Raw genomic sequence first — 49,632 nt, 5'->3', positions numbered from 1 at the left:
CATGCCAATGGCATTGCCCGGTAGCTAAGTGCGGAAAAGATAAGTGCTGAAAGCATCTAAGCACGAAACTTGCCCCGAGATGAGTTCTCCCTGACCCTTTAAGGGTCCTGAAGGGACGTTGAAGACGACGACGTTGATAGGCCGGATGTGTAAGCGCAGCGATGCGTTGAGCTAACCGGTACTAATGACCCGTGAGGCTTAACCTTACAACGCCAGAGGCGTTTTGAGAGACGAAAGATTTTCAGCCTTGTTCATAACGGATTGAGCCGTGCGGCCCCTGGAGGCGGCGCGGACAACAGAATTTGCCTGGCGGCTGTAGCGCGGTGGTCCCACCTGACCCCATGCCGAACTCAGAAGTGAAACGCCGTAGCGCCGATGGTAGTGTGGGGTCTCCCCATGCGAGAGTAGGGAACTGCCAGGCATCAAATTAAGACCAGCACGCTGGTCGTGACCACTCCGGTGACGCGGAGCGGGCGAAACACCTGAGGTCCGCAACAGCGGACCTCAGTACAGAATCGGTGGAGCGGTAGTTCAGTTGGTTAGAATACCTGCCTGTCACGCAGGGGGTCGCGGGTTCGAGCCCCGTCCGTTCCGCCACCCTATTTAGGGGCGTAGTTCAATTGGTAGAGCACCGGTCTCCAAAACCGGGTGTTGGGGGTTCGAGTCCCTCCGCCCCTGCCAGAAAACGATCCTTTGCTTCGGCAAAGGATTTTTTTTGCCTGTAAAAAGCCAAAAACAAAAAACCAGCTAAAACGCACTGGCTTTTGACGCGTATTTATCACCCTTCCTGCTGTTAATTCAGCTGTTTTGCCTCACCAGAACCGGAAACTTCAGCAGCTGACGTATATGCGCTTGCTGATCGCTGTTCTGCAACCAGACGGCATAAAGAGGGCGTACCGCCACTGGCGTATCGGGAATGACCATCAGTTCACTGTAAAGGCTGTGCCAGAAGTCAGGCAGAAAGGCACACGCTCCGGTGGTGTGTAACAGCTCTCGTGTTACATGCGCCGATGTCGTGGTCAGAACCGGCACGTCATCTCCGCCTGAGAGATAGCTCTCATGCTGATGAAAATCCGCCCCCCACTCCAGCTTAATATAATCATACTTCTCACGTTTCTCACTCTGGCGAGCGCAAAACAGCGCCAGTGAGATATGGCCAATTTGCTGGCTGGTCAGTTCATCCATTTTAGGAGCTTCGGTGGTGATCAGCAGATCCAGCTGACGCTCATGCAACTGCTTAACCAGCAAATGACGCTGTGCTACACGGGCTTCTAAATGCAGGCTCTCCCGGTTCTCATACAGCGTCTGCAGCCACGGAGTGAGATAAGCCTCCCAGAGCGAAGCACTGGCCCCAATCGACAGCTCATGATGCTGCTGAGTGTGGGAGACCTCCTTCTTAGCCATCAGCCAGGTACTCATCAGACTCTCAGCGTAAGGCAACAGCCGTTCACCCGCTGCCGTCAGCCGTATGTTGTTGCGATGTCTGGTAAAAAGGTTAACACCAAGCTGATTTTCCAGCTGACGGATGCGAAAACTGACAGCAGATTGCGTGAGGTAAAGTGCTTCCGCAGCACGCCCGAAATGGCGTGTGCGGCTCACTTCCAGGAAAGTCTTCAGTAATTCCGTATCCACAGCGTTCTCCCAAAAATTGTTTGTCGTATAGATTTAAATGTTTTGTTTTACACTCTGTCAAGCCTATCTAATACTCCGCGCCATAAATAGTAAGGCTTAATAGAATCAGGAGCGTGTAACATGGCGGAAAGCTTCTTAACCGAAAATCGTTTCTTTGATAACAAACATTACCCGCGTGGATTTTCACGTCACGGTGATTTTACGATTAAAGAAGCCCAGCTTCTTGAACGCCACGGTTTCGCCTTTAATGAGCTTGATTTATCAAAGCGTGAACCTGCAACAGAAGAAGAACGGTTATTTATCGAAGTGTGTCGTGGTCTGCGTGAGCCGCAAACAGAAGCTGAGCGTGTATGGACCAAATACATCACACGCATTAAGCGTCCGAAGCGTTTTCACACTCTGTCTGGCGGGAAACCGCAGATGGATACTGTCGAAGACTTCAGCGACAGCGACGACTAATAAAAAAGGGGCTTATGCCCCTTTTTTATTGCAGGCTGTTATGCAGATGGATCATTAACCGGTCAATGCTGCGATAGCTCACCGCCTCCTGCAAATGCGTACGGTTTATCGCTGCTTCTCCTGCCAGATCGGCCAGCGTACGGGACACTTTCAAAATTCGCTGCCATGCCCGTACCGACAAACCCAGCTTCTCCAGCACCGACTCCAGCCATTCAGCATCTTCTTTGCCAATCTGGCACCAGCGCAGAATTTCTGCATTGTTCAAATGAGCATTAATCTTGCCTGACCGCGCCAGCTGGATCGCGCGTGCGGCGACGACCCGTTGACGCACCGTCGCTGATCCTTCAGCCGTCCGGCGCTGTTTACTCAGCATCCCACTGGGCAGCAGCGGCACCTCCAGTGACAGATCAAAGCGATCCAGAAAAGGCCCGGACAACTTACTGAGATAACGCAGCACCTGCTGAGGCGAGCAGCGATTGTGTTGTCCCTGATAATGTCCGGTGGGACTGGGATTCATCGCGGCAATCAGCTGAAACCGCGCCGGGTAGGTCACTTTTGCCCGGGCACGGGAAATGGCAATCAGCCCCGATTCTATCGGTTCGCGCAGCGAGTCGAGCACCTTACGATCAAATTCCGGTAATTCATCTAAAAACAGCACACCATTATGTGCCAGAGAGATTTCACCAGGCCGGGGTAACGAGCCGCCACCAATCAGGGCATAGAGTGAGGCACTGTGATGAGGCGACCTGAACGGCCTTGTGCGCCACTGTCGATGTGAAAGGTGGCTGTTGACCAGGCTGGCAATCGCCGCGCATTCCAGTGCTTCCTGATCGCTTAAGGGCGGCATGATACCTGGCAGTCGGGTCGCCAGCATGGTTTTGCCAGTGCCGGGCGGGCCAATCAGCAACAGGTTATGCCCACCCGCGGCGGTAATTTCTAACGCTCTGCGACCCTGCTGCTGACCAATAATGTCAGCCAGATCGTCTCCAGGCGCTTCTGGCTGGTCGTCAGGATAGGCGGCGACCGGTAACACGAGCTGATTATGCAAAAAGGCGCATACCTCACTGAGGTGCGAGGCAATCAGTGATGCGCCCTGACGAATCAGTCCGGCATCGGCCTGGTTTTCGCGTGAGAGCACCAGTTGTCGCCCGGCCTGCATCGCTACCATCGCCGCGGGAATCGCGCCCTGTACACTGCAGAGCGCGCCATCAAGGGCAAGCTCACCCAGAAACTCATAGCGGGTCAGCTTGTCCGCAGGGAGCTGTTCAGAGGCAACCAGAATGGCAATCGCCATGGGCAGGTCATACCGTCCGCCTTCTTTGGGTAAATCCGCCGGTGCCAGGTTGATGGTGACCCTTTTAGCTGGAACGACGAATCCGCTATTGATGATGGCGCTACGTACCCGTTCACGTGCCTCTTTTACCGTGGTCTCTGGCAGACCGACCAGCGTCAGCGCGGGCAGACCATTGCTGATATGCGCTTCGATAGTTACCAGGGGGGCGTTGACCCCCAGTGCAGCCCGGGTCAGAACTTTTGATAATGACATACTCGCTCCTTAAGGCTGCCAGTCTGCGGTCAGCCAAAAAGAAAAGCGAAAGCGTGATGAGCCTTATGCGGGGTGAAGCACAGCAGAACGGTAATCGTTGCATACCGTGACAAAACGCCACGGGACTGCGCGCAAATTCAGCAAAATATTATTACGTCACTAAAGTGATGAATATTTATCATCCGGAAATTATTTGTTTTATTACAAACCGATAGGGCAATGCTTACGCCCGGTGGCGGAAAAAAGCAGACGAAAAATGTTGTGCTGATGCCCCTGACTATGTTAACTCTGTAGGCATTACTTCGAACACGTAAAAGAATTGAATAACACATGAAAGCCCTTCTACAAGTGATTAGCCTAGTTGTGATTAGCGTGGTGGTGATTATTAACCTACCGTGCGGGGCTACGCTTGGAGAAAGAAAGGCTTAAAAATCAAGCCTCGAATCCGAAAAAACCCCCGCACCGAAAGGTCCGGGGGTTTTTTTTCGACCAGGCAAAATATCAGTAAATCCACAAGGAACAAACAATGAACAGTAGCATAAAATTCTGTTGTTCCGGTCAGGACACAGGAGAATAGCGATGACAGGTGCACAGTGGGTAGTTCAGGCTTTACGCGCGCAGGGTGTCGATACCGTATTCGGTTACCCTGGCGGCGCCATCATGCCGGTATACGACGCGCTCTACGATGGCGGCGTGGAACACCTACTGTGTCGTCATGAGCAAGGCGCTGTGATGGCTGCGATTGGTTATGCGCGTTCGACCGGTAAAACCGGTGTCTGCATTGCGACCTCCGGACCTGGCGCAACCAACCTGATCACCGGTCTGGCCGATGCGATGATGGACTCGGTACCGGTTGTGGCGGTAACCGGCCAGGTCTCTTCCGCCTTCATTGGTACTGATGCCTTTCAGGAAATCGACGTGCTGGGCTTATCCCTGGCCTGCACCAAACACAGTTTCCTGGTCGAGTCGTTAGATGAGTTGCCCGCAATCATGGCTGAAGCATTCGCCCTGGCACAGTCGGGACGTCCGGGTCCGGTACTGGTTGATATTCCTAAGGATATTCAGATTGCGCAGGGGGAGCCTGGGCCGCATCTGGTGCCGGTAGAAGAGGGGATGGATCTGCCACATCAGGCGATTGTCGAAGCCCGCGCGCTGATGGCGCAGGCAAAAAAACCGATGTTCTATATCGGTGGCGGCGTCGGGATGGCGCAGGCGGTGCCGGCGCTGCGTGCGCTGGCTGAAGAAACCGGCATCCCTGCCGTAGCAACCCTGAAAGGGCTGGGCAGCGTCGATGCAGACAGCGAACTCTATCTCGGCATGCTGGGTATGCACGGTACCAAAGCGGCCAACCTGGCGGTGCAGAGCTGCGACTTACTGATCGCGGTCGGTGCGCGCTTTGACGACCGGGTGACCGGCAAGCTGGATACCTTCGCTCCTCACGCCAGCGTCATTCACCTCGATATCGATCCGGCCGAGCTGAACAAATTACGCCGCGCCCACGTCTCACTGCAGGGCGACCTTAATCATTTGCTGCCAGCGCTGAGCCAGCCGTTGCATATCGACGCCTGGCGCAACGAAGTGAAAGCGCTCAAAGCCAGCCACAGCTGGCGCTATGACCATCCAGGTGACGCCATCTATGCGCCACTGTTGCTGAAGCAGCTCTCCGATCGCAAGCCTGCCAGCGCGGTGGTGACGACCGACGTCGGTCAGCACCAGATGTGGGCAGCGCAGCATATGGCGTTTAGCGCGCCAGAGAATTTCATCACCTCCAGCGGCTTAGGCACCATGGGATTCGGCTTACCGGCCGCGATTGGTGCGCAGGTCGCCCGACCGCAGGACACCGTCATCTGTGTCTCTGGCGATGGCTCAATCATGATGAATATTCAGGAACTGGGCACCATCAAACGCGGCAAGCTGCCGGTCAAAATCGTACTGCTGGATAATCAGCGTCTCGGTATGGTCCGCCAGTGGCAGCAGCTGTTTTTCGATGGTCGCTACAGCGAAACCAATCTGTCCGATAACCCCGATTTCCTGACGCTGGCCAGCGCCTTCAATATCCCCGGCCAGCGCATCACCCGTAAAGAACAGGTCGACGCCGCACTTGATGCTCTGCTGAACAGCGAAGGTCCTTACTTCCTGCATGTTGCAATTGATGAGCATGAAAACGTCTGGCCACTGGTACCGCCGGGTGCCAGCAATGCAAACATGATGGAGAAAACCGTATGAACCAGCACCAATTGTCTATCGAAGCCCGCTTTCGCCCTGAAATATTGGAGCGCATCTTACGCGTGGTGCGTCACCGCGGTTTTCAGGTTTGCTCAATGAACATGGCTTCAGTGGCCAACGCTGAAAACATTAATATCGAAATGACCGTTGCCAGCCAGCGCTCCGTCGATTTACTGTCTTCGCAGTTAAGCAAACTGATCGATGTCGCCTGCGTTCAGATTCAACAACAGACAACACAACAAATCCGCGCCTAGCCGCGAGAGGGAATAAAAATGAGCACGAAGAAAGCAGACTTTATTTGGTTCAATGGCGAGATGGTTAAGTGGGAAGAGGCGAAGGTTAGCGTCATGTCCCACGCGTTGCACTATGGTACGTCGGTATTTGAAGGCGTGCGCTGCTACGACTCTCACAAAGGACCGGTTGTGTTCCGTCATCGCGAACACATGCAACGTCTGCACGACTCCGCCAAAATCTATCGTTTCCCGATTAAAAGCAGCGTTGATGAGCTGATGGAAGCGTGCCGCGAAGTCATTCGCGTCAATAAACTGAAAAGTGCCTATATCCGTCCGCTGGCGTTCGTCGGTGATGTGGGACTGGGCGTGAACCCGCCAGAAGGTTTCAGCACCGATGTAATCATTGCCGCCTTCCCATGGGGTGCTTACCTCGGTGCCGAAGCGCTGGAAAATGGTATCGATGCGATGGTGTCTTCATGGAACCGCGTAGCCCCGAATACCCTGCCAACAGCGGCTAAAGCGGGTGGTAACTACCTCTCCTCATTGCTGGTGGGCAGCGAAGCCCGTCGTCACGGCTATCAGGAAGGCATCGCACTGGACACCAACGGCTACATCTCGGAAGGCGCCGGTGAAAACCTGTTCGAAGTCAAAGATGGCATTCTGTTCACTCCGCCATTCACTTCTTCAGCGCTGCCAGGCATCACCCGCGATGCCATCATCAAACTGGCGATCGACATGGGTATCGAAGTGCGCGAGCAGACGCTGTCACGCGAATCGCTCTATCTGGCGGATGAAATCTTCATGTCCGGTACCGCAGCAGAAATCACGCCGGTACGTAGCGTTGACCGTATCCAGGTTGGCGAAGGCAAGCGCGGCCCGATTACTGCCCGTATCCAGCAGGCCTTCTTTGGTCTGTTCACTGGCGAAACCGAAGACAAATGGGGCTGGTTAGATCCGGTAAACCCGTAATCAGATTCAGCGCGGGCGTTATCTGACGCCCGCGAGCCTATTCTTACTGGAGTAAATAGAGCATGCCTAAGTACCGTTCCGCCACTACCACCCACGGCCGTAACATGGCGGGTGCCCGTGCCTTATGGCGCGCGACAGGAATGACCGACGACGATTTCGGTAAACCGATTATCGCAGTGGTTAACTCATTCACCCAATTTGTACCTGGCCACGTTCATTTGCGCGATCTCGGCAAACTGGTCGCCGAGCAGATCGAAGCGTCAGGCGGTGTGGCCAAAGAGTTCAACACCATCGCGGTGGACGACGGTATTGCCATGGGTCATGGCGGCATGCTGTATTCACTGCCTTCGCGTGAGCTGATTGCTGACTCCGTCGAGTACATGGTCAACGCGCACTGCGCCGACGCCATGGTCTGCATCTCTAACTGCGACAAAATCACTCCGGGAATGCTGATGGCGTCGCTGCGCCTGAATATTCCGGTGATCTTTGTATCCGGCGGACCGATGGAAGCGGGTAAAACCAAGCTTTCCGATCAGATCATCAAGCTGGATCTGGTTGACGCAATGATTCAGGGTGCCAACCCGAACGTCAGCGACGCCGACAGCGAGCAGATTGAGCGTTCAGCCTGCCCAACCTGCGGCTCCTGCTCCGGTATGTTCACCGCCAACTCGATGAACTGTCTGACCGAAGCGCTTGGCCTGTCACAGCCTGGCAACGGCTCCCTGCTGGCGACCCACGCCGATCGTAAAGAGCTGTTTATCAACGCCGGTAAACGCATCGTCAGCCTGACCAAACGCTACTATGAGCAGGATGACGTCAACATGCTGCCGCGTAACATCGCCAACAAGGCCGCTTTTGAGAACGCCATGATGCTGGATATCGCCATGGGCGGGTCCACCAACACCGTGCTCCACCTGCTGGCAGCCGCACAGGAAGGCGAAATCGACTTTAATATCTCCGACATCGATCGCCTGTCACGCAAAGTGCCTCAGCTGTGTAAAGTGGCACCAAGTACGCCGAAATATCACATGGAAGATGTGCATCGCGCGGGTGGCGTCTTCGCCATTCTCGGCGAGCTGGATCGTGCCGGCCTGTTCGACAGCAGCGCCCGTAATATCCTGCAGCAGACCATGCGTGAAACGCTGGATCAGTACGACATCATGCTAACCAAAGATCAGGCGGTAAAAGATATGTTCCGCGCGGGTCCGGCGGGTATTCGTACCACCCAGGCGTTCTCGCAGAATTGCCGCTGGGATACGCTGGATGACGATCGCGCAGAAGGCTGTATTCGCACCCGCGAGCACGCTTATTCACAGGATGGCGGCCTGGCCGTGCTGTACGGCAACATCGCGGAAGATGGCTGCATCGTTAAAACTGCCGGCGTAGATAAAGAGATCCTCACCTTCAGCGGTCCGGCCAAAGTCTATGAAAGCCAGGATGATGCGGTTGAAGCGATTCTGGGCGGTAAAGTGGTGGCGGGCGACGTGGTGGTGATCCGCTACGAAGGGCCTAAAGGCGGCCCTGGCATGCAGGAGATGCTCTATCCGACCACTTATCTGAAATCGATGGGTCTGGGCAAGAGCTGCGCGCTGATCACCGATGGCCGTTTCTCTGGCGGTACCTCTGGTCTCTCCATCGGTCACGCCTCGCCTGAAGCAGCCAACGGCGGCACCATTGCACTGGTCAAAGATGGCGACACCATCGAAATCGATATCCCTAACCGCGGCATCAAACTGGCCGTGCCGGATAACGAACTGCATGCCCGCCGTGAAGAGCAGGAAGCGCGCGGTGATGCGGCGTATACGCCGATCAATCGTCAGCGTGAAGTCTCCTTTGCACTGCGTGCCTACGCATTACTCGCGACCAGTGCTGACAAAGGTGCCGTCCGCGATAAGAGCAAGCTGGGAGGCTAAAATGGCCGAGTCTCAACCGCTACCCGAGGCGCCCTGCGGCGCCGAGTATTTGCGCGCCGTGCTGCGTTCGCCGGTGTATGAAGTGGCACAGGTAACGCCGCTGCAGGTTATGGAAAAAATTTCATCGCGTCTGGGCAACACCATTCTGGTGAAGCGTGAAGATCGTCAGCCGGTGCACAGTTTCAAACTGCGCGGGGCTTACGCGATGATCGCCGGACTGAACGAAGAGCAAAAAGCGCGCGGCGTGGTGACGGCATCAGCCGGCAACCATGCGCAGGGTGTGGCGCTCTCCGCCAGCAAGCTGGGCATTAAATCGCTGATTGTGATGCCGCTGGCGACAGCAGATATCAAGGTTGATGCGGTGCGCGCATTTGGCGGTGAGGCTTATTTGTTTGGCGCCAATTTTGACGAAGCGAAAGCCAAAGCGATTGAGCTGTCAGAGCAGCGCGGCTACACCTTTGTGCCGCCGTTTGACCACCCGGCCGTGATTGCCGGGCAAGGCACGCTGGCGATGGAGCTGTTGCAACAGGATGCACATCTGGATCGGGTGTTTGTCCCGGTTGGTGGCGGCGGACTGGCGGCTGGTGTGGCGGTATTAATTAAGCAGCTGATGCCGCAAATCAAAGTGATTGCGGTTGAGTCTGAAGATTCCGCCTGCCTGAAAGCGGCGCTGGAGGCCGGCCATCCGGTCGATCTGCCGCGCGTCGGGCTGTTCGCTGAAGGCGTCGCGGTCAAACGGATTGGCAGCGAAACCTTCCGGCTGTGTCAGGCCTATATCGACGACATCATTACCGTCGACAGTGATGCGATCTGCGCTGCGATGAAAGATCTGTTCGAAGATGTGCGGGCCGTAGCGGAACCTTCTGGCGCGCTGGCGCTGGCGGGCATGAAGAAGTATATCCAGCAGCACGACATCAAAGGCGAACGGCTGGCGCACGTCTTATCGGGCGCTAACGTCAATTTCCACGGTCTGCGTTACGTTTCTGAGCGCTGCGAGCTGGGCGAACAGCGCGAAGCGCTGCTGGCGGTGACCATTCCGGAACAGCAGGGCAGCTTCCTGCGGTTCTGTCAGACGCTGGGCGGACGGTCGATTACCGAGTTCAACTACCGCTATGCCGATGCCGACAAAGCCTGCATTTTTGTTGGCGTGCGGCTGACCCGCGGTCTGGAAGAGCGCAGCGAAATCATCAGCCAGCTCACCGACAGCGGTTATCAGGTGGTTGATCTTTCGGATGATGAGATGGCCAAGCTGCACGTGCGTTATATGGTCGGCGGACGGCCTTCCAAGCCGCTGCGTGAACGACTGTTCAGCTTTGAATTCCCGGAAGCGCCAGGCGCCTTGCTGAAATTTCTGCAAACGCTCGGTACCCACTGGAATATTTCGCTGTTCCACTACCGCAGCCACGGTACTGACTACGGTCGCGTACTGACGGCGTTTGAGCTGGGTAACGATGAGCCACGCTTTGAGGAGCATCTTACCGACCTGGGTTACGACTTTCACGACGAAACGCAGAACCCGGCATTCCGCTTCTTCCTGGCGGGCAGCTGATTACAACTGGCTCCAGAAAGCACTGATCAGCGGCTCGCCGAGCCGCTTTTTCTGCACGCAGACACCGAGTTCAAACGGTGCCACCGATTCAACATTCTCCAGCATCATGACGCGGTTACGCACCGGTTCCGGACTATTCTCCAGCACCACGTCCGGCAACAGGGCGATACCGCATCCCAGCGCCACCATGGAAACAATCGCCTCATGGCCGGATACCGTGGCGTAAATTAACGGATTCGCAATGCGATGACGGCGGAACCACAAATCGATACGCCGGCGCGCCGGCCCCTGCTCCGGCAGGATAAACGGGATTTGCGACCATTCCGGCAGCGCCTGAGTGGCCTGAGTCCGCACCGCGCAGGGTAACGCTGGCGCGATCAGCACCAGCGGAATCAGCCCGAGCGGCATAAAATCGATGCTGGCCGGTAAGGTTTCAGGCCGTCCGGCAATCGCCAGATCGGCTTCGCCGGTGTGCACTTTCTCTACCGCATCGGCGGCATCACCGGTGTTAAGTTTGATTTCTACCTGCGGGTGCTCGGCACGAAAACGGTCGAGGATCGGCGGCAGGTGGCTGTAGGCTGCGGTCACCGAGCAGAACAGGCGCAGCTCGCCGCTGAGCGACGGGCCGTTGAGATCCATCACGTGGCGCAGCTGCTGATATTGCAGCAGCGTCTGCTGAGCAAACTGGCGCAGGCGTTCGCCCGCTTCTGTCAGCGTGACGGTGCGGTTATCACGCAGAAACAGCGCATGTCCGACATCCTCCTCCAGCCGCTGAATCTGGCGCGAGAGCGTGGAGGGACTGACGTGCATCGCACGCGCCGTGCGGCCGAAGTGACAGCTTTCGGCCAGATGAAGAAACAGTTTCAGATCTCGTAAATCCATATGCGCGTCGCCTTAACGTGATGTTGCATTTATTGCAATGTGACGTTGTTAATATATCAATTTAAGCAACAGAATTCCTGTCATATGATGGGGTCATTCGCGGCGCTGCACTACACGCCGTCCCTGAACAAAAAAAAGCAAACACAACCTCACTGGAGTACCCATGGCTAACTATTTCAACACATTGAACTTGCGCAACCAGTTAGCGCAATTAGGTAAATGTCGTTTCATGGCACGCGAAGAATTCGCCGATGGCGCCAGTTTCCTGAAAGGCAAAAAAGTCGTTATCGTTGGCTGTGGTGCGCAGGGCCTGAATCAGGGTCTCAACATGCGTGATTCCGGTCTGGACGTCGCCTATGCACTGCGTGCTGAAGCGATTGCGGAGAAACGCCCTTCATGGCGCAAAGCGACCGATAACGGTTTCAAAGTGGGTACGTACGAAGAGCTGATCCCGCAGGCGGACCTGGTCGTTAACCTGACGCCGGACAAGCAGCACTCTGCGGTGGTTCAGGCGGTTCAGCCCCTGATGAAAGATGGCGCCGCGCTGGGTTACTCTCACGGTTTCAACATCGTGGAAGTGGGTGAAACCATCCGTAAAGATATCACCGTAGTGATGGTCGCGCCGAAGTGCCCGGGCACCGAAGTGCGTGAAGAATACAAACGTGGTTTTGGTGTGCCGACGCTGATCGCGGTTCACCCGGAAAACGATCCTAAAGGCGAAGGCATGGCGATTGCCAAAGCCTGGGCCGCAGCGACCGGTGGCGATCGTGCTGGCGTGCTGGAATCTTCCTTCGTGGCAGAAGTAAAATCTGACCTGATGGGCGAGCAGACCATCCTGTGCGGCATGCTGCAGGCGGGTTCACTGTTATGCTTCGACAAGCTGGTGGCGGAAGGGACCGATCCGGCCTACGCCGAAAAACTGATTCAGTTTGGCTGGGAAACCATTACCGAGTCGCTGAAGTTCGGCGGCATCACGCTGATGATGGATCGCCTTTCTAATCCGGCAAAACTGCGGGCTTATGCGCTGTCAGAGCAGCTGAAAACCATCATGGCGCCGCTGTTCCAGAAGCATATGGATGATATCATTTCGGGTGAGTTCTCTTCCGGCATGATGGCTGACTGGGCCAATGACGATAAAAACCTGCTGACCTGGCGTGAAGAGACCGGCAAAACCGCTTTCGAAACGGCCTCGCAGTATGAAGGTAAAATCGAAGAGCAGGAGTACTACGACAAAGGCGTATTGATGGTAGCGATGGTTAAAGCGGGCGTTGAGCTGGCGTTTGAAACCATGGTCGATGCCGGCATTATCGAAGAGTCTGCCTACTATGAATCACTGCATGAGCTGCCGCTGATCGCGAACACCATCGCCCGTAAGCGCCTGTATGAAATGAACGTGGTTATCTCCGATACCGCTGAATACGGCAACTACCTGTTCTCATTCGCCGCGGTGCCGTTGCTGAAAGAGTTCATGACCACGCTGCAGCCGGGTGACCTGGGTAAAGCGGTTGAAGGAACGCAGGTAGATAACGCGCAGCTGCGTGACGTCAACGAAGCCGTTCGCCAGCATCCGATTGAAGCGGTCGGCCGTAAACTGCGTGGCTATATGACTGACATGAAACGCATCGCTGTTGCGGGCTAATTAGCGTCACCACCGTTTTCAGCAAAACAAACCCCGGCTTGCCGGGGTTTTTTTGTTTATCAATCGATGGGCACCTCCTGTAGACGTGCCTATGGTCTGGCCGCTTCACTGTGAAACCGTGGCTGTACAAGCAACACGGTCAGATCGGAAAGACGCAAAATCCGCCTTTCCTGGTACGCCTGGCTCGCGCGATTACGCATCTCATCCCTGAGTGCACCCGTCACCGGGGCAATGACTGGCGTTTTTTTCGCGGGTACGGGATGTTTTCCTCCTCTACCCGTATTGCCTGCGCATTGAGTTTATTCGTTGCGGCCAGAATTACCCTGATTGGGTTTGTCAGCCATCTGAAGCGTTCCGCTGACCGCCTGAAACGTATGCCGAAGTCAACGCGATGGGCGCATACGCCTGTAGCAAAGCATCGCGGGCCAAGGACAAAAACGCCGGGAGCGTTTTTGAACAACGCAAAGCGTTGGCCCGTTTACGGGCGCACCTCAGGGATGAGGTGCGTAATCGCCCGCGCTGAGCATGCCAGGGATGGCGTCTTTTGCGTCTTTGCGAAAGGCGTATGCGCCCTGAGCCTGCGCACTAACCTCAACACGACGCCTTTAGTCCTGAGCCAGCGCACTAACCTCAACACGACGCCTTTAGCCCTGAGCCAGCGCATTAATCTCAACACGACGCCTTTAGGGCTGCGCATTAACCTGAGCCTTCAGCCTGCCGTTTTTCTACCTGATGATGCCAGCGCCAGGCGAGAGCCATAAAAAAACCCGGCGGCTGCCGGGTTTTTCACTGACCTTCATACAACGGGATTAGACGTCATACAGCGTCTGATTGCGCGTCTCTTTACAGGCGATCAACGCAATCAGCGTCAGCACCGCCATCGAAGCCAGATAGAACCCTACCGCCTGCAAACCGTAATTCGCATTCAGCCAGGTGGCGATATAGGGCGCGACAGAGGCACCGAGAATCGACGACAGGTTATAGGAAAACGATGCGCCGGTATAACGCACTTCAGTCGGGAACAGCTCCGGCAGCAGCGCGCCCATCGGACCAAAGGTCAGGCCCATAATGCTCAGACCCAGCAACAGAAACGCCATCACCAGCGCCTGCGATCCTGAACCGAGCATCGCCGGGAACAGAAACGAAAAGGCGATAATCATCAGCGTAATGGTGATCATCGTCTTACGGCGACCAAAACGGTCAGCCAGCAGCCCGGCAATCGGCACCATCACGCCAAAGCCAATCACGGCTAACATCAGCATCCACAGCATACTGTTACGCGGAATACCCAGTCCGGCCGGTGCCGGCGTGGTGCCATAACTCATCGAGTAGACGGTCATGATGTAGAACAGGGTATAGGTCGCCAGCATGATAAAAGTGCCGAGAATGGTGGCAGTCAGATGCTTATTCAGCAGCGCGGCAATCGGTACCCGCACCTGCTTTTTCTCTTTCTGCACTTTGGCAAACACCGGACTCTCATGCAGCGACACGCGCACATACAGGCCGATCAATACCAGCACCGCAGAGAGAATAAACGGCACGCGCCAGCCCCACTGCATGAACTGCTCATCGGTCAGCAGCCATGACAGCAGCAGGAAGGTACCGTTAGCGAAGAAGAAGCCAATCGGCGCGCCAAGCTGGGGGAACGACCCATACAGTGCACGCTTCTTCGCCGGGGCATTTTCGGTGGCCAGCAGCGCCGCGCCGCCCCATTCTCCGCCGAGCCCCAGACCCTGACCGAAACGTGCCAGCGCCAGCAGCAGCGGAGCCAGCACGCCAATGGTTTCATAACCCGGCAGCAGACCGATCACCACGGTCGAGATCCCCATGGTCAGCAGCGAGGCGACCAGGGTTGCTTTACGGCCAATGCGATCGCCAAAGTGACCAAACACGGCCGAACCAATCGGACGCGCAATAAACGCGATCGCAAAGGTCGCCAGTGACTGTAGCGTGGCGACGGTGGCGTCACCCTGCGGGAAAAAAATGTGCGGGAAAACGATCACCGCGGCAGTGGCATAAATATAAAAATCGAAGAACTCAATGGCCGTACCGACCAACGAGGCGATCACCACTTTGCTGCGCGAATTAACCGGCGTGGGGTCCTGTTGCTTGTCGAGTGTTTCTGAGATGGAGGCTTGCATAACTGTTTCTTATTTGTAAATACAGATAAAGAATCTTACGCACCTGCCAGACGTCATTCAATGCTGAAACCCGCGTCGTTACTGGCTTCGCCGGGCAAAGAGAGGATAATTTCTGTCGTCCGGGGAATGTCGGAGGATGCCGGGGTAAACCGGGCTAAATCTGGCGGGATACTCTACGAAAGGGCTAAATAAAAGTGACCCCTCAGCTATTCATCCTGTTATGTGGATAAAAAATAGCCTCGGGGTGATATTTTCCGCTGTTGTTAACCGCTGATGATTATTGCGGGTGAGAAGGGCGACCCGCCTGTGGCATTTGCGGATCGTCTTTATATTTTGCAGTAGCGATCCAGGCGGCACAGAACAGCGTCAGGCGGGCGAAGAAATAGAAGAACGCCATCAGACCGAGTACCGAGCCAAACGCCGCGCCAGACGGCGAGGTCGCCAGCTTCGGCAGCGTCAGCGTCATGACAAATTTGATCACTTCGAAACCGACCGCCGCCAGCAGCGTACCGCGGAACAGCGCTTTCTTGCGCGGCTTGTGACGCGGCAGGATCCAGAAAATCCAGAGGAACAGCAGGTAGTTAGCCAGCACTGAAATCGAGGTGGCGATAATGGTCATTGCCGGGCGGAGCCAGTCGATGCCGTCCAGTCCCAGTGCGCTGACAATCATCGCCTGTGCCGAACCGGCAACCGAGGTCAGCGACAGCGTAATCACCAGCGCCAGCATCAGGCCGGTCAGCGACAGGAAATCGCGGATATAGCGTTTCCAGATTTTCTCCTTATCGTCGGGTTTGCGCTCCCACACGTCGCGCGACTGGGCCCGGATCGCTTCCCGCAAATTCCCCATCCAGTTAAGTCCCGAATAGAGCGCCAGCAGTAACCCGGTAATACCGACGGTAGCGCGCTGCTGAATCGCGGTATTGACGGTATTTTTCAGGGTGGTAGCCAGCGTCGGATCGCTGATGCTGCTGACGATTTTGTTGATGATATCGGTCAGCAAATCCTGATTCGATGCCAGCACAAAACCCACGGCGGCAAACGAGACCATCAGAATCGGGATCAGCGATAAAAAGGAGAAGTAGGTAATCGCTGCGCCAAACTGGCTGCCGAGCCGATCGTTAAACCGTTCCAGCGCGCGGATAAAATGCGCCACCGCCGGAATCGCCTGAAACCAGGCGGCAAAACGCGAAACGCGCACAATCGATTGGTCAACAGAAGGGTTGCCGGTTTTAATATCGATCAGCGGTTTTGGCGGCTGCGTATCCTGTGGATTTTCCTGCTTGTCTGTCATAGACCTTCACTGTCCTGTTTATCATTAAAATCAAAGTATAGCCGCTCAGGTGACGTACTCCTGTAGTACCTGACTCAGCCACTCCATAAATACCCGCACCCGTCGGGCGACATTGCGCCGATGCGGATAGAGCAGGTGGATCGGCATCGGCCTGGCGGGAAAATGGTGCAGTACTTCAACCAGTTCACCCTGCTCCAGCAGCTTCTGAATGCCGATCGCCGGCACCTGAATAATGCCTAAGCCGGCCAGACAGGCGGCGCGGTAGGTCTCGGTGCTGTTCACCGTCACTACGCCACCGGTGTGCACATAGTGGCACTGCCTGCCGTCAAAATATTCAAACCCTGGCGACGGCTGACCCAGTTGCTGGCTGTAATGCACCATGGCGTGCTGCGACAACTCTTCCAGCCGGATCGGTCTGCCGAAGCGCGAAAGGTAGCCAGGGCTGGCGCAATTGATCAAGGTGTAAGTCCCAATTTTTCGTGCAATTAAACCTGAATCTTTCAGCTCGCCGACCCGAATCACGCAGTCAAATCCTTCGCGGATCACATCGACCTGACGATCGCTGCTGCTCAGTTCAATCTCCACGCCCGGATAGTGCTGTAAGAACTCCGGCAGTCGCGGCAGGATAAAGCCGGTCGCCATCGCCACTGACATATCGACCCGCAGTTTGCCGCTGAGCGTGGCGGGATCGTGCTGAAACAGGCTGTCCATATCGTCAATCATCGACAGCAAATCAAGACAGCGATCGTAATAGACCAGCCCATCCTGCGTCAGCTGCACCCGGCGGGTGGTGCGATGCAACAGGCGGGTCGCCATCTGATTTTCCAGCGCCTGAATCTGCCGCGACACGCTGCCTTTGGGTAAACCTAAACTTTCTGCGGCGCGGGTAAAACTGCCCATTTCGGCAACCCGAACAAACACCTGCATTGCGTGAATTTTATCCATGTTGTGCACCGATTGTTGTTCTTATTGAAACAGTGATCTCTATTTCGATCTGTTTATAGATCAATTATTCAGGAATATCTTTAAACCGTGTTCAATTTTCCAACAGGTGTGCAACATGAATCATAAAATTGCGTTGATTACCGGAGCAAACCGCGGTTTAGGCCGCAATGGAGCGTTAAAACTGGCTGCCAGAGGCGTTGATATCATTCTGACCTATCGCAGTCACGCTGACGAGGCACAGGCGGTGGTGAAAGAAATTGAAGCGCTGGGTGCCCGCGCAGTAGCGCTGGCGCTGGATGTCGGTGAAAGCAGCCGCTTTGATGCGTTTGTTGAGCAGGTCCGCCAGCAGCTTCAGCAGTACTGGCAGCGCGAGCAGTTTGACTATTTAGTGAACAACGCCGGTCATGGCCATTACAAAGCCTTCACCGACACCACCGAACAGGAGTTTGACGCGCTGGTTAACGTCCATTTTAAAGGACCTTACTTCCTGACGCAGAAGCTGCTGCCGCTGATTCAGGATGGCGGGCGCATCCTCAATATTTCCAGCGGCCTGACGCGGCTGGTGTATCCGGGTTCCAGCACCTACGCGGCGATGAAAGGAGCGATGGAGGTCCTGACGCGTTATCAGGCGAAAGAGCTGGGCGCGCGGCGGATCCGCGTCAATATCCTGGCACCTGGCGCGATTGAAACCGACTTCGGTGGCGGTCGGGTGCGTGATACCAAAGAGCTTAACCAACAGATCGCCGGCCTGACCGCGCTGGGTCGGGTGGGATTGCCGGATGACATCGGTGACGCCATCAGCGCCATTCTGAGTGACGAAACCGGCTGGATCACCGCCCAGCGTATCGAAGCGTCTGGCGGCCAGGGGATTTAATCGCCGGCGGCCTGGCGGACAGCAAATCCACCGGGCCGCGGCGTGTCAGAGTGAGATGGTGCCGTCAATCACCGTCACGGTATTACCGCCAATCCAGATTTCATCCCCGGCAAAAGTGACCTGCACCCGACCCGCGCGTTGCAGTACGGTGCCCTGACGCACCCGGTAATCCGTGGTCTGGCCGGCCGCCGCAAAGTAGCGGGCCAGACAGGCATTGGCGCTGCCGGTGATCGGATCTTCGGTCAGGCTGCCATATTCAACCAGCAGGCCGCGCACTTCATACTGCTCACTTTCGCCCTGCGGCAAACGGCCAAAGGGCATCACACCCGTCACGCCTGCGTGTTTAATCAGCCGCTGCAGATCGCTGACGTTGGGCTGAAGCGCCAGCACCGCGTCGGCGCTGACCATCGGCACCAGCAGCCAGCGAATCCCCATATCCACCACCGTCGGGCTTTGGGTCAGATCGAACGCGTCGCTGTTTAACGCATTGCCCATCAGGGCGTCCTGCCATGGCGTAATGGTGGCCGCCGGCGCGGCAAACGCCAGCGCGCCGTCTGCGGCAATCTTGATCCGCACGTTACCGACGCCGCACTCCTGCACAATTTCGCCCGGCGTCCGGGTTGGCCAGCCTGCTTCCAGCAGCGCATGCGCGGTGCCGAGCGTCGGATGACCGGCAAACGGCAGTTCACCCTCGACGGTAAAAATGCGCACCCGATAATCGGCCTGGGCATCCTGTGGCGGCAGCACAAAGGTGGTTTCCGACAGGTTGGTCCAGCGGGCGATGGCCGCCAGCTGGCTGTCGCTTAACCCCTGTGCATCCATGATCACCGCCAGCGGATTACCGTTAAAGGCGGATGAGGTAAACACATCGACTTGCTTAAACGCGACCTTCATTGTCACTCCTTGCTTATTGTGGTCAGAATGGCCTTTTCTCTGCCGGATGATTGCTTATAGCAGGTAACAGGACTATGAATAAGTTAAAGATTTCACTGGAGACTGTGAATGTTAACCATCCTCGGACGTACCTCTTCTATCAACGTGCGCAAAGTGTTGTGGCTCTGCGACGAGCTTGACCTCGATTACCTGCGGGAGGAGTGGGGCGATGGCTTCCAGTCAACCCACTCACCTGAATTTATGGCACTTAACCCGAATGCGATGGTGCCGGTGCTGAAAGATGACGATCTGGTCATCTGGGAATCCAACGCCATCCTGCGCTATCTGGCAAACGCCTATGGCGGCGAATGGCTCTACCCGATCCATCCGCAATCGCGGGCACCGATCGATCAGTGGATGGACTGGCAGTCTACCGAGCTCAACACCTCATGGCGCTACGCTTTTATGTCACTGGTGCGTCACTCGCCGGCCCATCAGGACCCACGCCTACTGGCGGCAGCCTGCAAAGGCTGGTCGCATACCATGAGCATTCTCAACCAGCAACTGGAAAAAACCGGCCGCTACGTCGCCGGACGTAACTTCACCCTGGCGGATATTCCGATTGGCCTGGCGGTGAACCGCTGGTTTGAAACGCCGCTCGACCATCCTGATTATCCGGCGGTGCGCCACTATTACGAGCGCCTGACCGAGCGCCACGGCTACACCGTCTGGGGCCGCAACGGCACGCCGTGATCCTCGCCAGCGGGCAGGCCGGCTAGCTCGCAGGCTATTTCACCGGCGCGGCGGATTGCCCAGCTGTAGCGATCGTCAAACGGATAGCAGCAGGAGAGACGCAGCGCGTGGTTGTAGCGTTCACTGAGCGAGTAAAGGGCACCAGGCGTGACGCAAATCTGCTCCTGCAACAGCCGGTCAAACATCTCGGTAGTATTGACGCCGCCCGGCAGTTCGACCCAGAAGACAAAGCCACCGCGCGGCAGCGTGGCGCGGGTGCCCTGCGGGAAGTGGCGGGCGATTAACCCGCGCGCCTGATCCAGATTGGCGGCATAGCGACGGCGCAGGGTGCGCAGATGGTGATCATAGCCACCGTTAGCCAGGAATTCCGCCAGCGTTTCTGACAGCAGCGCCGATTCCGCCATCGATGACACCGCTTTTAACCGGGCAATGGCGCTGTGGAAGCGTCCGGCGGCGATCCAGCCGATACGAAAATCGGGTGCCACGGTTTTGGTAAAGCTGGTGCAGTAGAGCACCCAGCCATCGCGATCAAAAGCTTTTACCGCCGGTGAAAGCGGCCAGTCGAACTGCAGTTCGTCATACAGTCCATCCTCAATCAGCGGAACGTGGTAAGTATTCACTAACTTCGCCAGCCGCTTCTTGTTTGCCAGCGACATGCAGTAGCCAAGCGGATTCTGGGCGCTCGGCATGGCGATTAACGCCTTAATACGCTGCTCCTGTAGCAACATCTCCAGCGCATCCAGCGACAGGCCATGCTGTGGATCGGTCGGGATTTCCAGCGCCTTCAGGCCCAGCGACGCCAGCAGCGGAAACAGAAAGAAGTAGGTCGGCGACTCCAGCCCGACGCAGTCACCGGGTTGCGTCACGGCACGCAGCGCCAGCTGCAACGCCTCCATGCAGCCGTGGGTCAGGGTGATCTCATCGGCGGTCAGTGTCTGTCCGGCGTGCAGCGCCCGCCGCGCGATCTCCTCCCGTAAGCGCTCACTACCGGGCGGAAGCGCATAGCGCCCAATCATATTGGGATGACGGCGCAGCAGCGCGGCGGTTATCCGGCCAATACGCGCCGCAGGAAACAGCTCACTATCCTGCGGGCAGGCCAGCGAAATATTGATGTAGTCGGGATGATTCTGGGCGGCAAACACCTTATCGATCAGGTCGAGTTTTTCACTGCTGGGATCGCGAACCCGGGCTTTATGCGGATCGTGCCGGGTCACCGCCGGCAGCACACCGCGCACGTAGTAGCCCGACTGTGGACGCGCCTCAATCAGGCCGCGATCTTCCAGCAGCTGCCAGGCATTCAGCACGGTATTGACGCTGACCTGATGCGATTGCGCCACGCGCCGGATGGCGGGCAGGCGTTTGCCGGGCTTCAGCGTGCCCTGATGGATAGCCTCAGCGAAGTTGTCAGCCAGCTGCTGATAGAGACGCTGATCGGGTAAAGGAGCAAGGGACACAATAGCCTCCGGACGCGATGGGTACAATTGCTGTTAATCGAAACTGTAACCATCACAATAGTGATTTTGTGTCACTGTTACCATTCCTTTTCACGCCGTAGCATGAAGCTCTGTTGATAATCAGGAGTGCCATCATGCTTGATCCCTCTTTTTTCAGTTACGTGACCGTTATGTCCATTACGCCTGGCCCGAATAACCTGCTGCTGGCGACTTCAGGCGTCAATTTCGGCATGCGCCGCACGCTGCCGATGGTGTTTGGCATTCTGGTGGGTTGCGCGCTGCAAACGGTGATCGCCGGGGTCGCGCTGGAGGTATTACTGCACTGGATGGCGGCGATTCGCCTGCCGCTGACGCTGGCAGGCTGTGCCTATCTGTTGTGGCTGTCGTGGAAGATTTTTCGGGCTGCGGCACCTGAAGCGCGCAGCAAACCGCAGCCAATGACGTTACTGGGCGGCGCCTGTTTCCAGGCGATCAATCCCAAAGCCTGGCTGATGGCGACCAATGTGGCGTTGTTGTACAGCGCCAGCAGCGGCGTGCTGACGGTGATGCTCGGCTTTATGCTGCTGAATCTGCCCTGCATTTTGATCTGGGCTGCGCTCGGCGATCGCCTGCGCAGCCATCTGCAAATTGCCTGGAAGCGTCAGCTCTTTAACAGCCTGATGGCGCTGTCGCTGGTGGCGACCACCGTCTGGATGCTGACGGACGCATTGCAGGCCATTTAATCCGGTGCGCCGGGTGCCGTTGCCGAAGGCCATTTCCAGTTCTGCACCTCCGGCACATCTTCACCGTGTTCACGCACATAGCGATGATGTTCAGCGATGCGCTCCTGCAGATCGTCCAGCAGTTCAGGATGCGCATCGGCCAGCCCCGGCACGCGCAGGATCGCCTCCTGCGCCAGATGATAACGGTCAAGCTCATTCAGCACCGTCATATCAAAAGGCGTGGTGGTGGTTCCCTCTTCAATAAAGCCGCGCACATGGAAGTTACGGTGGTTATTGCGCTGATACGTCAGCCGATGCACCAGCGTCGGGTAGCCGTGGAAGGCAAAAATCACCGGTTTATCCACGGTAAACAACGCATCAAACTCCGGGTCTGACTTGCCATGCGGATGTTGATCCTGGGTCTGCAGCGCCATTAAATCGACCACGTTGACTACCCGGATTCGCAGCTCGGGCAGATAGTCACGCAGCAGGTCGACCGCCGCCAGCGTCTCCATGGTTGGCACATCGCCGGCACAGGCCATCACCACATCCGGTTCGGCATCATCCGGCGTGGTACCGGCCCAGCGCCACTCTCCCATACCCGCTTCGCAATGGCGAATGGCGCTCGCCATATCCAGCCACTGTGGCGCGGGCTGCTTACCGGCCACAATCACGTTGATCCGATCCCAGGTACGCAGGCAGTGATCGCCAACCCATAACAGCGTATTGGCATCGGGCGGCAGGTAGATGCGTACGATATCGGCTTTTTTGTTGGCAACATGATCGATAAAGCCTGGGTCCTGATGGCTGTAACCATTGTGATCCTGACGCCAGACGTGAGAAGAGAGCAGGTAGTTGAGCGATGAGACCGGTTTACGCCAGCCCAGTTTGCGCGTCACTTTGAGCCACTTGGCATGCTGGTTAAACATCGAATCGACGATATGAATAAAGGCTTCATAGCAGTTGAACAGGCCGTGACGGCCGGTCAGCAGATAGCCCTCCAGCCAGCCCTGACACTGGTGCTCGCTCAGGATCTCCATCACCCGGCCATCACGCGCCAGCTGCTCATCGTAAGGTTCTATTGCTTCCAGCCAGGTGCGGCTGGTGGCGTCAAACACCGGCGTCAGGCGGTTAGAGGCGGTTTCGTCCGGGCCAAACAGGCGGAAGTTATCGAGGTTACGCTCAAACAGGACCCGCAGGTAGCGGCCGAGCTGCTCGGTGGCCTGCGCCATCTGCGAGCCCGGCTCGCCGGTATCGAAGGCAAATTCGGCAATGTCCGGTGTATCCAGCTCGCGACGCAGCAGGCCGCCGTTGGCATATGGAGAGGCGCCCATGCGCTTATCGCCCTGCGGAGCCAGCGCCTGCAGCTCCGGTTTCAGCCGTCCCTGCTCGTCAAACAGATCGTCAGGCTGATAGCTTCGCATCCAGGCTTCGAGAATCTGACGATGGCCTTCATCCTCACGGCAGGCCGCGACCGGCACCTGATGCGCCCGCCAGAAACCTTCCACTTTTTTGCCATCCACGGTTTTGGGGCCGGTCCAGCCTTTCGGGCTGCGCAGCACAATCATTGGCCAGCGCGGTACGCCGCTGCTGGCTTTGCCAGTGCGCGCCTGCTGCTGGAAGGCGGCAATTTTACTGAAAGCGTTATCCAGTGCTTCCGCCATCAGTGGGTGCATTTTTTCAGGCTGATCGCCGCTGACGAACAGCGGCTCATAGCCGTAACCGCTGAACAACTGGCGCAGGTCTTCATCACTGCTGCGGCCGAGGATGGTCGGATTGGCAATCTTGTAACCGTTGAGATGCAGAATCGGCAGCACCGCACCGTCCCGCGCAGGATTGAGGAATTTAATACCGTGCCAGCTGGAGGCCAGCGGTCCGGTTTCCGCTTCGCCGTCGCCAATCACGCACGGCACAATCAGTTCCGGATGATCAAACGCTGCGCCAAACGCATGCGCCAGCGAGTAGCCCAGTTCGCCGCCTTCATTAATGGAGCCGGGCGTTTCCGGTGCCGCGTGGCTGGGAATACCGCCTGGAAAGGAGAACTGCTTAAACAGGCGTTGCATACCCGCTGCATCCTGACTGACATGCGGATAAATTTCGCTGTAGCTGCCTTCCAGCCAGGTATTGGCGACCATGCCGGGACCACCATGACCCGGTCCGCAGACATAGATCAGATTCAGATCGCGCTGGCGAATAATCCGGTTGAGGTGAGCATAAATAAAATTCAGACCGGGCGTGGTGCCCCAGTGACCCAGCAGGCGGGGTTTGATGTGCTCTGGTTTCAGCGGTTCGCGCAGCAGTGGATTGTCCATCAGGTAAATCTGCCCGACAGACAAATAGTTAGCCGCGCGCCAGTAGCGGTCAAGAAGCTCGAATTCCGGTGCAACGTTGGGTTGAGACATGCCGTTTCCTTCTGAAAGTTCAGCTAAAACATCTCTTAACCCTAATAGAGAATAGCGCAGTCAACCAGGCGAGCGGCAAACAAAAAGGCCCCACAGCGGGGGCCTTGAGAGAGCAGGGACTGAATTACTTACCGACAACAAAGGCGGTTTCGCGCCCTTCATCGTTGGCAGCCATCGGCGTTACCGGGGTGTAATCGAGCTGCAGAATACGGCTGGTTTCCGCCAGCACCTTCTCGGTCAGCGCCACGTCACCGTTCAGCTTGCGTCCCCATGACGGAATAACGGCGCGGATTTTATTCTGCCATTCTGGCGATGCCATCTGCTCAGGGTAGACCTTGTGCAGCAGCTCCAGCATGATCGGCGCAGCCGTTGAGGCTCCTGGCGAAGCACCCAGCAGCGCCGAAATCGAGCCATCCTGCGAGGCAACCACTTCGGTGCCAAGACGCAGTACCGCGCCCTCTTTCTCATCTTTTTTGATGATCTGCACGCGCTGACCGGCGGTGACTAAACGCCAGTCTTCCTGCTTCGCCTGTGGCACATAGGCGCGCAGGGCATCCATCCGATCGCGATCGCTTTGCAGCACCTGATCCATCAGATATTTCACCAGATCAAAGCTTTTCAGCCCCACTTTAACCATCGGCAGCATATTGCTGCTGTTCAGCGAGGTGAACATATCCAGCAATGAACCCTGCTTCAGGAACTTGGTGGAGAAGGTGGCAAACGGCCCGAACAGCAGCACCTGCTTGCCATCCAGCACGCGGGTATCGACATGCGGTACCGACATCGGCGGTGCGCCGACGCTGGCTTTGCCGTAGACCTTGGCCATGTGCTGCGCCACCACCTGCGGATTTTCAGTCACCAGGAATGAGCCGCCTACCGGGAAACCGGCATAGCCGTTGGCTTCCGGTACGCCGGCTTTCTGCAACAGCGGCAGCGCCGCGCCGCCAGCACCGATAAAGATATTTCTGGCGGTCAGCGTGCGGCGGGTGCCGCTCGCCAGACACTGCAGCGTAACCTGCCAGCGACCATCGCTCAGGCGAGTCAGTTCACGCACTTCCTGACGCAGACGCAGGCGGAAATTGGCCTTCTTCTGTAAGGAGGCGATCAGCTGGCGCGTCACTTCACCGAAATTGACGTCGGTTCCCATTTCGGTCCAGGTGGCCGCCACTTTCTGACTGCGATCACGGCCTTTCATCACCAGCGGGATCCAGCCAGCAATCTGCTGCGGATCTTCGGAGTAGGCCATGCCACGGAACAGAGTGCTTTTCTGCAGCGCCTGGAAGCGTTTGCGCAGGAACTCGACATTGTCGTCGCCCCAGACAAAACTCATGTGCGGCGTGCTGTGGATAAAGCTTTTTGGAATGCGCAGGTTGCCCTTCTGCACCTGTGAGGCCCAGAACTGACGGGAAATCATGAACGATTCGTTGATCGTCACCGCTTTAGAGATGTCGATGCTGCCATCGGCACGCTGTGGCGTATAGTTCAGCTCGGCCAGCGCGGCATGGCCGGTGCCTGCATTGTTCCAGCCATTGGATGACTCTTCTGCCACGCTGTCCAGCCGCTCTACCATTTCGATAGACCAGTCCGGTTCCAGATCCTGCAGCCATGCGCCCAGGGTGGCGCTCATCACGCCCGCGCCAATCAGCAACACGTCAACGTCTTTGCGCTCCTGCGCGGTAGTGGTGTCCTTTGCCATGGCGCTCATCGCGAGCGCAAGGTTTACTGCTGAATTGCACATGAGGCGACATCTCCTCTTCTGTTGACCTGAAGCTCAACAGTTTTGCAGGCGAAATAGTCACGCTTCTTTCGAGCGCGTTGCGCTATTTCTCAAAGGTTAAGACTCAGGTATAGGTTAAAGCGGTGATAACGGGTTAACTGCACGTTATGCTTTGTCATGCGAATATAACATTCTCGCATCTGAATTAAACATTTGTTTATTTTTTAAATGCAGAAATGATTCAGCATAAGAATTAATCATGGCGGCAGAGGCAGTATAAGTGATTTTTTATTGAGAACTCAGTAGCTTAAGAGAGTTGGTTGTTGCAGGAACGCGCCATCATGGTGCAGCGCCCGCTGAGTGGGTTACAGAGAGGAATTATTTAATTCACTGAATTTCAGGCAGTTATCGGTGAGTAAGGAATAGTCTAAAAGTGCATCAGCGCCGGTTTCAGGCGGTCAGTGTAAAAATAATGTTACATTTTTGTGAGGATGAAATGCGCGCGCCACGGCGCACGCATCGGACTGCCTCACTGACCTGACACAGACGCCGGTAGCTTTTTCAGACTGATTGCCATGCGGTTGTAGGTGTTCATCAGACCGATGGCGATATTCAAATCGACAATCTCTTTGTCGCTAAAGCAGGCCTGCAGTGCGGCATAATCCTCATCGGGTGCGCCCGCGCTGGCGATCAGCGTCAGGCACTCTGCCCAGCGCAGGGCCGCCTTCTCGCGATCGCTGAATAAATTCCCCGATTCATTCCACACCGCGGTCAGCACAATTTTATCCCAGCTCACATTGGCTTTATGCAATGCTTTGCTGTGCATGTCGATGCAGTAGGCGCAGCCGTTAATTTGCGAGATGCGCAGGAACACCAGTTCCAACAGGGGTAACGGCAAATCGGTTTGTGTCAGATAGTGGTAAACACCGCCGAGCGCTTTCATCCCGGCTGGGGCGACTTGATTAAAATCGATACGTTCACTCATTTTTTTGCCTCATTGATGTGGGTTGAGGCAATTGTCGGCTTTTCCATGGAACAGCAAAAGTGCCAAAAAATGACGATTTAATGGGCCCATCGCTTTTCGCCACGCTGACGCTTAAACGCGGCCAGGCGCGGGGTCTGAGCGAGCAGCTGCGGCAGCAGATTGAACAGGCGATCATCGACCAGCGCTTGCCACCCGGCGCACGGCTTCCTTCCTGCCGTGATTTAGCGGCCCAGCTCGGCGTCGCTCGCGGTACGGTGCGCGCCAGCTATGACATGCTGGTGGATCGCCAGTTTTTGCATACCCGGGGCGCGGCCGGTACCTTTGTGAATCCACTGCCGGTGCTGAGCGAAGCCGCTGGCGCCCAGGCTGTGGTGCCGCTGTCACTGCGTGAGGGCGGAGAGGATTACGACTCGCCGCCCCTGACGTTCCAGATGGGCATCCCCGCCAGCGATAGCTTTCCGGCCAAAGTCTGGCTGCGCATCCTGCAACGTCAGACGCGGGCACTGGTCGGGAAACCGGCCAGTTACCCCGATCCGCGCGGCACGCCGGCACTGCGTCAGGCACTGGTAGCCTGGCTGGCGGTCGCGCGCGGGGTGCGCTGTCATGCCGATCAAATTTTTATCACCAATGGCTATGCCGGAGCGATGGGGCTGATTGGCCTGGCAATGGATTTTCAGGGGAAGCAGGCCTGGCTGGAAGATCCGGGCTTTATGGTCGCCCGGCAGGCGGTAGAAACCCTGCGGGTAAGGCCGGTTGCGGTGCCAGTCGATGCCGAAGGTCTGCAGGTTGAGGAAGGTCTGGCGCGGGCACCGGATGCGGCGTTTGCGCTGGTCACGCCGGGCCAGCAAGCCCCGCTCGGCGTCACTCTGTCGCCGGCACGCCGCCATGCGTTGCTTAACTGGGCCAGCCATCAACAGCGCTGGATCATTGAGGATGATTATCTGGGCGAACTGCAGCCTGGTCACCGGGCTGCACCGGCGCTGGCGGCGCTCGACAGCGAGGGACGGGTGCTGCATATCGGTACGTTCAGCAAATCGCTGACGCCGCGATTGCGGCTTGGCTTTATTGTGGTCCCGCCCGCCCTGGTCTCGCGTTTTGCGGAAGTTTGTGCGCTGTTAGCACCGGCCTCGTCGGGATTGCTTCATGATGCGGTGGCCGTTTTCCTGCGGGAAGGGCACTTCATGCGGCATCTGCGGCGCATGAAGCGGGTCTACCACGAACGACTGGAGCAGATGATGGCCGCTCTGCAACCCCATTTCCCCGAGGTGCAACGTGCCGGGCTGGCGGTGATTGTCAGGTTGCCGGCCGGTACGCCGGATCAGCTGATTGCGCAGCAAGCATTGGCCTATGGCATGGCCCCGTCACCGCTGTCGATCTGGTATCAGCGCGACGAACAACGCTGTGCCGGACTGCTGCTCGGTGCGGCTCAGTTACCGCGTGATGGCTATGCGCGCAGTGCAGCACGTCTGAAAGCGCTGGTCGATGCGCAGACTGCCTGACTCAGCTCCTGAACCAGCGGCGCCAGACGAAGCGAATCACAAAAAACTCCACCGTGCCCAGCAGTAAAAACCAGATGCAGAACACCACGGTGTAGAGCTGGTTAAGATCCTGCAAATGCAGCATCTGCTGCAGATGCTGTGCCACCGACAGGCTAAAAGCTGGCGCAGGCAGCAGCAGGGCAGAGAGAAACCCCAACAGCAAAATGCCGCCAGGCACGATTAAAGATTCAAAAGGGTTATTCATAACTGGCATCCCGTAATAATAAGCCAGGCATTTTCCGGCAATCAGCGCTGGGGTTCAATCAGGGAATGCAGACGCAGTGGCCAGACAAGCCGATTATCGTTGCGGAAAACTGTCAGAAAATGCTTTACCACCATCGACTTAGCGCGAAACATAGCGAATGATAAAAGTTATAGCCTTTGCTATACTTAAATCCATGATTTTACTGTCTTTTTATCTCTGCGGTTGCGTGGTAGACTGCGCGCACTTTTTCATTACTGAACACTTTGTGTGGTGAATACAGCGTGAATTGCCGCTTTTTCGCCCCAGGTGAATAAATCATGACCTTTATTGCCACCTTAATTCTTGCACTGGGTATGTCGATGGACGCGTTTGCTGCTGCACTGGGCAAAGGTGCCACCTTGCATCGTCCGGGTTTTAAAGAAGCGCTGCGCACCGGTCTGATTTTTGGCTCAATCGAAGCCTTAACGCCGCTGATTGGCTGGGCGCTTGGCCTGGCCGCCAGTCGTTACATCATGGCGTGGGACCACTGGATCGCCTTTATCCTGCTGGCGTTTTTAGGCGGCCGCATGATGATGGAAGGTTTCCGGCAAACCGCCGTCGCAGAACCCTGTGAAGCGCCGCAGAGCCATGGCTTTATGGTACTGGCCACTACCGCTGTGGCGACCAGCCTTGATGCGCTGGCGGTCGGTGTGGGTCTGGCCTTCTTGCAGGTCAACATTATTACCACCGCGCTGACCATTGGGGCCGCCACCACCGTCATGGCCACCACCGGCGTGCTGGTGGGCCGCTTTATTGGTCCGGTACTCGGCAAATGGGCGGAAGTGCTGGGCGGTCTGGTGTTGATTGCCGTCGGCGCGACCATTCTGCTGCAACATCTCGGTCAGGCCGCTTAACGGTTTTTTGCGCAAAATAAACTCAATTTTGTGATCTGGTTCAAAATTTATTGCCGAAAAAACGCGCTGAAGTTATACTTTTCGCGTATTTCTTCAACTAATTTTGCATCAGGTGTCACATGAAACGCATTTTTAACTACGTGTTCCGCGCTTACGTCGAAACCTTCAAACACGTACCGCCGGGTGCGATGTACTAAGCACGCCGCAGAAAACCCTCGATAATCGCGGTCAGGGATCGACCGATGATTATCACTTTTTCTTCTGTTCCACCGCCCGCGCTTTACCCCATTCACCGCCTCGTTTCCGCCCGCAATTTGCCGTCAACAGCGATCGCTGACGCCACAGAAAATCCTTTTTGCTGATCATTCCAGCGCTTATTACGCTGCTGAATGATCAGCAGCAGATCCGATGAGCATAACTGTGTACGCTTTTGCCGATGACTTTTGTTACCCTGCGCGCCTCTTTTCTCAGTAAAAATCTGAAAATTCGCGATTACAACGGGGCAGCAATGCAGCTTTGCAGTTTCTCTCTTCCTGACCAGGACAAAAAAAGTTTCGGTATCGTGCGCGAGCACGGCGTGGTGGATCTCGGTTTACGCTTCGGTGCAGCCTGCGCCGATTTAAAAACCTTTCTGAGCCGCTCATCGCTGGCCGATCTCCATGCTTTTCACACCATGCCAATCGACTATCCGTTTAGCGCCATCCGCTTTCTGCCGGTGATTGAGAATCCTGGCAAGGTGTTTTGCGTCGGGATGAACTACGCCGATAAACGAAAAGAGTTTGCCGAGACGCTCGATGCGCCGACCCTGTTTGTGCGTTTCGCCGACTCGCTCACCGGCCATGACCAGCCGCTGCAAAAGCCCGCTATCACTCAGGAGTTCGACTTTGAAGGCGAACTGGCGGTGATCATCGGCAAAGCGGCCCATCAGGTCAGCGCTGCCAACGCGCTGGAGGCGGTGGCGGGTTACAGCTGCTTTATGGATGCGACCGTGCGCGACATGCAGTTTACCTGGTTTACCGCCGGCAAAAACTGGCCGCAGACCGGCGGATTCGGACCCTGGATGACCACTGCGGATGTCATCCCCGATCCGCAGCAGCTGGCGATCAAAACCTGGTTAAACGGGCGGGAAGTGCAGAACGATACCACCGGCAGCATGGTGCATCCGGTAGCAAAAATTATTGAATACATCTCGGCCTTCAGCCCGCTGTCGCCCGGCGATGTGATCATCACCGGTTCGCCGGGTGGCGTCGGTAAAAAACGCACACCGCCGCTGTTTATGTTCTCCGGCGATGTGGTTGAAGTAGAAATTGAGCAGATTGGGCGTCTGCGCAATGTGATTGCGTAACCCCTCTCGCCGCGAAGCGCAATTTGTCACACCGTTAATCTGATAACCCGCCTGCTGCGAAATCCCGTCCTACACTGAGTTATCCCCCCGAAACAGGAGCAGCGGATGATCCAGAAGCATCGACGAAAACAGGCGGCCATCGTGGCAGGCGTTGGGTTAGGTGTGGCGGCCACACTGTGGGGCATGAAACGCTGGCAGCAGCTGAAGCAGACGCCGCCGGTGTCGCCGCGCAGTCACCACGCCGGGCTGGCCGGTTATTATCAGCAGATTGGCGACTGGCGGATGTTTACCCGCGTCACACCGAATGAGAGCCAGGGGTTGCCGGTGGTGCTGGTTCACGGTCTGGTGATGTCCGGCCGGGCGATGGAACCGCTGGCGCTGGCATTAAGCCGCGATTATCACGTGCTGGTGCCTGACCTGCCGGGTTTCGGGGCCAGTGCGCTGCCGGCCTCGGCGCCGGTGATGTCGGTGGATCAGCTGGCCGACGCGCTGTGGCTGTGGCTGCAGCACAACGGATTCCAGCGCGCCATCTGGGTGGGCAACTCGTTTGGCTGCCAGATTCTGGCGGCGCTGGCGGTAAAATATCCGCAGGCGGTGGCGGGACTGGTGCTGCAGGGGCCGACGGTCGATCGTCACGCCCGCAGCCTGCCGCGTCAGCTCTGGCGCGACTGGCGTAACGGTCGTCTGGAAGCACGTCGTCCGCCGGGACCGCTGGCGCGCATTGATTACGCCAAAGCCGGTCTGCGGCGCGCCTTCGGCACCATGCGTGCCATGATGCGTGACCATATCGAACATCGCCTGACGTACATTAGCGCGCCAACCCTGCTTTTGCGCGGCTCGCGCGACCCGGTGTGTCCGGCGCGCTGGCTGGATGAACTCGCCGCCCTGATGCCGCACAGCGAAACCCTCACGCTGCGCGACGGGACGCACACCCTGCATTATGTCTATCCGTGGAGTTTCTGTAGCGCCATCCGCCCGTTCCTGGCGCGTATCCAGCAGGAGGATCAGCATGAGTAAACCACCGAAAGGGATTGCCCGTTTCGACTCTGCCGCGGCGATGCTGCTGGCGCTGGCCAATGCGCTGCACGATCGGCCCTTCGCCAGCCCCAGTCAGTCACCGACGCTGGATCGTCTGCTGCCGTCGCTTAACCGCTTGCCGACCGGACTCCGCGAGTGGGGCTACGCGCTGGGCGGCATGGCAGAAGGCATCACGCTGCGTCAGGCCGGTGAGCTGGATGTAGAAGGGATCGCCGAATGGATGGTGAGTGAATACCCGCAGCAGGACTATCCGGCGGCCTTTATCGGCTCCTCGAACGGTGCGCTGATACATCTGGCGGCGGCGATGGGCGTGCCCTGGCTGCCCCAGACTTTCCTCTGCCCGGTGCGGGCCGCCAATAACGATCCGGATGATGCGCAGGCGAGCTTTGAGCAGGGCAAGGAGATTGCCGCCGCGCTGCTGGCTGCCTGGCCACGGCTGGCGGTGCATCACATGCAGGACCCGAATCAGGATCGGCTGATGCTCGATCAGATGCGCTACTTCCGGCTGAAACTGCGCGCGCTGCCGCTGGCGTTCAACGAATTCCTGATGGGCAGCCTGCCGGCCGGATCAACGCTGTTTATCAATCACTGTACCCGACAGTGGCCGGTGACCCGCACCAGCGATCGCTCGTTCTTTCAGTTTGGCGCGCTCGGCGGCGCAACCGAAAAAGAGTACTTACAGGGCGGTCCGCGGGTGGCGGAATACCTGGCGCGCTACGGCATTGATCGCGAACGCTGGACCCCGCCTGCCATTACCGATCATGTGCCGGAAGCGGAATGGGGACTGGATGGTTATCTGATCTCGCCGCTGAAAAAACTGGCGGAGGCTCAGGGCCTGAAGCTGATGGAGATTCGTTATGAAGATCCGGAAGCGATGAGTTATGTGGTGGCGGAGATCTACCGCGACTGGTATCTGGCCGCCGGCATTTTACCGACCCGCCTGACGGTGGACAGTTTTCTGCTGATGGACCCCTGGTGCAGCATGCAGCAGCACGCTATCCCGTTCTGGCTGGTGTTCTGCACCGAGCCCTCTGCTGCGGCACTGCAGCGTTTCCTTGAGAAACAGCCACCGTTCCGCAACATCGACATGATGCTGTTTTCGCACGGCACCGACAGCATCGGGCTGGCGGAGATTGCGCGCTGGCAGGCGCTACTGGCGTATGCCCGGGAGGAGGGTGCATTGATTGGCGTGGATGAGGAGCGCTTCCCGCGCGATTTCGCCACTTTCGCCCGCTTTGACTCGGCATTACGGGAACGGGCGCCGCTGTTACCGCCGCCGCCGCCGCTGAGTGTGGAGAAGGTAATCACCGGCATCCAGCGTTATGGCGCGAAACATGGAGTCACCCTGACGGCGCTGACGTAACGCCTGCGCCGTCAGGCGGGATTACTCGCCGTCGGTGATCGGTTTGCGCACCAGCAGCAGGTAAGCCAGTGCGCCAACCAGCGTCACGCAGGCACAAATCATCAGCGCCATGCTGAACGATTTGGTGGTGTCGAGCACCCAACCGGTGATCACTGGCGCGAAGGAGGCGAAGATAAAGCTGGCGAAGTTCTGGATACTGCCGACCGATGCGGTCATGCGGGCCGTCACATTGGCGTGAATCAGGCCCCAGCATGAGGTGCCGGCGAAGTGAATGCAGAACAGCGCCATGCCAATCAGGGTAACGGCACTGGTGGTATCGGTGGCGCGGGTCACCACGGCGGTAAAGCCGGCGGACAGCAGCATACCGCTGACGATGCAGACCTTGCGGGTTTTTACCGCGTTAAAGCCACGACGCACCAGCGAATCGACCACATAGCCATTCAGCAACATCCCCGCCGCACCAAACAGGAACGGAATCGCCGCCAGCAGGCCGGTGCTCTTCAGATCCAGATGATAGGTCGACTGCAGATAACCCGGCAGCCAGGCGATATAGAGCCACGCGGTATAGTTAATGCCGCTGAAGCCAATCATCATGCCCCACATGGTGCGCTGCTTAAACAGGCCGCGCCACTCTTTGAAGCTGATCGGCTCTTTACGCGAGGCGACGCTGCCCGCCTGCAGATAGTGGATCTCTTCAGCGCTCAGGGTGTTGTTATCGCGATCGCGGTAAACCATGTACCAGCCAATGGCGAGAAACATCCCGAGGATACCAATAGTGACAAACATGCCGCGCCAGCCCATCACCAGCATCATGGCAGCCAGAATCGGTGGCGCTACTGACAGGCCAATCATTGAGGCGGCATTAAACATCCCCATCGGCATGCCGCGATCTTTGATATTGAACCAGTCGTTGATCACTTTAACGCCGCACGGGTTCATCGGCGCTTCACCAATGCCGAGGCCGATACGCACCAGGATGAACTGGGTGAAGTTATGTACCAGACCCGATGCCGCCTGAAACAGCGACCAGATAAACATGCCGATGCCGAGCATAATACGCGGCCCTTTACGATCCAGCAGCGCGCCACACGGCAGCTGCGCCAGGCCGTAGGCCAGAGAAAACGCGGAGAGCAGGAAGCCGATTTCGGTGGCGCTCAGACCCATCTCCTCGCGGATGGTCATGTTAGCCACCGACAGCGAACTGCGGTCGAGGTAGTTAATAATGGCGGCGAACAGCAGCAACAGCATGGCTGTCACCTGAATTTTGCGGATGCGCGGTGAGCGGACGATATCGCCGCGCATTGGAACGTAATCCTGGCCTGGCGCCGCTCCGCCGGACACGTTGTCGTGGCCGGTCACTGATGTCTTTTCCATTGCACTCTCCCGAAGGTGGGTAGTTATCGTTATGGTGAAGAGGGGGGTTCGCGCAGCGGCAAGTGGCCGCCATGACGTTGCAGTCGAGACTAAGAGCAAAGGAGAAGAGATGTTGCAAAGATGTTTCTGAATCGTGCGGGAGCTAATGCTTTGTGGTTTTTAATCGGTTTTTAATTGTACTGACCAATCGAGCGCACCATCGAGGTTTTAGCCGTCGCCAGATGGTTATGTAATGCACAAAGCGCATCGACATCCTGTCGGCCAATCAGCGCGGTCAGAATCGCCATATGCTCCTCCAGCGCCACAATATTTCGTTGCTTCAGATCGCTCTCATCCCACTGATAATGTGAGTGAAATATCACAGAGATGATCTCCAGCGACTGGTTGAAAAACGGATTATTGGCGGCGGATAAAATCAGTGAATGCATCTGCCGATCCAGGGCGGCAAAGTGGCGGTAGTTGCTGGCGATGGTGTCACGCATCGATCGGTGACGATCCAGCAGATCCCGCGCCTGTACCCAGCGTTCATCGCTGGCTGGCAGATTTAAAAAACGGCTCAGCGCGTGGGTTTCCAGCATTTCCCGCAGCTCAAACAGCTTCTCCGCGTAATCCTGGCTGAATTTCTTCATCCGCCACTGGCCCCGTTTGACCGGCTCCAGCAGATCGTATCGCATAAAACGCAGCAGAAACTCCCGCACCACTACCGGACTGACTTTGACCTGCTGAGCCAGTTGCAGCTCGCTGAAGGTGTCGCCAGGCACCAGCTGGCGCTGGTTAATCATGTTAAAAAACACCTGTTCGAAGTGGCTGGCCTGCTGCTCAATCGGCGGCGTTAGCGCACTGAACCCGTCGTCTTCGCACGGATCGCGCACGATCACCCAGGTTTGATCGACCTTTTCCAGCACGCCCCGCTGATGCAGATAGTGCAGGGTGTGACGTACCGTGGTGCGGCTGATATTGAACATCTCAGCCAGCGCCGCCTGCGGAGGCAGAGGCGACAGAATATGGCGCTGGGCGATGCTTTCCAGCATCTGGTTAATCACGTTGTGACGTAAATTCTGACTGCGGCTCATCCCGTCCTCCGGTTTTTTACGCATTAAAAACCATTCAAAGCCCAAAAAAATCGTCGTGCTTCACACTTCCCGCCATCGAATCCCGCGCCGCAGGCAGGATTCGCCATAACTGCCTGCAGGACAACCCGGAGAATCACCATGACAACAATGAAAGCACTGGTCATCGCCGAGCCACGTAAGATGGTCTGGGCCACGCGCGAACAACCAACACCCGGCGCCGGTGAAGCGCTGATTAAAATCCTCACCGCCGGAATCTGTGGCACCGATATTCACGCCTGGTCCGGCAACCAGCCGTTCTTCAGCTATCCGCGGGTGCTGGGCCATGAACTCTGTGCTGAAGTGGTGGCGCTGGGCAGCGGCGCGAGCGGCGTTGAACCGGGTCAGCGGGTCGCGTTGATGCCCTACATCTCCTGCCTGCGCTGCGACGCCTGTCAGAGCGGCAAGACCAACTGCTGCGAGCAGATTTCAGTGATTGGCGTCCATCAGGATGGCGGTTTCTGCGACTACCTGAGCGTACCGGTCAGCACGCTGCTGGTGGTTGATGATGTCGCGCCGGAGGCGGCCGCGCTGATTGAACCGTTCGCCATCAGTGCCCATGCGGTCAGACGTGCCGCTATCGTGGCCGGTGAGCAGGTATTAGTGGTCGGCGCGGGTCCGATCGGCCTGGGCGTGGCGGCAATTGCGGCTGCCAGTGGCGCTGAGGTGGTGGTAGCCGATACCAGCGCGTTCCGTCGCCAGCACGTGGCTGACCAGCTCGGCCTGGCAGCGCTCAATCCGGCGGAAGAGGATTTTTACACTGCGCTACGCGAGCAGTTTGGCGGGCGTCTGGCGCTCAAAGTGATCGACGCCACCGGCAGCCCGGCGGCGATGAACAACGCGGTGAACCTGATGCGTCATGGCGGCACCATCGTTTATGTCGGACTGCATAAAGGCGATCTGGTGATCCCGGACAGCGAATTCCACAAAAAAGAGACCACCCTGATGGGCAGCCGCAACGCCACCCGTGAAGATTTTGATCGGGTACGTGAGTTAATGGCCAGCGGCGCACTGCGGGCTGAAATGATGCTTAATCGCCATCTCGACTTTTCAACGCTGGCGGATACCTTTGAGTCGCAGGTGATCAACAACCGCGAACTGATCAAAGGCGTGATTCATTTCGATCGCTGATTGCTGTGCAGCAGCGTCAGGGTCTGAAAGAAGTGTGACCTTACCGCACCGGCATCTACCGCCAGTGCGATGCGCTGAGACGGCAGACCATCAAACGGATCGTGGCGCGAAGCCAGCGCGCTCAGCTTACGCACCGTCTGGCCGCAGGCGATCCCCTCGGTGATCACCCGCAGCGGGCTTTCCGTTAAGGTGAAGGCCGCCGGCAGACTGAGCCACGCCAGCGCCAGCGTGTCGTGCAGCGCCATGCCGGCAAAGCCCTCTTTCGCCAGGCTATAAGCAAGATAGGGCCGGCAGATGGCGCTCAGAACCGGCTGGTTAAGCCGCTGAACGTCATCGCCGGTGATTAGCACCTGGTGGGTGACATCCAGCGGTATCACCACCACCTTCAGCGCCGACGTCAGCACCTGATCGGCGGCGTACGGATCTTTCCAGATGTTGAATTCACTGAACGGCGTCACGTTGCCGCTATGACCGCCGGTACCGAATGCGCCGCCCATGATCACCAGCTCTTTAACCAGCGGAATAATGTCCGGTGCCTGATTAATGGCGCTGGCGATGTTGGTCAGCGGGCCAATCGCCACCAGGGTGATCTGCTGCGGATGGGCCCGCACGCTGTCGATAATGAACTGCACCGCACTGGGCGCTGCGTCGCTGAACGGGTTATCAAACGCATCGCCCAGCCCATCTTCGCCGTGCAGCGTGGCGGGCGCACTCGTACGCTGCGCCAGCGGCCGGGAACAGCCGCGATAAACGTCCGCCTCAATCGCCATTTTCTGGCAGAACAGCCGGGCATTTTTCACCGCCTGGCCCACCGCCACGTTGCCAAAAACGGTAGTGATGCCCAGCAGCCGCTGAGTTCGTGCCGCGTAGGCCAGCGCAAACGCATCGTCGACGCCAATGTCAGTATCAATAATCAGGGTACGCATAGACTCTCCGGGTCGCTGCCTTCAACGCTCAGCATTACCCTGACCGCCGCGCCGTCGTCAAGGTTTTCAGCGGCAACCGCTGCGGTGGCCACTCAGTTGCCAGCCGGAGAGTCGCATCGTATTATCCTTCGCTTAAGGTGATGGCGTGCCACCTTCCCCAACCGCCGGCGGGCTTTACCCCGGCTGATGACGCCTGACACTCGGTGTATCCTTTCGCGGGAGCTGAGGTGTCAGGCGCGGTTTATCTCTGCCTCTCCCCTCAGCCCGGCGTGAAATCTGCAATCAGGAGCAAGACATGTTGAAACCGTTGTTCGCCGTCATGATTGGCGGCTCTGCTGGCTGTGTGCTGCGGTGGCTGTTCGCGGTACGTTTCAATGCTTTATTTCCCAACCTGCCGCCCGGCACGCTGCTGGTTAATCTGATCGGCGGGTTGATCATTGGCGCGGCGATGGCCTGGTTTGTCCGCCATCCGGAAATTGACCCGGCGTGGAAGCTATTGATCATCACCGGCCTGTGCGGCGGGCTGACCACCTTCTCCTCGTTTACGGCAGAATTAATGGTATTGCTACAATCAGGTAAGTACCTCTGGGCGATGGCCAGTGCGCTGGTGCATGTCATCGGCTCGCTGCTGATGGCGTTTGCCGGTTTCGCACTGATGACGCTGCTGGCCTGACGGACCGTGAATTGCGGCATGCCATAACACTTAAGAGGTAGATACTGTTTTAGCTGCGATGTTTCCCAGGCCGCAAGGTGTGCGGCGTTGCAGCTGATTATTCTTCACCGATTATTCCGGACGATTAAGGAGCAGAGAGATGAGTCGTAATCCAACATTCCTTAACCTGGTGTTGTTAAACGGTGAGCCCGAAGAGAAGCTACAGGCGGCGCATAATGCCGGTTTTGACCAGGTCGAAATCTGGCGTGAGGACGTGGAGGCCTGCGACGGCGGTGCCGCGGCGCTGGCCCGGATTGCCGCTCAGCAGGGACCCGGCTTTACCAATCTGCAGGTGCTGCGTGATTTCACCGGCGCGCCCAGCGCGTTGCGCGGGCAGAAGCGCGAAGAGCTGCGTCAGTTTATCCACATTGCCCAGGCGCTGGGGTGTGACACCATTCAGGCTCCGGCCAGTACCCGTGAGGATTGCTGCGCCGATCAGATTGATGATGACCTGCGCTGGATGGCGTCGGAAGCCGCGCGCTACAACATGCGCATCATGTATGAGCCGATGGCGTGGTGCAGCGTGGATAACACCCTGCCGCTGGCGTGGCAGCGATTACAGCGTCTCGATCAGCCCAACATCGGGCTGGTGGTCGATCTGTTCCATATCTGTGCGCTGGGCGGCGACGCTTCACAGCTGGATGGCATTCCTGCCGAGCGGATTTACGAGGTGCAACTGTGTGATATGGCTGCCGTTCCGCCGCAGGATAAGCAGAGTCTGATCGACATCGCGCGTCATCAGCGCCTGCTACCCGGTGACGGCATTATCGACATCGGACGCTTTGTGGATAAGCTGAAAAGTGCCGGTTATCAGGGTCCGGTTGGCATTGAAGTGTTTAATGATACGCTGAAACGCCTGCCGCCTGAGGTGGCTGCCCGGCAGGCGTGGCAGGCATTAAGCCGCTACTGGTCGTAGTGTTTAATCCTGCAGGCATTGCCCGATAAACGCGGCGGCATGCAGAGCGCCCTGTGCTGAAATGGTGTGGCCGGTCGCTGGCTCAAACAGGGTTTCAACCGGCACTGCCGCCTGTTTCAGCCGCGCAGCCGCGGATTCGCTCTCCTGCCACGGGATCACCTCATCGGCATGGCCGTGGATCAGCATGGCCGGCAGATGAGGCTGCGGCGTCAGCTCGCCGTCAAACGCCAGACGCCCTGAAAATGCCACCACGCCCGCCAGCGGATAACGGCCGGATGCCAGCGCATCCAGCGCCATAATCGACCCCTGCGAAAAGCCCACCAGCACCACCTCGTGCCAGCGTTCGGCGAAGCCGTGCTGGCTGATAATGTTGCTGAGAGTGGCGTCAAACGCTGCCCGCGCCGCCCGTACCCGCGCCGGACGGTTCTCTGGCGTAACGCCGGCCAGGCTGAACCACTGATAGCCAAAACCGCCATCAAACGCTGCAGGCGCATCCGGCGATGCAAACACCACATCCGGTAATAAGGCCGCCCAGTGACGCCCAATCGGTGCCAGATCGTCGCCGTTACTGCCGACGCCATGCAGAAATATCACCAGTGCTTTTGCCATTGCTGTTCCTTAAAAAGGGGCTTTATAAACCGTACTCGCTTAGATCCGGGCCTGCCGGAACAATTCCGTTCGGGTTCAGCGCCGAAATCGAGTAATAACCCTGTTTGATGTGTTCAATGTTGACGGTCTCACGGATGCCGGAGACTGACAGCATGCTTTTCAGATAGCGATTGAGCAACGGGTAATCGCGCACCCGGCGCAGGTTGCATTTGAACAGGCCATGGTAGGCCACGTCAAAGCGAATCAGGGTGACGAACAGCCGGATATCGCTTTCAGTCAAACGTTCACCGAGCAGGAAGGTGCGGCCATCACTGAGCATCAACTCCAGTTCGTCAAGCTGGCTGAACACCTCGCTGAACGCCTGCTGGTAGCTGTTCGCGGTGGTGGCGAAGCCGGCGCGGTACACGCCATTGTTAAGCCGGGGATAGAGACTGGCATTGAGCGCATCAATCTCTGCACGCAGCGCGGCGGGATAGAGATCGAGACGGTTGTCCGCCAGATCGCCGAAGCCGCTGTTAAACATCCGCACGATGTCAGCCGACTCGTTATTAACGATGGTGGCGGTTTTCTTGTCCCACAGCACCGGAACGGTGGCCCGGCCGGTAAAATCGGGCGCGGCGCGGGTGTAAATCTGATGCAGATAGTGCGCCCCGTCCAGCAGATCGCGGTCAGCAGCGGTCGCCTCACCGAAACGCCAGCCCTGCGCGCCGAGCTGCGGCTCGACCACCGTCACGCTAATCAGCGATTCCAGTCCTTTGAGTTTACGGGCGATCAGCGCGCGCGAGGCCCACGGACAGATCAGCGCCACATAGAGATGATAGCGGTCCGGTTCCGCAGCAAATTCCGTTGAACCATCGTGGCTGATCCAGTGCCGGAAACCGGCATCCTGACGGACAAAGCCGCCTTGTTTATCGGTAGCCTGCACCGGATGCCAGTCACCACTCCATTTCCCCGCTACTAACATGATGCCACTCCTCTGTTGATCTGAGCAGTAGCTTAACTGATGACAGAATGAGTGATAATCCAGCCAAAAAGACAATCATTTATTCCATTATGGACGGAATCAATCTGGCGGAACCTCGCTGAAATGGGTGGCGAGAAAGTCAATCAGCAGGCGCGCCCGGTGCGCCAGATGGCGGGCTGGCGGATAGACAGCAAACAGGCCGAGGGGCGGAATATCAAAGTTCTCCAGCAATCGGACGATCTCACCGCGCCGCAGCGCGGGCGCGGCGATGAACCCCGGCAGTCGCGCAATGCCCAGCCCGGCAATCGCCGCCTGCAAACAGGCTTCGGTATTGGCGAAGCGCAGGCGGCCCTGAATCGGGATGCTGACCATCTCGCCGCTGCCATCGGCAAACGGCCAGTGCAGCGGATCGCGAAAGTTGGTGTCGATAATGCACTGATGCTGGCGGATATCCTGCCAGTGCTGCGGTTTACCGAACTGCTCAAGATAAACCGGTGACGCGGCGATGCGCACATGGACCTCGCCCATCTTACGTGCCACCAGGCTGCTGTCGCTTAAGTTGCCGATGCGAATCGCCAGATCAAATCCCTCATCGACGATGTTCACCGCACGATCGGAAAAGCTGACGTCGAGTTCAATCAGCGGATAGCGCCGGGCGAACGCCACCAGCACCGGCGACAACACGGCGGTGCCGAAAGAGCCGGGTGCGCTGATCTTCAGCCGGCCGGTGGGCGTATTGGCGCTTTCGCGCACGCTGGCATCCAGTGCATCAAAGGCATCCAGCAGGTTTTTTACCCGCTCGTAATAGCTGCGCCCGACGTCGGTTGGCGACAGGGCGCGGGTGCTGCGTTTAAACAGCTGAACCCCAAGCTGTTGTTCCAGCTTCGATACCCGCTTGGAGGCCTGGCTGCTGCTGGTGCCCAGCCGTAACGCCGCCGCCGAAAAACTGCCGGTTTCCAGCACCGTGACAAACATCCGGTCACACTCGAGTCGATCCATGGCGATTCCAGTCAGGAGGCAAAATCGCAGTATAGGGCGTGCGGGCAGGCTGTGCAGCCTTCACATTGCGTGCCTTCACCCTTTCGCTGGCGCAGAAAACCTGCTTGACTGATCGTTCGCCCGTTGCTGTCTGGAGTTTTTCATGTCGCTGTTTCACCTGACTTCGCTGGCGGAGATCGCCGCCGCCGAGTGGGATGCGCTGTTGCCTGACGATCAGCCTTTTTTGCGCCACGCTTTTTTGCTTACCCTGGAACAGAGCGGCAGCGTGCGGCCCGAATCGGGCTGGCAGCCGGATCATCTGCTGTGGCGTGACGGCGGCATCACCCGTGCCGCGCTGCCGGGCTACCGTAAACGCAATTCGTGGGGCGAGTATGTGTTCGATCACGCCTGGGCAGATGCCAGCCAGCGGGCCGGCATCCGCTATTACCCTAAATGGCTGGGAGCTATTCCCTTCAGCCCGGTCAGCGGGGCGCGCCTGCTGGGCGACAGCGTGGCTGCGGCGCAGTTGCTGGCGGCGTTACCGGAAAGGTTGCAGCAGCAGGGGTTAAGCGGGGCGCACATTAACTTTACCGATGCGCAGGCCAACCAGCTGCTGGCCGAACAGCCGGACTGGCTGGCGCGGCTCGGTTGTCAGTACCACTGGCACAACCGCGGCTACCGGGACTTTCAGGATTTCCTCGACACGCTGATGTCGCGTAAGCGTAAACAGCTGCGCAAAGAGCGTGAACAGGTGATGCAAAGCGGTTTTGTGTTCGAGCGCTACCGTGGCGATCGGCTGCGCGAAGATCAGTGGGATTTTGTCTACACCTGCTACGCCAACACTTACGCGGTGCGCGGTCAGCAGCCCTATCTGACGCGGGATTTCTTCAGCCTGCTGGCGGAACGGATGCCGGACAACATCATGGTGGTGATTGCACGCCTGCAGCAGCAACCGGCGGCGATGGCGTTCTACCTGCGGGATGAGAAGGCGTTATACGGTCGCTACTGGGGCTGCCTGGCGGAGTTCGATCGGCTGCACTTCGAAACCTGTTTTTATCAGGGAATGGATTTTGCGATTGAGCACGGCCTGACGCGGTTTGATGCCGGTGCGCAGGGCGAACACAAGCTGGTACGCGGCTTTGAGCCGCAGATTACCCACTCCTGGCACTATCTGCTGCATCCTGGCTTACGCGATGCGGTGGCGGATTTTCTGCAGCAGGAGCGGGAAGGCGTGCGCGGCTGGGCCGAAGAAGCACGCGACGCCTTGCCTTACCGACGCGGCGATTAATCGACGCCGACAAAACCGCCGGTCTGATGCTGCCACAGGCGCGCATACAAGCCGTTGCGCGCCAGCAGCTCAGCGTGGCTGCCGGTCTCGACAATCCCGCCTTTATCCAGCACCACCAGCCGGTCCATCTTCGCGATGGTCGACAGACGGTGCGCAATGGCGATGACGGTTTTGCCCTGCATCAGTGACTCCAGGCTCTCCTGAATCGCCGCTTCCACTTCCGAATCCAGCGCTGACGTCGCCTCATCCATGATCAGGATCGGCGCATCCTTCAGCAGCACGCGGGCAATCGCCACCCGCTGACGCTGACCGCCTGACAGCTTCACGCCGCGTTCCCCGACGTGCGCATCAAGCCCGGTACGGCCCTGCGGATCGGAGAGTAGCGGAATGAACTCGTCAGCACGGGCGCGGCGAATCGCCATCTGCAACTCCGCTTCACTGGCATCGGGACGCCCGTAGAGCAGATTTTCACGTATCGAACGGTGCAGCAGCGAGGTGTCCTGAGTGATCATGCCGATCTGACTGCGCAGACTCTCCTGAGTCACCGTGGCGATATCCTGATCGTCAATCACAATCCGGCCACCGTTCAGGTCATACAGCCGCAGCAGCAGATTAACCAGCGTCGATTTACCGGCGCCGGACGGGCCGATCAGGCCAATCTTCTCGCCGGGTTTGATATCGAGGTTGAGCTGGTTAATCACCTGACGTCCGCCGCCGTAGTCAAAGCGCACATCTTCATAGCGGATCTGGCCGCGTGTCACCTTCAGCTGCTTCGCGCCGGGTGCATCCTGCACGCTGAGCGGCTGAGAAATGGTGTTCAGGCCATCCTGTACCATGCCGATGTTTTCGAAAATGCCGTTCACCACCCACATGATCCAGCCAGACATGTTCACCAGACGGATCACCAGACCGGTCGCCAGCGCAATCGCCCCGACGCTAATCAGCGACTGGCTCCACAGCCACAGCGCCAGTCCGGACGTCGAGACAATCAGCATGCCGTTCAGCGCCGACAGCGTCAGATCCATGCTGGTGACCATGCGACTGGCGTGCTGGGTTTTGTCGGTCTGCTCCTGAATCGCTTCGCGTGCGTATTGTCGCTCCAGATCGCTATGGGCAAACAGTTTGATGGTGGTGATATTGGTGTAGCCGTCGACGATGGTTCCCATCAGCTTAGAGCGCGCTTCTGATGAAACCACCGAGCGCGCCTTGACGCGCGGCACAAAGAAACGCAGCGAGGCGCTGTAGGCCAGAATCCACAGCACCAGCGGGATCATCAGTCGCCAGTCCGCTTCGGCAAACAGCACCAGCGAGGTGACGGAGTAGATCAGCACGTGCCAGATGGCGTCGACCAGCTGTACGGATGAATCCCGCAGCGAACTGCCGGTCTGCATAATGCGCTGTGCGATACGGCCGGCAAAATCGTTCTGAAAGAAGTTCAGGCTCTGACGCAGCACGTAGTTGTGATGCTGCCAGCGGATCATGCTGGTCATGCTCGGGCTGATGCTCTGGTGCACCAGCATGTCGTGCAGGGCGATGAAAATCGGTCGCAGGATCAGCGCCACCGCGCCCATCCACAGCAGCAGCGGCCAGTTATCGCTGAACAGGGTGGCGGGCGTCGAATGATTCACCAGGTCGATAATGCGGCTCAGGTAGCTGAACAGCGCCACTTCGATCAGCGCTGACGCCAGTCCGACCAGCAGCAGGGCAGCAAAACTCGGCCAGACCTGACGCAGATAGTAGGCGTAAAAGGACCAGACCGTAGCAGGGGGCGAATCGCTGGGAGCATCATGAAAAATATTGATAAAACGTTCAAAACGGCGATACAACATAGCAGTACTCTTTCCGTCCGATGAAGAGGTACAGCTTAGTGCATCAAACCCGTTCGGCTAACAGGAGAAAATATGGAAATTACCATCCGGGGACGAGAGCCTCACGATGCCGCCGCCTATCAGCGGCTCTACAGCCATCCTGATGTCTACCCCTGGACGCTACAGCTACCGTTTCCCAGCGTCGCGACCTGGGAGAAAAAGTTCCTGAAAATGGATGCCGAAGGTTATATCGCGTTTGTGGCGGAAATCGACGGGGAGATGGCCGGTGAGCTGACGCTGTTTGTCGACAATAAACCGCGCACCCGCCACAGCATCAGTTTCGGGCTGGGCGTGGATCCGGCATTCAGCGGCCGCGGCGTAGGCGAAAAGCTGATCCGCACCGCGCTCGACTATTCCCGTAACTGGCTCGGCATCACCCGCATGCAACTGGAGGTGTTCCACGACAACGAACGGGCGCTCCGGCTCTATCATCGTCTGGGGTTTGAGCGCGAAGGATTGCTGCGCCAGGCGGCGCTGCGTGACGGTAAGCTGCATGATGTCGTCGTGATGGCGAAATTACTGCATCAGCCGTGACCGATGGCGCGGCATCACGGCCGCGCCAGCCTGCCTTACGGATTTTTATCCTGATAATGCTGCCTGTTTTGTGGCGTCACCAGTTCAAACGGGATCCACTGGTGGGAATCGACCTTTTCACCTTTGATCATCTGCTGCGCCACCTCTACCGATTTTTTACCCTGACCCACGGCGTCCTGGAACACCGTCACCGCTAATTTGCCACTCGCCAGCGCTTTCAGGCCATCCGGCGTGGCATCAATGCCGCCGACCAGAATGGTTTTTTTCGGCTTCGCCTGGGCGATCGCCATGGTGGCGCCAATCGCCATTTCATCGTTGTTGGCGGCAACAATATCGATATCTTCCCCGTTCGACAGCCAGTTGAGCATCAGATCCATGCCTTCATTACGGGCGTAGTTGGCAGTCTGCTTCAGCACCACTTTCATATTGGGGTATTTCGCCACCACCTGCTCCACATCCCGCGTCCGTTGCAGCGCGCCGGCGTCGGTCAGGTTACCGATCATGATGGCGACGTTGCCGCGATAGTTGGCCTGCTTTGCCAGCGCTTCCATCTGCAGCGTGCCGGATTCACGCTCATCTGAACCGACGAACACCACGCCAGGCGGCAGAGTTTTATCGCCCGGCGTGCGGTTAACATAGACCAGCGGGATGTGGGCCTGCTGCGCCAGGCGGGTCAGGGCGGGCGTACTGGCCGAGTCCACTGGATCGACGATGATGGCGTCCACCCCGGCGCTGATAAAACTCTGCACCTGATCGGTCTGACGGCCGACATCGCCGCGCGCATCTTCGAACTGCGCATCCAGCTTGCGCGCTTTGGCTTCCTTATCGATCGCCTGACGGATGATGGTCAGGAAGTTCTGATCGAAATAGGCCATTGAGACGCCAATTTTCTCTGCCAGCGCCGGGGTGGAGAGCGACAGCAGACACAGCATTGCCCATGCACTTTTTTTCATTGCAGACTCCCAGAGGTGAAAGGATGGAATTTATTTTTCATTTATTTAGAAAGTGGATAAATGCGATCATTTGCAGCCTACGAAGGGCGGCAGAGTTTGACAATCGGGCGTTTTCACACTTGCAGGCGAGGCCACATTTTGCGGAAAAATAGCGCAGCCATAGCTGTCGCCTGGCGCTAATTCCTCGATCCTGCGCACATTCTTCTGCACAGCGCGGCGGCTTTTTCTGCTTTTGTGCAGCGCCGCACTGCTGTTTGTGGCGGTTGCCAGAATTAAGCTAAATCAGCGTCAGCGATCTCAACATTCGCACAATGACCAATGGTTAGCCTCCTACCTATATTTCCTCAACAGGGGAATCTCAGCGGTATTCCTGAAAAAAACCTCGCGGCATAACTGGCCGATTTTTAAGGAATTCACCTCATGGTTAAAGACAAAATGACCACCCGCACTACCCATGTCCGCATCTGGATCCTGTGTCTGATCCTGTTGCTTTCGGTGGTGGCGTACGCCGATCGTTCGATCCTGTCGATCTCCGGATCGGCCATTAAAGAGGAGTTTGGGCTGTCGGCGATCCAGCTCGGCCTGATCCTCTCCGCTTTCAGCTGGGCCTACGTGATCGGGCAGATCCCCGGCGGGCTGTTTCTCGATCGCTTTGGTGCCAAAAAGGTCTATGGCGTGACGCTGGCGCTGTGGTCGATCTCGACGCTGGCGATGGGCTTTGTCGGCGAGTTCTCCAGCGGCCTGACCGGCGCACTGATGCTGATGTTCGGCCTGCGTTTTCTGCTGGGACTGATTGAGGCCCCGAGCTTTCCGGCCAATGCGCGGGTGGTCATTATGTGGTTCCCCGGCGCAGAGCGGGGTCGCGCCTCGTCGCTGTTCAGTTCGTCGCAATATTTCGCCGTTGCCATCTTCTCGCCGCTGTCGGGCTGGCTGGTATCGCGCTTCGGCTGGGAGTGGCCGTTCTTTGTGCTGGGCGGTATCGGCGTGCTGGCGGTGTTTGTCTGGGCCGCTTATATGCGGGAGCCGCGTAACCATCCCGGCGTATCGGAAACCGAACTGCAGCACATTATTAACGGCGGCGGGCTGGTGGATATCGACGCCGAACAGACCCTTCGGGCGCGTCCACCGGTCAGTAAAGCGATGTTCAAAAAGCTGCTGACCAACCGCATGCTGTGGTGCGCCTACCTCGGTCAGTACTGCATTATCGCGCTGAGCTACTTCTTTATTACCTGGTTTCCGATCTATCTGGTGCAGGCGCGGGGCATGGACATCATGGAGGCGGGTTTCGCCACTATTGCGCCGGCGGTGTTCGGTTTCCTCGGCGGCATCAGCGGCGGCTATATCTCGGACAAACTGATCGCCCGCGGCTGGAGCGTCTCCTGGGCGCGCAAAACGCCTTATATCGTCGGCATGCTGATGGCGGCCAGCCTGGTTCTGGCGGCGATAATCCCCAGCAACGTCGGCATTATCGCCGTGATGTCGTTTGCCTTTTTTGGCAAAGGGGTGGCGGCGGGTGCCGGTACCTGGACGGTTATCAGCGACACCGCACCGAAAGAAGCGGTTGGCCTGGCGGGCTCAATCTTTAACGGCATCGGCAATATCGCCGGTTTCACCACGCCACTGCTGTTCGGCATCATCGTCGGCCTGACCGGAAGCTACGGCATCGGGCTGGCATTCGTTGCCGCTCACTGTGTGGTCGCGGCACTGCTGTTCCTGCTGGTGATGGGCCCGATTGAACGGGTCGGCGAGCAGAGTGAACGTCCGGCATCGTATGAAAAACAGGGGAAAGAAGATGGCATTAAAGCAATGTAATGTGCTGATTAAGGGAAAGTTTCTGCCACCGCAGCTGATAGAGAAAATCGAAAACACTTTTACCGCCTTTCGGCTGTGGGAGGCGGAGGACGAAGCGGCGTTTCTGGCGGAAATGGGGGGCAAAATCGACATGCTGGTTACCAGCGGCAATGCGGTGATGGGCGCATCGGCCGCGCTGATTGCGGCGCTGCCCAATCTCAGGGCGATCTGCAGTAACGGCGTCGGCTACGACAGTATCGATATTGAGGCTGCCCGGGCGCGCAACATTGCGGTGACCAATACGCCGGAGGTGCTGAATGAGTGTGTCGCGGACCTCGGTATGGCGCTGCTGCTGGATGTGGCGCGGCGCATCAGTGAAGCAGACCGCTTCACCCGCGCCGGCCACTGGCAGCAGGGACGTTTTCCGCTGAGCCGCAAGGTGAGTGGCAAAGTATGCGGTATCGTCGGGCTGGGCAATATCGGTCAGGCGGTAGCGAAGCGGGCGCAGGCATTTGATATGGCGATTCACTACTACAACCCGCGCTCACGTCCGGATGTGCCCTATACCCGTCACGACAGCCTCGTCTCGCTGGCACAGCAGGCTGATTTTCTGGTGCTGACCCTGCCTGGCGGGGCGGCCACACGGCAGATCATCAACGCGGAGGTACTGCAGGCGCTGGGACCGCAGGGTTATCTGATCAATATTGCGCGCGGCAGCGTGGTCGATCAGCAGGCGCTGATTGCGGCGCTGGAAAGCGGACAGATCGCCGGGGCCGGGCTGGATGTGTTTGAGCAGGAACCGCAGGTGCCTGCGGCGCTGCGTCAGTGCGACAAGGTCGTGATCACCCCGCACATCGCCAGCAACACCACAGAAACTATGGCGGCGATGGCCGATCTGGTGTTCGAAAACATG

45 protein-coding genes, 2 tRNA genes, 2 rRNA genes and 1 riboswitch (1 of these 50 cut by a window edge) are annotated in these 49,632 nt (G+C 57.7%); of the genes, 29 read left to right on the top strand and 20 right to left on the bottom strand.

Annotation, left to right across the window (positions count from 1 at the left end; translation table 11 throughout):
• The 4 genes from FHW04_RS09765 to FHW04_RS09750 all read left to right on the top strand — a co-directional run.
• Positions 1 to 206, top strand: a 23S ribosomal RNA gene (locus FHW04_RS09765); the annotation flags it as partial.
• Positions 207 to 305: 99 nt separating this feature from the next.
• A 5S ribosomal RNA gene (gene rrf / locus FHW04_RS09760) occupies positions 306 to 421 on the top strand.
• Positions 422 to 520: 99 nt separating this feature from the next.
• A tRNA-Asp gene (locus FHW04_RS09755) sits at positions 521 to 597 on the top strand.
• A gap of 8 nt (positions 598 to 605) precedes the next feature.
• Positions 606 to 681 (top strand) — tRNA-Trp (locus tag FHW04_RS09750).
• A 117-nt stretch (positions 682 to 798) separates the two neighbouring features.
• Here the strand turns inward: FHW04_RS09750 and hdfR are convergent.
• The gene (hdfR, locus tag FHW04_RS09745; RefSeq protein ID WP_031377324.1) at positions 799 to 1,632 is read right to left on the bottom strand and encodes an HTH-type transcriptional regulator HdfR; all 834 of its coding nucleotides are present in this window, start codon (positions 1,630 to 1,632) and stop codon (positions 799 to 801) included.
• Between the two features lie 120 nt (positions 1,633 to 1,752).
• On the opposite strand from hdfR, the gene FHW04_RS09740 reads away from it, so the two are divergent.
• Positions 1,753 to 2,091, top strand: a complete 339-nt coding sequence (locus tag FHW04_RS09740) for a DUF413 domain-containing protein (RefSeq protein WP_031377325.1) — start codon at positions 1,753 to 1,755, stop codon at positions 2,089 to 2,091.
• 25 nt (positions 2,092 to 2,116) lie between these two features.
• Here the strand turns inward: FHW04_RS09740 and FHW04_RS09735 are convergent, their stop codons facing one another.
• Positions 2,117 to 3,637 carry a YifB family Mg chelatase-like AAA ATPase gene (locus FHW04_RS09735; RefSeq protein WP_089561896.1) on the bottom strand — a complete coding sequence of 507 codons (1,521 nt, stop codon included), beginning with the start codon at positions 3,635 to 3,637 and terminating at the stop codon, positions 2,117 to 2,119.
• 330 nt (positions 3,638 to 3,967) lie between these two features.
• On the opposite strand from FHW04_RS09735, the gene ilvL reads away from it, so the two are divergent.
• From ilvL to ilvA, 6 genes are all read left to right on the top strand, one after another.
• Positions 3,968 to 4,066, top strand: coding sequence for an ilv operon leader peptide (gene ilvL / locus FHW04_RS09730; protein WP_082097622.1), 99 nt, complete (start codon positions 3,968 to 3,970; stop codon positions 4,064 to 4,066).
• A gap of 150 nt (positions 4,067 to 4,216) precedes the next feature.
• The gene (gene ilvG / locus FHW04_RS09725; RefSeq protein WP_031377327.1) at positions 4,217 to 5,863 is read left to right on the top strand and encodes an acetolactate synthase 2 catalytic subunit; all 1,647 of its coding nucleotides are present in this window, start codon (positions 4,217 to 4,219) and stop codon (positions 5,861 to 5,863) included.
• Positions 5,860 to 6,117 (top strand): acetolactate synthase 2 small subunit, encoded by a 258-nt coding sequence (ilvM, locus tag FHW04_RS09720; protein ID WP_008926359.1) that lies wholly within the window; start codon positions 5,860 to 5,862, stop codon positions 6,115 to 6,117. The genes ilvG and ilvM overlap by 4 nt, the downstream gene beginning before the upstream one ends.
• 18 nt (positions 6,118 to 6,135) lie before the next feature.
• Positions 6,136 to 7,065 (top strand): branched-chain amino acid transaminase, encoded by a 930-nt coding sequence (locus FHW04_RS09715; RefSeq protein WP_089561895.1) that lies wholly within the window; start codon positions 6,136 to 6,138, stop codon positions 7,063 to 7,065.
• 62 nt (positions 7,066 to 7,127) lie between these two features.
• On the top strand, positions 7,128 to 8,978 hold the full coding sequence (ilvD, locus tag FHW04_RS09710) for a dihydroxy-acid dehydratase (RefSeq protein WP_031377329.1): 1,851 nt from the start codon (positions 7,128 to 7,130) through the stop codon (positions 8,976 to 8,978).
• A gap of 1 nt (position 8,979) precedes the next feature.
• Positions 8,980 to 10,527: a threonine ammonia-lyase, biosynthetic gene (gene ilvA, locus FHW04_RS09705; protein WP_031377330.1), complete on the top strand. Its 1,548-nt coding sequence runs from the start codon at positions 8,980 to 8,982 to the stop codon at positions 10,525 to 10,527.
• Here ilvA and ilvY read toward each other — a convergent pair whose 3' ends face one another.
• On the bottom strand, positions 10,528 to 11,409 hold the full coding sequence (ilvY, locus tag FHW04_RS09700) for an HTH-type transcriptional activator IlvY (RefSeq protein ID WP_031377331.1): 882 nt from the start codon (positions 11,407 to 11,409) through the stop codon (positions 10,528 to 10,530).
• A 163-nt stretch (positions 11,410 to 11,572) separates the two neighbouring features.
• On the opposite strand from ilvY, the gene ilvC reads away from it, so the two are divergent.
• Together ilvC and FHW04_RS09690 are read left to right on the top strand one after the other, a co-directional pair.
• On the top strand, positions 11,573 to 13,048 hold the full coding sequence (gene ilvC, locus FHW04_RS09695; RefSeq protein ID WP_031377332.1) for a ketol-acid reductoisomerase: 1,476 nt from the start codon (positions 11,573 to 11,575) through the stop codon (positions 13,046 to 13,048).
• 110 nt (positions 13,049 to 13,158) lie between these two features.
• Complete coding sequence (locus FHW04_RS09690) at positions 13,159 to 13,809, top strand: hypothetical protein (protein WP_158215716.1); 651 nt, start codon at positions 13,159 to 13,161, stop codon at positions 13,807 to 13,809.
• A 48-nt stretch (positions 13,810 to 13,857) separates the two neighbouring features.
• Here FHW04_RS09690 and FHW04_RS09685 read toward each other — a convergent pair whose 3' ends face one another.
• The 3 genes from FHW04_RS09685 to FHW04_RS09675 all read right to left on the bottom strand — a co-directional run bounded on the left by FHW04_RS09685 (position 13,858) and on the right by FHW04_RS09675 (position 17,425).
• A complete protein-coding gene (locus tag FHW04_RS09685) occupies positions 13,858 to 15,189 on the bottom strand; it encodes an MFS transporter (protein WP_089561894.1) in 1,332 nt (443 codons plus the stop codon).
• Positions 15,190 to 15,466: 277 nt separating this feature from the next.
• A complete protein-coding gene (gene yhjD, locus FHW04_RS09680) occupies positions 15,467 to 16,480 on the bottom strand; it encodes an inner membrane protein YhjD (RefSeq protein WP_031377334.1) in 1,014 nt (337 codons plus the stop codon).
• Positions 16,481 to 16,525: 45 nt separating this feature from the next.
• Positions 16,526 to 17,425, bottom strand: coding sequence for a LysR family transcriptional regulator (locus FHW04_RS09675; protein WP_031377335.1), 900 nt, complete (start codon positions 17,423 to 17,425; stop codon positions 16,526 to 16,528).
• 115 nt (positions 17,426 to 17,540) lie between these two features.
• Between FHW04_RS09675 and FHW04_RS09670 the strand changes: the two genes are divergently transcribed.
• Positions 17,541 to 18,299: an SDR family NAD(P)-dependent oxidoreductase gene (locus FHW04_RS09670; protein WP_089561893.1), complete on the top strand. Its 759-nt coding sequence runs from the start codon at positions 17,541 to 17,543 to the stop codon at positions 18,297 to 18,299.
• 45 nt (positions 18,300 to 18,344) lie between these two features.
• On the opposite strand, the gene FHW04_RS09665 is transcribed toward FHW04_RS09670, so the two are convergent.
• Positions 18,345 to 19,193: a PhzF family phenazine biosynthesis protein gene (locus tag FHW04_RS09665; protein ID WP_031377337.1), complete on the bottom strand. Its 849-nt coding sequence runs from the start codon at positions 19,191 to 19,193 to the stop codon at positions 18,345 to 18,347.
• Positions 19,194 to 19,301: 108 nt separating this feature from the next.
• Between FHW04_RS09665 and FHW04_RS09660 the strand changes: the two genes are divergently transcribed.
• Positions 19,302 to 19,925, top strand: coding sequence for a glutathione S-transferase family protein (locus FHW04_RS09660; RefSeq protein ID WP_031377338.1), 624 nt, complete (start codon positions 19,302 to 19,304; stop codon positions 19,923 to 19,925).
• Here FHW04_RS09660 and FHW04_RS09655 read toward each other — a convergent pair.
• Positions 19,892 to 21,379, bottom strand: coding sequence for a PLP-dependent aminotransferase family protein (locus FHW04_RS09655; RefSeq protein WP_046289383.1), 1,488 nt, complete (start codon positions 21,377 to 21,379; stop codon positions 19,892 to 19,894). The two genes, FHW04_RS09660 and FHW04_RS09655, sit on opposite strands and share 34 nt — an antisense overlap.
• Before the next feature lie 134 nt (positions 21,380 to 21,513).
• On the opposite strand from FHW04_RS09655, the gene FHW04_RS09650 reads away from it, so the two are divergent.
• Positions 21,514 to 22,101 carry a LysE family translocator gene (locus tag FHW04_RS09650; protein ID WP_089561892.1) on the top strand — a complete coding sequence of 196 codons (588 nt, stop codon included), beginning with the start codon at positions 21,514 to 21,516 and terminating at the stop codon, positions 22,099 to 22,101.
• On the opposite strand, the gene FHW04_RS09645 is transcribed toward FHW04_RS09650, so the two are convergent.
• The 3 genes from FHW04_RS09645 to FHW04_RS09635 all read right to left on the bottom strand — a co-directional run bounded on the left by FHW04_RS09645 (position 22,098) and on the right by FHW04_RS09635 (position 27,184).
• Entirely contained in the window at positions 22,098 to 24,482 is a 2,385-nt protein-coding gene (locus FHW04_RS09645; RefSeq protein WP_089561891.1) for a phosphoketolase family protein, read from the bottom strand. The two genes, FHW04_RS09650 and FHW04_RS09645, sit on opposite strands and share 4 nt — an antisense overlap.
• 124 nt (positions 24,483 to 24,606) lie before the next feature.
• Entirely contained in the window at positions 24,607 to 26,220 is a 1,614-nt protein-coding gene (mqo, locus tag FHW04_RS09640) for a malate dehydrogenase (quinone) (RefSeq protein ID WP_089561890.1), read from the bottom strand.
• A gap of 508 nt (positions 26,221 to 26,728) precedes the next feature.
• Positions 26,729 to 27,184 carry a carboxymuconolactone decarboxylase family protein gene (locus tag FHW04_RS09635; protein ID WP_031377049.1) on the bottom strand — a complete coding sequence of 152 codons (456 nt, stop codon included), beginning with the start codon at positions 27,182 to 27,184 and terminating at the stop codon, positions 26,729 to 26,731.
• A 59-nt stretch (positions 27,185 to 27,243) separates the two neighbouring features.
• On the opposite strand from FHW04_RS09635, the gene FHW04_RS09630 reads away from it, so the two are divergent.
• A complete protein-coding gene (locus FHW04_RS09630; protein WP_031377048.1) occupies positions 27,244 to 28,683 on the top strand; it encodes a PLP-dependent aminotransferase family protein in 1,440 nt (479 codons plus the stop codon).
• 1 nt (position 28,684) lies between these two features.
• Here the strand turns inward: FHW04_RS09630 and FHW04_RS09625 are convergent, their stop codons facing one another.
• Positions 28,685 to 28,927 (bottom strand): DUF1158 domain-containing protein, encoded by a 243-nt coding sequence (locus FHW04_RS09625; protein WP_031377047.1) that lies wholly within the window; start codon positions 28,925 to 28,927, stop codon positions 28,685 to 28,687.
• A gap of 317 nt (positions 28,928 to 29,244) precedes the next feature.
• Here FHW04_RS09625 and mntP point away from each other — a divergent pair, with 317 nt between their 5' ends.
• The 5 genes from mntP to FHW04_RS09600 all read left to right on the top strand — a co-directional run bounded on the left by mntP (position 29,245) and on the right by FHW04_RS09600 (position 33,566).
• Positions 29,245 to 29,820 (top strand): manganese efflux pump MntP, encoded by a 576-nt coding sequence (gene mntP / locus FHW04_RS09620; RefSeq protein ID WP_031377046.1) that lies wholly within the window; start codon positions 29,245 to 29,247, stop codon positions 29,818 to 29,820.
• 119 nt (positions 29,821 to 29,939) lie between these two features.
• On the top strand, positions 29,940 to 30,017 hold the full coding sequence (azuC, locus tag FHW04_RS09615; RefSeq protein WP_122983632.1) for a stress response protein AzuC: 78 nt from the start codon (positions 29,940 to 29,942) through the stop codon (positions 30,015 to 30,017).
• Positions 30,018 to 30,328: 311 nt separating this feature from the next.
• Complete coding sequence (locus FHW04_RS09610; RefSeq protein ID WP_089561900.1) at positions 30,329 to 31,165, top strand: fumarylacetoacetate hydrolase family protein; 837 nt, start codon at positions 30,329 to 30,331, stop codon at positions 31,163 to 31,165.
• A 105-nt stretch (positions 31,166 to 31,270) separates the two neighbouring features.
• Positions 31,271 to 32,182, top strand: a complete 912-nt coding sequence (locus FHW04_RS09605; RefSeq protein WP_069729074.1) for an alpha/beta fold hydrolase — start codon at positions 31,271 to 31,273, stop codon at positions 32,180 to 32,182.
• The gene (locus FHW04_RS09600) at positions 32,175 to 33,566 is read left to right on the top strand and encodes a hypothetical protein (protein WP_069729075.1); all 1,392 of its coding nucleotides are present in this window, start codon (positions 32,175 to 32,177) and stop codon (positions 33,564 to 33,566) included. The genes FHW04_RS09605 and FHW04_RS09600 overlap by 8 nt, the downstream gene beginning before the upstream one ends.
• Before the next feature lie 21 nt (positions 33,567 to 33,587).
• Here FHW04_RS09600 and FHW04_RS09595 read toward each other — a convergent pair whose 3' ends face one another.
• Together FHW04_RS09595 and FHW04_RS09590 are read right to left on the bottom strand one after the other, a co-directional pair.
• Complete coding sequence (locus FHW04_RS09595; RefSeq protein ID WP_031377152.1) at positions 33,588 to 34,940, bottom strand: MFS transporter; 1,353 nt, start codon at positions 34,938 to 34,940, stop codon at positions 33,588 to 33,590.
• Between the two features lie 170 nt (positions 34,941 to 35,110).
• Positions 35,111 to 36,013, bottom strand: a complete 903-nt coding sequence (locus tag FHW04_RS09590; RefSeq protein WP_031377153.1) for a GntR family transcriptional regulator — start codon at positions 36,011 to 36,013, stop codon at positions 35,111 to 35,113.
• Positions 36,014 to 36,151: 138 nt separating this feature from the next.
• Between FHW04_RS09590 and FHW04_RS09585 the strand changes: the two genes are divergently transcribed.
• Positions 36,152 to 37,180 (top strand): zinc-binding alcohol dehydrogenase family protein, encoded by a 1,029-nt coding sequence (locus tag FHW04_RS09585; protein WP_089561889.1) that lies wholly within the window; start codon positions 36,152 to 36,154, stop codon positions 37,178 to 37,180.
• On the opposite strand, the gene FHW04_RS09580 is transcribed toward FHW04_RS09585, so the two are convergent.
• Entirely contained in the window at positions 37,165 to 38,106 is a 942-nt protein-coding gene (locus FHW04_RS09580) for a nucleoside hydrolase (protein ID WP_089561888.1), read from the bottom strand. The two genes, FHW04_RS09585 and FHW04_RS09580, sit on opposite strands and share 16 nt — an antisense overlap.
• A 127-nt stretch (positions 38,107 to 38,233) precedes the next feature.
• Positions 38,234 to 38,309: riboswitch (Fluoride riboswitch) on the top strand.
• A 92-nt stretch (positions 38,310 to 38,401) separates the two neighbouring features.
• Between FHW04_RS09580 and crcB the strand changes: the two genes are divergently transcribed.
• Together crcB and FHW04_RS09570 are read left to right on the top strand one after the other, a co-directional pair.
• Complete coding sequence (gene crcB, locus FHW04_RS09575) at positions 38,402 to 38,779, top strand: fluoride efflux transporter CrcB (RefSeq protein ID WP_031377156.1); 378 nt, start codon at positions 38,402 to 38,404, stop codon at positions 38,777 to 38,779.
• A 139-nt stretch (positions 38,780 to 38,918) separates the two neighbouring features.
• Positions 38,919 to 39,734: a sugar phosphate isomerase/epimerase family protein gene (locus FHW04_RS09570; RefSeq protein ID WP_089561887.1), complete on the top strand. Its 816-nt coding sequence runs from the start codon at positions 38,919 to 38,921 to the stop codon at positions 39,732 to 39,734.
• Between the two features lie 3 nt (positions 39,735 to 39,737).
• Here the strand turns inward: FHW04_RS09570 and FHW04_RS09565 are convergent, their stop codons facing one another.
• From FHW04_RS09565 to FHW04_RS09555, 3 genes are all read right to left on the bottom strand, one after another.
• Complete coding sequence (locus tag FHW04_RS09565; protein WP_089561886.1) at positions 39,738 to 40,343, bottom strand: alpha/beta hydrolase; 606 nt, start codon at positions 40,341 to 40,343, stop codon at positions 39,738 to 39,740.
• 22 nt (positions 40,344 to 40,365) lie between these two features.
• A complete protein-coding gene (locus FHW04_RS09560) occupies positions 40,366 to 41,307 on the bottom strand; it encodes a glutathione S-transferase family protein (protein ID WP_031377158.1) in 942 nt (313 codons plus the stop codon).
• A 99-nt stretch (positions 41,308 to 41,406) separates the two neighbouring features.
• Positions 41,407 to 42,306 (bottom strand): LysR family transcriptional regulator, encoded by a 900-nt coding sequence (locus FHW04_RS09555; protein WP_089561885.1) that lies wholly within the window; start codon positions 42,304 to 42,306, stop codon positions 41,407 to 41,409.
• Between the two features lie 142 nt (positions 42,307 to 42,448).
• Here FHW04_RS09555 and FHW04_RS09550 point away from each other — a divergent pair, with 142 nt between their 5' ends.
• The gene (locus tag FHW04_RS09550; protein WP_089561884.1) at positions 42,449 to 43,573 is read left to right on the top strand and encodes a GNAT family N-acetyltransferase; all 1,125 of its coding nucleotides are present in this window, start codon (positions 42,449 to 42,451) and stop codon (positions 43,571 to 43,573) included.
• Here the strand turns inward: FHW04_RS09550 and FHW04_RS09545 are convergent.
• Positions 43,570 to 45,402: an ABC transporter ATP-binding protein gene (locus FHW04_RS09545; protein WP_089561883.1), complete on the bottom strand. Its 1,833-nt coding sequence runs from the start codon at positions 45,400 to 45,402 to the stop codon at positions 43,570 to 43,572. The genes FHW04_RS09550 and FHW04_RS09545 overlap by 4 nt on opposite strands.
• A gap of 72 nt (positions 45,403 to 45,474) precedes the next feature.
• Between FHW04_RS09545 and FHW04_RS09540 the strand changes: the two genes are divergently transcribed.
• Positions 45,475 to 45,975 (top strand): GNAT family N-acetyltransferase, encoded by a 501-nt coding sequence (locus FHW04_RS09540; protein WP_089561882.1) that lies wholly within the window; start codon positions 45,475 to 45,477, stop codon positions 45,973 to 45,975.
• 35 nt (positions 45,976 to 46,010) lie between these two features.
• On the opposite strand, the gene FHW04_RS09535 is transcribed toward FHW04_RS09540, so the two are convergent.
• The gene (locus FHW04_RS09535; protein WP_031377163.1) at positions 46,011 to 46,928 is read right to left on the bottom strand and encodes a sugar ABC transporter substrate-binding protein; all 918 of its coding nucleotides are present in this window, start codon (positions 46,926 to 46,928) and stop codon (positions 46,011 to 46,013) included.
• 420 nt (positions 46,929 to 47,348) lie between these two features.
• Here FHW04_RS09535 and FHW04_RS09530 point away from each other — a divergent pair, with 420 nt between their 5' ends.
• Together FHW04_RS09530 and FHW04_RS09525 are read left to right on the top strand one after the other, a co-directional pair.
• The gene (locus FHW04_RS09530; RefSeq protein ID WP_089561881.1) at positions 47,349 to 48,740 is read left to right on the top strand and encodes an MFS transporter; all 1,392 of its coding nucleotides are present in this window, start codon (positions 47,349 to 47,351) and stop codon (positions 48,738 to 48,740) included.
• Positions 48,721 to 49,632: the 5' portion of a 2-hydroxyacid dehydrogenase gene (locus FHW04_RS09525; protein ID WP_089561880.1), read on the top strand. 45 nt of this gene lie beyond the right edge of the window; the window shows 912 of its 957 coding nt (coding positions 1-912); it begins with the start codon at positions 48,721 to 48,723; its stop codon lies off the right edge, out of view. The genes FHW04_RS09530 and FHW04_RS09525 overlap by 20 nt, the downstream gene beginning before the upstream one ends.

It is taken from the genome of Pantoea sp. AN62, assembly GCF_050432985.1.
GTDB lineage: Bacteria > Pseudomonadota > Gammaproteobacteria > Enterobacterales > Enterobacteriaceae > Pantoea > Pantoea brenneri.
Note: the sequence above shows the minus strand (reverse complement) of the source record. Positions and strands in the feature narration are given on the sequence as shown.

Bases quoted from the DNA above. Each gene is read 5' to 3' on its own strand.
- FHW04_RS09580 (WP_089561888.1), bottom strand. From the start codon at position 38,106: ATGCGTACCCTGATTATTGATACTGACATTGGCGTCGACGATGCGTTT.
- FHW04_RS09685 (WP_089561894.1), bottom strand. From the start codon at position 15,189: ATGCAAGCCTCCATCTCAGAAACACTCGACAAGCAACAGGACCCCACG.
- FHW04_RS09550 (WP_089561884.1), top strand. From the start codon at position 42,449: ATGTCGCTGTTTCACCTGACTTCGCTGGCGGAGATCGCCGCCGCCGAG.
- FHW04_RS09545 (WP_089561883.1), bottom strand. From the start codon at position 45,402: ATGTTGTATCGCCGTTTTGAACGTTTTATCAATATTTTTCATGATGCT.
- FHW04_RS09595 (WP_031377152.1), bottom strand. From the start codon at position 34,940: ATGGAAAAGACATCAGTGACCGGCCACGACAACGTGTCCGGCGGAGCG.
- FHW04_RS09675 (WP_031377335.1), bottom strand. From the start codon at position 17,425: ATGGATAAAATTCACGCAATGCAGGTGTTTGTTCGGGTTGCCGAAATG.
- FHW04_RS09530 (WP_089561881.1), top strand. From the start codon at position 47,349: ATGGTTAAAGACAAAATGACCACCCGCACTACCCATGTCCGCATCTGG.
- FHW04_RS09590 (WP_031377153.1), bottom strand. From the start codon at position 36,013: ATGAGCCGCAGTCAGAATTTACGTCACAACGTGATTAACCAGATGCTG.
- mntP (WP_031377046.1), top strand. From the start codon at position 29,245: ATGACCTTTATTGCCACCTTAATTCTTGCACTGGGTATGTCGATGGAC.
- azuC (WP_122983632.1), top strand. From the start codon at position 29,940: ATGAAACGCATTTTTAACTACGTGTTCCGCGCTTACGTCGAAACCTTC.
- FHW04_RS09605 (WP_069729074.1), top strand. From the start codon at position 31,271: ATGATCCAGAAGCATCGACGAAAACAGGCGGCCATCGTGGCAGGCGTT.
- ilvY (WP_031377331.1), bottom strand. From the start codon at position 11,409: ATGGATTTACGAGATCTGAAACTGTTTCTTCATCTGGCCGAAAGCTGT.
- ilvL (WP_082097622.1), top strand. From the start codon at position 3,968: ATGAAAGCCCTTCTACAAGTGATTAGCCTAGTTGTGATTAGCGTGGTG.
- FHW04_RS09565 (WP_089561886.1), bottom strand. From the start codon at position 40,343: ATGGCAAAAGCACTGGTGATATTTCTGCATGGCGTCGGCAGTAACGGC.
- FHW04_RS09540 (WP_089561882.1), top strand. From the start codon at position 45,475: ATGGAAATTACCATCCGGGGACGAGAGCCTCACGATGCCGCCGCCTAT.
- FHW04_RS09555 (WP_089561885.1), bottom strand. From the start codon at position 42,306: ATGGATCGACTCGAGTGTGACCGGATGTTTGTCACGGTGCTGGAAACC.
- FHW04_RS09610 (WP_089561900.1), top strand. From the start codon at position 30,329: ATGCAGCTTTGCAGTTTCTCTCTTCCTGACCAGGACAAAAAAAGTTTC.
- ilvM (WP_008926359.1), top strand. From the start codon at position 5,860: ATGAACCAGCACCAATTGTCTATCGAAGCCCGCTTTCGCCCTGAAATA.
- FHW04_RS09635 (WP_031377049.1), bottom strand. From the start codon at position 27,184: ATGAGTGAACGTATCGATTTTAATCAAGTCGCCCCAGCCGGGATGAAA.
- FHW04_RS09625 (WP_031377047.1), bottom strand. From the start codon at position 28,927: ATGAATAACCCTTTTGAATCTTTAATCGTGCCTGGCGGCATTTTGCTG.
- FHW04_RS09715 (WP_089561895.1), top strand. From the start codon at position 6,136: ATGAGCACGAAGAAAGCAGACTTTATTTGGTTCAATGGCGAGATGGTT.
- FHW04_RS09535 (WP_031377163.1), bottom strand. From the start codon at position 46,928: ATGAAAAAAAGTGCATGGGCAATGCTGTGTCTGCTGTCGCTCTCCACC.
- ilvG (WP_031377327.1), top strand. From the start codon at position 4,217: ATGACAGGTGCACAGTGGGTAGTTCAGGCTTTACGCGCGCAGGGTGTC.
- FHW04_RS09650 (WP_089561892.1), top strand. From the start codon at position 21,514: ATGCTTGATCCCTCTTTTTTCAGTTACGTGACCGTTATGTCCATTACG.
- FHW04_RS09670 (WP_089561893.1), top strand. From the start codon at position 17,541: ATGAATCATAAAATTGCGTTGATTACCGGAGCAAACCGCGGTTTAGGC.
- crcB (WP_031377156.1), top strand. From the start codon at position 38,402: ATGTTGAAACCGTTGTTCGCCGTCATGATTGGCGGCTCTGCTGGCTGT.
- mqo (WP_089561890.1), bottom strand. From the start codon at position 26,220: ATGTGCAATTCAGCAGTAAACCTTGCGCTCGCGATGAGCGCCATGGCA.
- FHW04_RS09660 (WP_031377338.1), top strand. From the start codon at position 19,302: ATGTTAACCATCCTCGGACGTACCTCTTCTATCAACGTGCGCAAAGTG.
- ilvA (WP_031377330.1), top strand. From the start codon at position 8,980: ATGGCCGAGTCTCAACCGCTACCCGAGGCGCCCTGCGGCGCCGAGTAT.
- yhjD (WP_031377334.1), bottom strand. From the start codon at position 16,480: ATGACAGACAAGCAGGAAAATCCACAGGATACGCAGCCGCCAAAACCG.
- FHW04_RS09645 (WP_089561891.1), bottom strand. From the start codon at position 24,482: ATGTCTCAACCCAACGTTGCACCGGAATTCGAGCTTCTTGACCGCTAC.
- FHW04_RS09740 (WP_031377325.1), top strand. From the start codon at position 1,753: ATGGCGGAAAGCTTCTTAACCGAAAATCGTTTCTTTGATAACAAACAT.
- FHW04_RS09600 (WP_069729075.1), top strand. From the start codon at position 32,175: ATGAGTAAACCACCGAAAGGGATTGCCCGTTTCGACTCTGCCGCGGCG.
- FHW04_RS09665 (WP_031377337.1), bottom strand. From the start codon at position 19,193: ATGAAGGTCGCGTTTAAGCAAGTCGATGTGTTTACCTCATCCGCCTTT.
- ilvD (WP_031377329.1), top strand. From the start codon at position 7,128: ATGCCTAAGTACCGTTCCGCCACTACCACCCACGGCCGTAACATGGCG.
- ilvC (WP_031377332.1), top strand. From the start codon at position 11,573: ATGGCTAACTATTTCAACACATTGAACTTGCGCAACCAGTTAGCGCAA.
- FHW04_RS09585 (WP_089561889.1), top strand. From the start codon at position 36,152: ATGACAACAATGAAAGCACTGGTCATCGCCGAGCCACGTAAGATGGTC.
- FHW04_RS09735 (WP_089561896.1), bottom strand. From the start codon at position 3,637: ATGTCATTATCAAAAGTTCTGACCCGGGCTGCACTGGGGGTCAACGCC.
- FHW04_RS09560 (WP_031377158.1), bottom strand. From the start codon at position 41,307: ATGTTAGTAGCGGGGAAATGGAGTGGTGACTGGCATCCGGTGCAGGCT.
- FHW04_RS09570 (WP_089561887.1), top strand. From the start codon at position 38,919: ATGAGTCGTAATCCAACATTCCTTAACCTGGTGTTGTTAAACGGTGAG.